This is a genomic window from Streptomyces lunalinharesii (genome assembly GCF_039532155.1).
Classification (GTDB): domain Bacteria; phylum Actinomycetota; class Actinomycetes; order Streptomycetales; family Streptomycetaceae; genus Streptomyces; species Streptomyces lunalinharesii.
Map to the genome: position 1 here is coordinate 1 of NZ_BAAARK010000045.1, position 49029 is coordinate 49029.

A 49029-nucleotide genomic window follows, 5' to 3' on the forward strand; every position below is an offset into this window, starting at 1 on the left:
ACGTCACCGACGAGGGGCCCGGCATGGCCCCCGACACCGCCAGCCGGATCTTCGAGCGCTTCTACCGCGGCGACACGTCCCGCACCCCCGGCACCGGCGGCACGGGACTCGGCCTGAGCATCGTCAAATCGATCACCGAAGCCCACGGCGGCACCGTGTCGGTACACACCGCGCCGGGCAAAGGCAGCACCTTCACCCTGCCCGCCTGCGCACCTCACGCCCCTCCGCCCACCCACGAGGGGCAGCCCGTCGCCGACTCAGTCGACGCCTGACCGGGCATGCGGTACCCCAGCGCACTACTCAGAGAACCGAGCTGGCTGCCCGGACGGAACAATGTCTCCAGGACCCGCGGCCCCAGACGCCTGCGTGCCCGCGTGAACGAGGACTTGTTGGGGATGCATCGGTCCAACTCCGGGATACCGCCAACCAGTTGCTCCGCTACGTCGTCGTAGGAGTCCTGCTGGAACAGAGCCAGTGCCAGCGTGAAGTAGACGATGAACCCGGCCAGCAGAGCGCCAGGCTTCTTGTCACGAACCCCGCATCTCTCCAGCACTCCGGCAACAAGCTCAGGGGCCACCCATCGGGTCACACCCCCAGCCGCACACGATCAGATACCCCCACCCACGGATGCATGCCGGGTCCAACGACCGCGCTGCCTCATCGTCACCGCGAACTGCTTGCCACGCTCAAGCAACGGCATTGTGTTCCGGGTGGGAAGTGGCAGACCGTGATCTCCAGTCCGCTTTCCAGGGCGAAGGCGGCGAGGTGCTTTTTCCATGTCCAGCGGCGGGGGTCGTTGGAACCACCGCGATCGGCGGTGATCAGCAGCCGGCCGGCGTCCGGGTGGTCCTTCCGGCCGCGCTGCTGCCACCAGCGGCGGATGGATTCCACCGCGAACTCGCCCGTGTCGTGGTCGGTCCCGACGTTGACCCAGCCGGTGTCGCGAGCGATGTCGTAGATCCCGTAGGGGATGACCACGGGCTGGTCGCTGGTGGTGAACGTGTGGCAGTCCATGCGGATGGGGTTCTTGCCCGGCCGCCAGGTGCGGCCGGGCCGGTCGCGGTTGCCGAGCCATTCTTTGGCCTTGGTGTCCACACTGATCACTGGTTGGTTGTCTTCAAGGAAGGCTGCGGCAGTGGCGTTGATGTGCGTGAACTGAGCATCCCGGTCAGCATGACTTGCACCTTCTGTGGTCTTGGCGGTGCCCTGTAGGCTGTATCCCAGGGTGTGCAGCAGGCGTCCAACGGTCGCCGCGCTGGCCGGGTGGCCCTGAGCGGTCAACGCTGAGGCCAGGGACCGCAGCGAGAGCGTGGTCCAACGCAACGGCGAGACCGGATCGCCCAGGGTGTGCGGCTCGATCAGAGCTTCGAGCGCGGGCAGCAGACCGGGGTTGGTGACTGTCACCGGCTTACGGCCGGCTCCTGGAGCCCGGATCCGCCCGGTGGGCAAAGGGTGCCCCGACAGCTCGGCGATCCCGCGTGTGATGGTGGCCGCACTGGGGCCAGAAGCGGGGTCACCAGCGTGATCCGGCCGTGGCCAAGCGCGGCGGCCTCGCTGGCCAGGTAGATCCGACGACGTCGTTCATCGAGATGGGGAAGGAACTGATCGAACTTCGCCCTCAAAGCCACAACTGAAGCCCGAGCGGCCGCACGCGCAATCACACCTCATTGTCCCGCCAACACCCTTGCACTGAGCAGTAATTGAAATACAGGCCCCGGCGGTTCCGGAGTACTGACTTTGCACCCCGGCCGACCGCGTCCCCTTCTTACAAGAAGCCCGTGTCGTCCACGACCAGGACAGCCTGGCGGTCGCCGAGGTTGTCGACGACGTACTGGCGCACGTCATCGAGCACCTCATCGGCATCCCACTCGATCCGGTTCAGCATCCGGTGGATGCGGTCCGGGCCCGCGTGGCCGGCTTCCTCCGTCAGCATTCAGCCGTTCTTCCGCTGCAGTGGAGCGATCAGGCCCCGCATATATGCCAATGCGGGTTCCCGCGGCTCCGGCCTGCTGAAACGGTGCACGAACCGCCCATGCACAGCTTCCAGTTCACCCGCCCACAACCCGACATCAGCAAGGTCCCCACTCATAACCACACCAACGACCGACCTGGCCATCAGTCATGGCAAGCGCCGTTGCAGTACTAGGACGCACGGACCGAACCGCAGCGGTCCGCGGCGCCGAAGCGCCCCGACCCGGCACCCGCGGCCGGTCGGGGCGCGTGCCCGGCAGTGCACGGCTCACGGGGCGTCGGTGTGCGTCAGGGTCTCCCAGCCGATGAAGTAGTTGACGCCGAACGGGCTGTGCGCGGCGACGTACCGTGCGGTCTGCGGCATGGCGATGCCCTCGCGCCCGTGGTACTCGTTGTAGGCGAGCTGGACCGCTGGTCCGAGGCCGGTCTTGACGGTGCCGTCGCACAGCCAGTGCGGTGTGCTCGTGCCGTTGTCGTAGGCGGTGTGCAACTCCAGTGCCTTGAGAAGGCGTTGACGGCCCTCCGCCCACAGGTCGAGCCCTTGCAGCCGGGCGGTTTCGGCGGTCTGCGCGGCGGCCTCCAGGCCCCAGCCGGTGTGCCCGAAGTCGCGGCAGCTCTCCTGCGCGAGTCCGTCCCTGAACTCCGACTGCCCCTGCCAGTACTTGACGAGGGCGTCCCTGCCCTTGATGTCCGTGTTCGGGGGTGGCACCGGCAACGGTCCGTCCGACGCCAGGTAGACGTACGCGGGAAGTCGCTTGCGCCACATCGTCACGGCCCGGTCGAACGCCGCACGGTCGTCGAGGAAGACCGCGATGCCCATCAGCGCGTCGGTCTCGATCAGTTCCCAGTTGCCGTTCTTGCGCGGGCTGCCGGGTGTGAGTTCGGGCAGGTAGACGGTGCGCAGCACGGACTCGAAGCGACGGACGGCGGCGGCCGGCCAGCCCGCGCCGGTGTGCCGGATCAACTCGGCGGCCCGGGCCCAGTTGTTGCCGGCCCAACCCGTCTGGAGCTGGGCGTTGGTGTTGGTGTGCTCCCGGATGACGGCCGACCAGGCGTCCATGATGCCGATCGCCTTGTCCGCGTAGCGCTGGTCGCGGGTGAGCGCCCACCGCAGCGCGTCGGTGTACGCGGCCATCGAATCGTCGCGCTCGTCGGAGCAGCCGTGGTTGGGGTGCGAACCGGAACCGCACTCGACGGTGGCGCGCGGTGCGGGCTTCCAGTCGAGCGCGGCGTACCGACTGGACGTCAGCTGCGCGAGGGCGGACTTCCACGGCTCGGCCCCGGCGTCCAGTCGCCCCTTGACGAAGGCCAACTGCCGTGCGCCGACGAGGACGCCGGGATGGTGGAAGGGCGGTGCCGAGGTAGGTGTCCGTCCCCGCTCGGCATCGCGGGACACCGGGGCCGCGGTCGTGGCGGCGCGCGCCGAACCGGCCCCGGTGGGCCCGGTGGTGAGGGCGAGGAGGGCGGTGAGCGCTGCGCCGGCCATCAATGACGTCGTGGTCTTGCGGCCCATCGGGACCGTCCTCTCGGAAGTGGATGGGGCACCCGTGCCAAGAGTCGGTAGGAAAGTTTCCTATCGGCCTCCGGCATTGAAGCACTGACGCATGTGCATGCCAAGGGAGCGTGCGACGCCAGCACGACGACGGCCGCGCGCGACGGGGCCCGCGCCCCGGAAGGCCGGAGGCCGGCCGGTGAACATCCCGGCCGCGAGATCGCGCCGCATCCGTCGGGGGAGAGGCCGGACCGTTCGAGGCCGTACCGTCATCCGAAACACCCACATATGTGTGCGATATCTTGGTTTCGTGGGACTCGATGACGCCTCGCTCACCGCGCTCGCCGTCCTCGGAGACGAGTTGCGGCGGCGCATGTTCGACGTCATCCGGCGCGAGCACCGCCCGCTCACCCGCGAGGAGGTGGCCGCCCGCGTGGGCGTCTCCCGCAAGCTCGCCGCCTTCCACCTCGACAAACTCGTCGCGGCCGGCTTGCTGCGGGCCCACTACGCGTCGCCGTCCGGCATCCGCAAGGTCGGTCGGCGCCCGAAGGTCTACGAACCCGTGGACGCGGCGATCGAAGTCAGCGTCCCCGAACGCCGCTTCCAACTACTGGCCGACCTCCTCACCGACGCCGTGCTCCGCGCAGGGCCCGGCGAATCGGCGCACGACGCGGCAGTGCGGGTGGCGGGCGAACACGGCGAGAGCGTCGGCGCCGCGGAGCGCGCCCGGATCCGCCCCGGCCGGCTCGGCCCCGAGCGCGGTCTCACGCTCGCCCTCGACACGCTCGACCGCCTGGGCTTCGAGCCTGAACGCGCCACCCCGACGCTGGTGCGGCTGCGCAACTGCCCGTTCCACCCGCTCGCAGCCAAGGCCCCCGAGCTGGTCTGTGACCTCAACCGCGCCTTCCTGGCCGGTTACCTGCGGGGCCTGGGCAGCGACGCCACCGACGCCGTCCTGGCCCCGGTTCCCGGCCGGTGCTGCGTCGAGCTGCGCGCCCGGCCGACGGCCGACGGGAGCAACGGCGCATAGCGGACCAGGGCCTCCGGGGGTGAAAAACACCAGCGAAATTTTCCGCAACCCCTGGACCTCGCCCGGCAGAGGGAGAAGTATCGAAAGTGGGGGCGGGCCGGGCCCTGGCCCAGGGCACCGCACAGGACCACGTGCCCGTTCGATCACCTCACCTGCGTGCCCGTAACGAGTTGCCTCCCCCTTTTCCCACACCGGCGCCCGTCCGACGCGACGTTCGCCAGCGGGCGTCATCGACGTACAGGTGGTTCCGTCATGGAACGCGCAACCACGTCTGCCCCGCGCCCCACCGCGACCGCGGTGAGCCCCTCCCCGTCGGCCGTGCGCCCCGCCGACCTGGGCCTGTTGCTGCTACGGCTGCCGCTCGGCCTCCTGATGGCCGGCCACGGTTGCCAAAAGCTGTTCGGCCTGTTCGGCGGCCACGGGCTCCAAGCCACCGGCAAGGGCTTCGAGGCCCTGGGGTACCGGCCCGGCGCCCTGTTCGCCGGCATCGCCGGTGCCTCCGAATTCCTCGGGGGCCTGGGGCTCGCACTGGGCTTCCTGACCCCCTTGGCCGCCGCCGCGGTGATCGGCGTCATGATCAACGCCATGGTCGTCTCCGCCTCGCACGGCCTGTGGGCGACCGAAGGCGGCCTCGAATACCCGATGGTCATCGCCTTCCTGGCACTCGCCGTGGCCCTCATCGGCCCCGGCACCCTCGCCGTCGACCGCTTCTTCCCCTGGCGCCACGGCGGCTGGCGGGCCGGAGCCCTCGCCCTGATCCTGGGCGGCGTCGGCGCGGCGATCGTCCTCAGCCTGTGACGACCGCTCCCGCGTCACGCGCCGCCACACCCACCCCTCCCACTCCCACTCCCACTCCCACCACGAAGGTCTTCGACGCCTCCCACCAGCCACACCGCCGTCATCCGCCGGAATCCCGCGGCACCGTCGCCGAGCGTCCGTCGCCCGGCCACCCGGCGGCCGGGCGACGCGGCGCCCGCGGCACTCGTGCGGGCAAGCCGGTGGGGTCACCCGGGCAGGGTCTGGGTGACGCGCCACAGCCGGCGCGGGAGAGCGCCTTCCGCGAAGCCGTGGACCTCGGTCAGCTGCCAGCCCACCGCCAACTCGTCGACCAGCGCGCGGTCGAAGAAGTGCACGGCAAAGCCACCGTGCTCGTAGATGCCGTCACCGTGCGCGACGCCTGCGCCGTAGTGGGCGTCGCCGGTGTGCCGCACCGTGTAGACGAACGTGCCGCCGGGCCGGAGCACGCGACGCACCTCGGCCAGCAGGTCCCGCAGCTGCTGCGTCGACAGCGCCATGCACAGCAGCATGTGCGCGAAGACCGCGTCCACCGAGTCGTCCGGCAGCGGCAGCGGATCGCGGACGTCGTGCACGTCGGTGGTGATCCGCCCGTCCAGGCCCCGTTCCCGCGCGGCGTGGCGAAGCTGGTCGAGGCCGGTGGCGCTGAAGTCGGTGGCGTGCACCGAGAACCCCTCGCGGGCGAAGGCCAGGGCGTCGCGGCCGTGCCCCGCACCCAGCTCCAGCACCCGCCGGGCGCCGGTGGCGCGGAACGCCCCGGCGGCGTGCCGGGCCGGGGCGGACGGCTCGACCCCGTACATGCCGGGGTGCGCGGAGTACGTCCGCTGCCAGTGGCGCCGCTGCTCCGCAGCCAGCTCCGGCTCGCCGTTCGTCATCGTTCCTCGCCCTGCCCGTGCCCTGTTCACCTCCACCCTAGAGCCGGCGTCCGACCGCCCGACGTCGGCCGGACGTCGGGCGCGGGTCCGCTCCGGGGTGAACGCCGCATGAGAGCCTCGAAGCGCTGGCTGACGGACGACAAGGAGTGCACCCGGTGAGCGGTGAGGAACGACCGGAACGCCACGCCCAGGCCGCCGGTGAGACCACCCGCAGGGTCTGGACGGAATCGATGTTCGCCGTCGCGCGGCCCTGGCCCGGAATACGGGTGCTGGTCGACCGGACCCTGCCGCTGGGGCGCAGGTCCGGGGTCGCGTACCCGGACGTGTGGCTGGCCGCCGTCGCGCCCTCGGCCGCGCTGTGGCGGTGGTACGGCGTGCGCGAGGCGAGGTACGCGACGTTCGCCGACCGCTACGAGCGCGAGCTGGGGGAGCCCGTGCGCGCCGCCGGGCTCCGGCGCCTCCACGGGCTGGCGCGCGGCGGACCGCTGGTGCTGCAGACCGCCGTCACGCCGATACACCTCAGTCACGCCAGGGTCCTGGCGCGGCACCTGCGGGCCGGCGGGGCCGGCCGCCCGGCGGAGGGCGGGGACAGCGCCTGCTGGCTGGGTCGGGTCTGTCCCGACTGCGGCCGTCACTGCGCCGCCCGAGGGACGGTCACCTGCCCGCACTGCCGAGCCCCGATGGGCGTTTGACGGATGTCCCGGGGGACCGCGGCGGCCCCGGACCGCCCCGGCGGTGCCGTCTGCGGACGCGGTGCCGTCTGCGGACGGAAACGCGGAGCGCGGCAATGCGGCACGCACGAGTGGTCGGCATGAGTGAAACAACGCGAAAGAGCTAATTGCTACCCCTTGCCTTAATGCCGGCGATCTGTGTGCCGAAGGGAAGAGCAGCGAGCGGCAGTGGGTCGCTTGGAACGAACGAAAGGTTCGGAATGTCACGGATCATTCGGATTACCGCCGTGGCCGCCCTCGCGGCTGGAACCGCTCTGGGCGGGAGTTCGGTTGCCTTCGCCGACGGTCACGCGGCGGGCAGCGCTGTCGGTTCGCCCGGTGTGCTGTCGGGCAACCTCATTCAGATCCCGGTGCACGTTCCCGTGAACCTGTGTGGCAACACCGTCGACGTCGCGGGGCTGCTGAGCCCGGCCTTCGGAAACGTCTGTGTCAACGGCCACTTCAAGCACCACAAGCACCACATGGGTCACCACGGCAAGGGCGGCCGGCGCTGAAGCAGTCGTCACCGACCGTGTGAGCCATGGTCTTCGACGCATCGGACCCGTCCCGTTCCCGTTCCGGTCACCCCGGTGCGGGCGGGGCGGGTCCCGTCGTTCGTGGTGCGGCGTTTCCCGCGGCTCAGGAGCGCGGCGCGCCCGGCGCCCGTGTGGTGGGCTGGCGCAGCTCCTCGGCCGCGGCGGAGACCCGGTGCAGCAACTCCAGGAACGTGCCCTGCTCTTCGGGGTCCAGGGGGGCCAGGAAGATCCGGTTCATCCGGGCGGTCCGGCCGGCGAGCCGGTGGTGCAGCCGGCCGCCCTCGGCGGTGAGCCGCAGCACGGAGCGGCGGGCGTCCTCGGTGTCGCGGGTCTTCTCGATCAACTCGCGCGCCACTAGGCGCCGGACCACCTCGGCGATGGTCGACCGGTCGAGGCCGACCCGCTCGCCCACAGTCCGTTGGTCCAGGCCGTCCTCGCCGACGAGGGTGTTGAGCACGGCGAACTGCGGGGAGGTGACGTCCTCCGACACGATCGTGGTCCACAGCAGCGTGTGCGCCTGCTGGAGCCGTCGGGCCAGGTGGCCGGGGTGGGTGCTGAGGTCGAGCGCGGGCACGGTGCCTCCCTGCTCCTCTCGCCAATGATCTCTGTACGGAGGGTCTTGCCCTCTCTTACTCATCATGTCACGCTTCGAAACTGCCGATAGATAGTCAGTGTACTGAGCAATCTGGTGGCACCAGGGGAGAGTTGGGCATGGACAAGGTGGTGGGCTCGGCCGCCGAGGCGGTGGCCGACGTGCGGGACGGCGCCTCGTTGGCCGTCGGAGGCTTCGGGCTCAGCGGGGTGCCCGACGTGCTGCTGCGCGCCGTGCACGACGCGGGCGTCGGCGGTCTCGGCGTCGTCTCGAACAACTGCGGTGCGCTCGACCGGGGGCTGGCCGTGCTGCTCGCCGCCGGCCGGGTCGCCCGGGTCACCGGCTCGTACATCGGCGCCAACAAGGAATTCGCGCGCCGCTACCTGGCCGGCGAAGTGGAGGTCGAGCTGATTCCGCAGGGGACGCTCGCGGAGCGGCTGCGCGCCGGCGGTGCCGGGATCCCCGCCTTCTACACCCCCGCCGGGGTCGGCACTCAGGTCGCCGACGGGGGGCTGCCGTGGCGGTACGACGGCGCCGGCGGGGTCGCAGTGGCGTCGCCGCCCAAGGAGGTCAGGGAGTTCGACGGGCGCCCGCACGTCCTGGAACGGGGGATCCGCACCGACTTCGGACTCGTCCGGGCCGCCAAGGGGGACCGCCACGGCAACCTGGTCTTCGCCAAGTCCGCCCGGAACTTCAACCCGCTCGTGGCGATGGCCGGGCGCATCACGGTCGCCGAGGTGGAGGAGCTGGTCGAGCCCGGTGCGATCGACCCGGACCAGGTCCACCTGCCCGGCGTCTTCGTCCAGCGGGTCGTGGCGCTGACCCCGGAGCAGGCGGCCGACAAGCAGATCGAACGGCGCACCGTCGCCGTGCCCGGAACCGCGGGAAGGGAGCGCCGCTGATGCCCTGGGACCGGGCCGGGATGGCCGCACGGGCGGCCGCCGAGCTGACGGATGGTCAGTACGTCAACCTCGGCATCGGACTGCCCACCCTCATCCCCAACTACCTGCCGGCGGGCGTGGAGGTGGTCCTGGAGTCGGAGAACGGGATCCTGGGCACCGGGCCCTACCCCACCGAGGACCAGCTCGACCCCGACCTCATCAACGCCGGCAAGGAGACCGTCACGGTCCTCCCCGGTGCCTCCTACTTCGACTCCGCCCTGTCCTTCGGCATGATCCGGGGCGGTCACATCGACGTCGCGGTGCTCGGCGCCCTGGAGGTGTCGCACCGCGGCGACCTCGCCAACTGGGCGGTGCCCGGCAAGATGATCAGCGGGATCGGCGGGGCGATGGACCTGGTGCAGGGCGCCCGCACCGTCCTCGTCGCCATGACCCACACGGCCAAGGACGGCTCCGCCAAGCTCGTCGCGGACTGCACGTTGCCGCTGACCGGCCGGGGGTGCGTCGACCGGATCATCACCGACCTCGGCGTGCTCGACACCGCGGCCGACGGGTTCGTCCTCGTGGAGCGGGCGCCGGGCGTCACCGTCGAGGAGATCGTGGCGAAGACGGCCGCACCGGTGCGGATCGGGACCAACTCGCCGCGTGACCAGAAGGGTTGAGGACGCATGGCAGCAGTCACCCAGAGCGAGATCGACCGCGAGATCGCGCAGGCGCGGGCGACCTACGAGACGGCCGTCGCCGGCGGCGCCCCGCGCACCGCACAGCCGGCGCACGACTACCCGCCGTACCGGTCCACCGCACTGCGACACCCCAGGCAACCCCTGGTCGCGGTGGCGTCGTCGCAGGACCCCGAGGCCGTCGAACTGGCCTCACCGGCGTTCGGCAGGACCGACGTCACCGCGCTCGACCACGACCTCACCCGCCAGCACCAGGGAGCACCGCTCGGCGAACGCATCACCGTCAGCGGCCGGTTGCTGGACCGCTCCGGCCGTCCCGTGCGCGGCCAACTGATCGAGATCTGGCAGGCCAACGCCGCCGGCCGCTACGCCCACCAACGCGACCAGCACCCCGCACCGCTCGACCCGCACTTCACCGGCGTCGGCCGGACGCTGACCGGCGACGACGGCGGCTACGCGTTCACCACGATCAAGCCCGGGGCCTACCCCTGGCGGAACCACACCGGTGCCTGGCGTCCCGCGCACATCCACTTCTCGCTCTTCGGCACCGCGTTCGCCCAACGGCTGATCACACAGATGTACTTCCCCGGCGATCCGCTCTTCGCGCACGATCCGATCCTCCAGTCGGTCACCGACGCCGCCGCCCGCGCACGGCTGGTCGCCCACTACGACCACGACCTCTCGGAGCCGGAATGGTCCCTGGGCTACCGCTGGGACATCGTCCTCGACGGCCCCACCGCCACCTGGATCGAGGAGGGCCGCTGACGTGACGACCCCCTCCGCACGGCCCACGCCCGCCCAAACCGTCGGCCCGTTCTACGGATACGCCCTGCCGTTCCCGGGTGGCGCGGACGCGGCCCCGGCGGGCCATCCGGACACCCTCGTCCTCCACGGCCACGTCCGGGACGGCGCGGGCGCCCCCGTCCCGGACGCACTGGTGGAATTCTGGGGACCCGGTCCGGACGGCGAACTGCCGCGGACCACCGGATCGTTGCGCCGGGACCCGACGACCGGTGGCTTCCTCGGCCGGGACGGGCTCGGTTTCACCGGCTTCGCGCGGGTCGCGACCGATGCCGACGGCCACTGGACGGTCCGCACCCTGCGCCCCGGCGCCCGCGGCGCGCACGCGCCCCACCTCGCGGTCTGCGTCTTCGCCCGCGGCCTGACCCGGCACCTGTTCACCCGGGTGTACCTGCCGGCGGCGGACCGCGAGCCGGTCACCGACCCACTGCTGGCCGCGCTGCCACCCGAACGGCGCGCGACCCTGATGGCGATCGCCGAACCGCGGGGCAGTCATCGCTTCGACATCCGGTTGCAGGGTGCGGCGGAGACGGTGTTCCTGGAGTTCGCATGAGTGTCGACCATGACGGCCACGACGTCGTTGACGAGGGCCACGGCGGCGCGTTCCCGTCGTACGACGCGCCGGACGCCGGACTGCTCGACCCGGTGCGGGTGGGCTCCGCGGCCGAGGCGGCCACGGGCGAGACCGCCGTCCTCCAGGCCCTGTTGGACGCCGAGGCCGGGCTCACCCGGGCACAGGCGGCACTCGGCCTGGCGCCCGCCGCGGCGGCCCGGGCCGTCACCGAGGCCGCCCGCGCGGAACGCTTCGACGTCCGCGAACTCGCGCTGCGCGGGCGGGGCGGCGGCAATCCGGTCGTCCCCCTGGTCGCCGCACTGACCGCGGCGGTGCCCGACGCCCACGCGCCGTACGTGCACCGCGGCGCCACCAGTCAGGACATCCTCGACACGGCGTTGATGCTGGTGGCCCACCGGACCACGGGGCTGGTCGTGGCCGATCTGGAGGCTGTGGCCGGTGCCTTGGCGCGGATGGCCGGCGAGCACCGCGACACGCCCGTGGCGGGCCGCACGCTCACCCAGCACGCCGTCCCGACGACGTTCGGACTGAAGGCCGCGGGTTGGCGCAGCCTGGCGCTGGACGCCCGGGACCGGCTGCTCGCCGTACGCGGCACCCTCCCGGCCCAACTCGGCGGGGCGGCCGGCACGTTGGCCGCCTTCCACGCCTACGCGCAGGCCGCCCACGCCGCGCCACCGGCGGACGCGCTCCGCCTGCTCGGTGCCTACGCCCGGGAAGTCGCCCTGGCCGAACCGGAGTTGCCCTGGCACGGCCTGCGGACGCCGGTGGCCGATCTCGCCGGCGCGCTGGCCTTCACCGCCGGGGCGCTGGGCAAGCTCGCCGCCGACGTGTTGGTCCTGTCCCGCACCGAGGTCGGCGAGGTGGGGGAGGGGGCCGGGGGCGGTTCGTCGGCCATGCCGCACAAGGCCAATCCGGTGCGGGCCACGCTCGTCGCCGCGGCTGCGCACCGGGCGCCCGGGTTGGCCGCCGTGCTGTACGGGTGCGTCGCCGCGGCGGACGAGCGGCCCGCGGGTGCCTGGCACGCGGAGTGGGAAACCCTGCGGGACCTGCTCCGTCTGGTCGGGGGAGCGGCCCGGGACGCGGCGGAACTCGTCGCCGGCCTGCACGTGCACCCCGCGCGGATGCGCGACAACCTGGACCTGACGAACGGGCTGGTCGTCTCGGAGCGGCTGACGGTCGTGCTCGCCGCTCGGCTGGGCCGGTCCCGGGCCCGCCGACTGCTCGCCGAGGCGGCGCACACCGTCCGTGCCGGAGGCGGCAGCCTCGCCGACGCGCTGTCGGCCGAGCCGGCCCTGGCGGACCTCGACCTGGTCGCCCTCACCGACCCCACCGGCTACACCGGTGCGGCCGCCGCCCTCACCGATCGTGCGCTCATGCGGCGGTGAGGGCGCCCCGGCCCGCTCCGTGCACCACCGTCGTGCAGAACCGCTCACCGGGCCGGCACCGATGCCCGACCCGGCCAGTTACGGGGCGGTGGCGGTGGCGGTGGCGGTGGCGGTGGCGGTGGCGGTGGCGGTGGCGGTCGCCGTCGCCGTCGACGCCACCGGGGTCAGAGTCGGTCGGTGACCGAGCGGAGTTCCTCGACGACCTCGGCGCCGGACGGCGCGTGCTCCGGATCCACCAGCCACTGCAACATCAGGCCGCTCAGCAACGCGAGCGGCACCGAGCCGCCGAGGCCCTCCCGGCCCTGGCGTTGCCCCTCGGCGAGGTGGGCGCGCACCTCGGGTGAGCGTTCGGCCTGCACCGCGGCCTCCAGTTGCGCCACCCACAGCGCCCGGTGCGTGGTGAAGCTGTCGATCAGTGCCTGCCAGCGGTCTTCCGGTCGGTCCGACGGGGTGCGCGGGCGGAGTTCCTCGTCGAGTTCGTCCACGGCTTGCACGAGTGCCTGGGTGAGCAGCGCGTCCTTGGAGCCGAAGTGGTAGCCGATGGCGGCGTGGCTGACTCCGGCGGCCGTGGCGATGTCCCGGACGGTGGTGCGTGCCCAGCCCCGTTCGATCAGGCACTGCTTGGCCCCGGCGAGCAGATCCTCTCGGTTTCCCATGCCGGACAGCATAGCGGAGGGTTGCCCAATTGGTTCATCCAAATGGTTTGACCAAATGGGCAAGAGCTGGTTAGCGTGCCGTCCATGACGAAGTCGAAGGTTCTGATCTCCGGTGCCAGCGTGGCCGGCCCGGCCCTGGCCCACTACCTGCGCCGCGACGGTTACGAGGTCACCGTGGTCGAGCGCGCACCGGGCCTGCGCGACAGCGGGTACGCGGTGGACTTCCGCGGTGCGGCGTTCGAGGTGCTGGCCGAACTGGGCGTCCTCGACGAGGTGCGCGAGCACGACACGCGGATGGGCGGCACCACGCTGGTGGACGAGGCGGGCGCGGAGGTCGGGGAGCTGCCGGCCGCGACGTTCGCCGGCGAACTCGAAGTGCCGAAACGGGAACTGACCCGGATCCTGCACCGGCTCACCGCGGCGGACGTGGAGTACGTCTTCGACGACTCCATCAGCGCGCTCGGCGAGGACGACGCCGGCGTGGCGGTCACGTTCGAGCGGGCCGCGCCCCGGCGCTTCGACCTCGTCATCGGTGCGGACGGGGTCCACTCGATGGTGCGCCGACTCGCCTTCGACGCGCCGGCCGACGCCGTGCGGCACCTGGGCATGTCCGGTGCCGGCTTCAGCACGGCCAACCGCCTCGGACTCGACCGTCGCGGAGTGCTGCGGCTGACCGAGGGCACGGCGACCTACGCGTTCAGCGCGGGTGACCCGGACCGGATGGTGGTCAGCCTGTCCTTCGCCTCGGCCTCGGCGGAGCTGGACCGGCGGGGCCGGGACGTGCAGGAGCGGGCGGTGCGGGAAGCGTTCGCCGGGCACGGCTGGGAGGTGCCCCGCCTGCTGGCGGAGATGGCCGCGGCCGACGACTTCGCCTTCTCCTCGGCCTGCCAGATCCACCTGGACGGCTGGTCGCGGGGCCGGATCGCGCTGGTCGGGGACGCCGGCTACTGCGCCGCGCCCACCAGCGGCATGGGCACGTCGCAGGCGCTCATCGGCGCGCGCTCGCTCGCCCGCCAACTCGCCGCCGCGGCGGGTGACCACCGGACCGCGTTCCCCGCGTACGAGGCGGAAGTGCGGCCCTACGTCGCCGAGAACCAGGCGAAGGGCCGGGACGGCGCGGCGATGTTCGGCGGTGGTGGGGAGCGCGCCGGGGACGGAACCGCGTAGGCGCGCACCGACCCGATGGGGGGTGTGGGGGCGGTGCGCTGCGGCGGCCACCGCGCGCCGGCGAGCCCGGGGTGCGGTGCCTGCTGTGGTGCGGGTCACCCACGGGGAACCGGAAATCCCGGCGGGGCGGTCGACCGCCCCGCCGTCACCTCACTCGATGCGGCCGCAGGCGGAACAGACGAACTGGCTCTCCTGCGTCGGATTCCCGTCGCCGTCCGTCTCGACGGTCCGGTACATGGTGCCGCCGCACTTGCCGCAGCCTCGGGTCTGAATGAGCTGGCCCATGGGCAGGTCCTCCCTAGGGGCGCGTGTGCGGCACTCGCCGCGCAGCGCCATCGCGTAGTCGAGCAGGACGAACGCCTCCTGCCGTCCCCGTTCACGGATGGTGATGTCGTCCGCGGTCTCGCCGGTCGCCGCGACGCGACCGCAGCGGTAGCAGCAGTGCCGGTTGCTCAGCGGTCCCGGCTCCACCATCGACAGGTCGCAGTCAGGACAGTCCACCGTCGGCCTCCTTGACCCATCCGCACCGCGCGCAGACCGCGATCGGCCGCCCGTCCCGGTCGCGTTGGCCCCACATGGTGTTCCGGCAGCGCGGGCAGCCGCTGGTGTGGATGCCGCGCGGGCCGAGCGGCGGCGGCTCGGGCGTGGACTCCACATAGGCGATGATCAGCGCCCGGTCCCGCTCGCTGTTGCCTGCCATGCGCAGCAGATTCGCCAGCCGCGACCGTGCTTCGTCGGCGAAGGTCCCCATGGCGCGGAGGGTATCGGGCCCGCGCCCCCGAAACGACGACCTCCCGCGGAGTGCACTCGATCAGTTGAGATGACCAGCGGCGCCGCAGGGACACGGCCGGGCCGGAACGGGGTTGCGTTCTAAGTCAGTTGCTTGACTTAAGGGCCGGTGCGGCGTTGACTGCCCACCGACCCCAGGACGAAGGGAGACGGTGGTGAGCCACAACGACGGCGCCCCCGCGCCGACCTACCCGCTGACGGCCCCCGGCGCGTTGGAAGCACCGCCCGCATGGCGGGAGTTGCGCACCACGTGCCCGGTGGCCCCGGTGACGCTGCCGAGCGGCGACCGGGCCACGCTGCTGACCCGCTACGACGACGTCAAGCAGGTGCTCTCCGACCCCCGCTGCACCCGGCAACTGGACGCCGAAGGCGCCGCCCGGATCTCCGCCGACGCCTCCGGCGGGGTGTTCAACAGCGCGATGGCCGAGTCCCTCAACGGCGCCGGACAACAGCGCTGGCGGCGCATGCTGACCAAGTGGTTCACCGCCAAGCGGATGAACGCCCTGCGCCCGGCGATCGAGGCGATGGCGGAACGACTCGTCGACGAGATGGTCGACCGGGGCCACCCGGCCGACCTCAAGGCGAGCATCGGTTTCCCGCTGCCGGTCTGGGTGATCTGCGATCTGCTCGGCGTCCCCGCGGCCGACCGGGACCGCTTCTCCCGCTGGTCCGACATGCTGCTCAACCTCACCCGCTACGGACGGGACGAGATCGACACCGCCCAACGGGACTTCCACGCCTACCTGACCGAGCACCTTGAGGCCAAGCGCGCGGAGCCGGGGGAGGACCTGCTCAGCTCGCTGATCACCGCGACCGACGCCGACGGCGGGCGACTGACCGACGACCAACTCGCCGCCACCGGCCAGGCACTGCTGATCGCCGGCCACGAGACCACCGCCAACATGATCGGCAAGATGATGGCGCTGCTGCTCGCCGATCGCCGCCGGTGGCAGCAGCTGGTCGCCGACCCCGCACTGGTGCGCACCGCTGTGGAGGAGGTCCTGCGGTACGACGCCAACGCCGGTTTCGGCATGCCCCGCTACGTCACGGCGGACATCGACGTCGCCGGCACCGTCCTGCCCCGCGGCGCGACCCTGGTGTGCAGCATGGCCGCCGCCAACCGGGACGGGGCGATCTTCGCCGCCGCCGAGGAGCTGCGGCTGGAGCGCAGCCCCAACCCGCACCTGGCCTTCGGCGCCGGGCCGCACTCGTGCCTGGGACAGGCACTCGCCCGCACCGAACTCCAGGTCGTCCTCGACGTCCTGCTGCGCCGCCTCCCCACCCTGGAACTCGCCGTGCCGGTCGCAGAGTTGCGCCGCATCGAGGGACTGGTCGTCGGCGGCCTGTGCGACGTTCCGGTCCGGTGGTGACGATGTCCGTGAAGGCCGCGCGGGCCGCGGGGACCCGGGAAGCCATCCTGACCGCCGCGGAGCGCCTGTTCGCCGAGCACGGCGTGTTCGCCGTCTCCAACCGCCAGATCAGCGAGGCCGCCGGCCAGGGCAACAACGCCGCCGTCGGCTACCACTTCGGCACCAAGACCGATCTGATCCGCGCCGTCGTCCGCCGGCACGCCGACCCGATCGACGCACTGCGACAGCGCATGCTCGCCACCACCGGCGACTCCCGCGACGCACGCGACTGGGTGGCGTGCCTGGTCCGGCCGGGCGCCCAACACCTGGGCCGGCTGGGCAGCCCCACCTGGTACGCGCGGTTCGCCGCCCAACTGATGACCGACCCGGTGCTCCGCGAAGTGATGGTCGACGAGGCGTTCGGCCCGTCCCTCGCGCGCAACCTCGACGGGCTCAACCGGTGCCTGCCCGACCTCCCCCTGCCCGTCAGGATCGAACGCGGCGACATGGCACGCCACTTGATGGTGCACACCCTCGCCGAACGCGAACGCGCCCTCGCCGACGGCACCCCCACGGTCCACCCCGACTGGGACGCCTACGCGGACGGACTCATCGACGCGATCACCGGCCTGTGGCTCGCCCCGTGCACGACCACGGCGTGACCGGCCCCACCCCCGGCCCCACTTCCGTAATCCGCACACCCCCCTCGAAAGGCGGTCGTCCGTGCCCGACGCACCCGGCGCAACCCCCGCGCCCACCGGCTTGACGGAACCACACCAGCCGTCCGCCGTACCCGAGTTCCCGATGCCGCGCGCGGCGGGCTGTCCGTTCGACCCGCCGCCGACCCTCACGGCGCAACGGCAACGGGGCCCGCTCACCAAGGTCCGACTCTGGGACGGCAGCACGCCGTGGCTGGTGACCCGCTACGCCGACCAGCGCGCCCTGCTGGGCGACCCGCGCGTCAGCGCCGACGTCACCCGCCCTGGCTACCCCAGCGCGGCCCCGGTCCGCGGCAACACCATCGGCTTCATCCTGATGGACGACCCCGAGCACGCCCGGCAACGCCGCATGGTCACCGCCCCGTTCGCCGTCAAACGCGTCGAGGCGCTGCGGCCGCGCGTCCAGCAGATCGTCGACGAGCGCATCGACGCGCTGCTCGCCGGCCCCCGACCGGTGGACCTGGTCGAGGCGTTCGCCCTGCCGGTGCCGTCCCTCGTCATCTGCGAACTGCTCGGCGTGCCCTACGCCGACCACGACTTCTTCCAGGACAACAGCCGGATCCTGATCAACCGCGACGTCACTCCGGAAGCGCGCACCGCCGCCCACGGACGACTGAGCGCCTACCTGGACGACCTGGTCGGCGAGAAGCTCGCCCGGCCCACGGACGACCTGCTCTCCCAGCTCGCCCAGCGCGTCGTGGACGGCGAACTGACCCGGCTCGACGCGGCCCAGATGGGCGTCCTGCTGCTGATCGCCGGCCACGAGACGACCGCGAACATGATCGCGCTGGGCACCCTCGCGCTGTTGGAACACCCCGAACAACTCGCCGCCCTGCGGGCGTCGGACGACCCGAAGACCGTCGCGAGCGCGGTGGAGGAACTGCTCCGGTACCTCCACATCACGCACAGCGGCCGCCGTCGGGTGGCGGCGGCGGACATCGAGTTCGCCGGGCGGACCATCCGGGCCGGCGACGGCCTGGTCTTCCCGAACGACATCGCCAACCGCGATCCGGGCGCTTTCCCCGACCCCGACCGACTGGACCTGCGACGCGCCGCCCGGCACCACGTGGCCTTCGGCTTCGGCGTCCACCAGTGCCTGGGCCAGTCACTGGCCCGCGTCGAACTCCAGGTCGTCTACGGCACCCTCTACCGCCGTATCCCGACCCTGCGACTGGCCGCGCCGCTGGCGGACGTCCCCTTCAAGCACGACGGTTCCGTCTACGGCGTGTACGAGCTGCCGGTGACCTGGTGACCCGGCCTGCCCCGGCCGCGCCGGGTGCGCGGCGGGGGCAGGCGCGCCGACCGTCAGACGTTCTGCCCGATGGCGGCGATGTACCGCTTGATCGAGTGGTCCCGGATGCCGTCCGCGGCGGGCGCGAAGGCGTCCGCGGTCAGCCCCTTGGCCCGGTCCGCCAGGTTGCCCAACAGCCCCATGGACTCGTGCAGCTTGCCGCCGGAGTCGATGTAGCGCAGCGACTCGACGTGCGTGAACGCGGGCTCCGGCGGGAGCTGCGGAACGATGTCGTTGTTGTTGACGAAGCGGTACATGCGGTTCTGGAAGCCCTTGTTGTACGCGGCCGCCAGGATCCGGTCGCAGGTCCGGGGCTGCCCGTAGGTGTAGACGCCGTCCGCCTGGAGCCGCGGGTCCTCCAGGTACATCCGCGCGCCGGCGAGCATGGCGAGCGCACCACCCAGGCTGTGCCCCGTGAACCACACCGTCTGTCCGTTCGTGCGCAGCTCGGCCAGCGTGTCCTTGACGTCCGGGAAGATCGACTGGAGCGCCTCCGCGAAGCCGTAGTGGACGTAGCCGGTCTTGGCCGGGCCCGGCCACGGGGGAGTGCTGGCGTCGGACAGCCAGTCCCGGATCTGCGCCGGCTCCGTACCGCGGAAGGCGGTGATGATCATGTGGTCGCTGGCGACCGTGTACGCCTGGGTGTCCTCCAGCGGGAACGGCGGCGTGAACCGCGTCTGGTGGTGGCGCACCTCGTCGAAGCCCCAGGAGCGCGCCTCGGACTCGATGGTGGCCTCGTCCTTGTAGGCCAGGTCGGACGCCTGGGCCAGCCAGTAGGCCAGGGGCAGGCTGTACCCGGTGGGCGAGCGGTGGTCGATCGCGGTCGGTGCGGACATGCGGGCTCCTTCGGTGCCGTGTCGTTTCGGTGCTGGGGTCACGCCGTGCGCGGGAGGGTCGCCCCGGCGCGCGGCCGGTCCCTTCGTAATGCCAGCGGCTCGCCCGGGGGTTGTCGCCGCGCCCGTAGTCCCCCGAACGGCGGGCCGGCGGGTCCGACGCCGTCCCGAGGAGCGCCGAACGGCACCTGCCTGGCGCATCCGGCGGCCCGGACGGGCGAGCAGCGCATGCCGCACGGCCCGTCAGGTCGCACACTGGCGGCCCGGGAAGGTCTGAGTCGGAGGGCGCCGTGGTGTCGCAGTCTCGGCTGGTCGTGGGTGTCACCTACAACCTGCGCGGTGAGTCCGTCGAGCACTTCGGCGCCGGCCCGCCCCGGGAGGGGTACGACGCGGAGTTCGACGAGTGGGAGACGGTGCAGACCGTCGCCGGCGTCCTCGAAGGGCTCGGCTACCGGTGCGTGCTGATCGGTGCGCTACCGGCGTTGATGGAGCGTCTGCTGCGCGGCGAACGTTGGGACGTCGTCTTCAACCTCGCCGAGGGGCACCACGGCTACGGGCGCGAAGCCCAGGTCCCCGCGCTGCTGGAGGAGTGGCGGATCCCCTTCACGTTCTCGGGCCCGCTGTGCCTGTCGCTGTGCCTGCACAAGCCCACCACCCAGCTGTTGCTCCGCCAGGCGGGGGTGCCGACGGCACCGTTCGTCGTCGTCCGGGAGCCCCACGACATCGACGGGATCGACCTGCCGTACCCGTTGTTCGCCAAGCCGGTCGCCGAGGGCACCAGCAAGGGGATCGGCGCGGACTCCCGGGTGGACGACGCCCGGGAGCTGCGGTCGACCTGCACGCGGCTGCTGCAACGGCACGGGCAGCCGGTGATGGTCGAGCCGTACCTTCCCGGCCCGGAGTACACCGTCGGCATCCTCGGCGCCGGTGCGGACGCCCGGGCCATCGGCGTGTCGCAAACGCTGCACGACCGGCGGGCGACGCCCTTCCTCACCGATCTGCGCAAGCGCGACGCGCCGGGGCAGCCGGTGCCCGTGCGGGCCCTTGAGGACACCGGCGCCGCGCAGCGCCTCGCCGGCCTCGCGGTCCGTGCCTGGCGCACGCTCGGTTGCCGGGACGCCGGCCGGGTCGACCTGCGGTGCGACGAGGCCGGTGAGCCGCACGTCCTGGACGTCAACCCGCTGCCCGGCCTCAGTCCCACCTACTCCCCGCTGCCCCTCCAGTGGGCCGGCACCGGCCGGCCGTACCGCCAGCTCATCGCGCGCATCATGACCGCGGCCGAGCACCGTCTGCCGTGCGCGTCGACCTCCGTGCCGGCGTCAACGGCCGCACGCAGGGTGGGGTGTTGAGGTTCCGCCGGCGGGGGCGGCTGGCCTAGCCGTTCCCGCCGGCCCGTCCCGGGGCCGGGCGCAGGATCAGTGGGAGGTAGACGTCGTCGACGATGTCGGTGATGACGTCGTCCGGTACCGGGGCCCCGTACAGCAGGAACTCGTTGCGCAGCAGGTCGGTGGCGACCGTGGCGCGTCGGGATTCCGGGATCCAGGGTTCGATCTCGCCGCGTTCGACGGCGCGTTCCAGGATGGCGCGCAGGTTCACCGGGCCGACGGTGTGCACGCTCTCCCGGACCAGCTTGGCGAACTCGGGGTCCCGGGTCATTTCGGCCAGCAGACCGCGCAGGATGCCGCCGAGCGGGCTTGCGACCTTGGCGGCGATCTGCTGCATCAGATCGATCACGTCGGTGCGCAGCGCGCCGGTGTCGGGCGGGTCGATCTTGGCGATGCCGGCCAACCGGCAGGCCTCCACGACCAGTTCGGCGCGGTTGGACCAGCGGCGGTAGAGGGCGGCCTTGCCGGTGCGGGCCCGGGCGGCCACCCGTTCCATCGTCAGTGCGGCGTAGCCCGTCTGGCTGAGCTCCTCCAGAGTTGCCATCAGGATGGCGTTCTCCAGCTCCGCACCGCGGCGGCGGGGGCCTTTGCGGTGGTCAGCGGCGGGGGCGGCGGTGGGGTCGGCGTTGGCGGACAGCGTGACTCCTGAAGATGTCTGATAGAGGCCGTTGCGTTCTCTACGAGGGCAAGTCTATGCTCCGAAATAGAGAACATGGCGTTCTTTAAAGGTGAGAGTTCTTGAATCGGAGTGGACCGATGACCGATACCGCCACGACGCCCCAGACCACGGACGCACCCGCCTTCCCGAGCAACCGGAGCTGCCCCTATCAGTTACCGGACGGCTACGCCCAGCTCCGGGACACCCCCGGCGCCCTGCACCGGGTGACCCTCTACGACGGCCGCCAGGTGTGGGTGGTGACCAAGCACGAGGTCGCACGCAACCTGCTCGGCGACCCGCGGCTGTCCTCCAACCGGACGGACGACAACTTCCCCGCCACGTCACCGCGCTTCGAGGCGATCCGGGACAACCGCCAGGCCTTCATCGGCCTGGACCCGCCCGAGCACGGCACCCGGCGGCGGATGACGATCAGCGAGTTCACCGTCAGGCGGATCAAGGGCATGCGCCCCGAGGTCGAGGAGATCGTGCACGGCTTCCTCGACGAGATGCTGGCCGCGGGCCCGACCGCCGACCTGGTCAGCCAGTTCGCGCTGCCGGTGCCCTCCATGGTGATCTGCCGACTGCTCGGCGTGCCCTACGAGGACCACGAGTTCTTCCAGGACGCGAGCAAGCGACTGGTGCAGTCCACGGACGCGCAGAGCGCGGTCACCGCGCGCAACGACCTCGCGCGCTACATGGACGGCCTGATCACCCAGTTCCAGACCGCGCCGGGCGCGGGCCTGGTGGGCGGACTGGTCGCCGATCAGCTGGCCAACGGCGAGATCGACCGCGAGGAACTGATCTCCACCGCGATGCTGCTGCTCATCGCCGGCCACGAGACCACGGCCTCGATGACCTCCCTCAGCGTGATCACCCTGCTGGACCACCCCGACCAGTTCGCCGCCCTGCGCGCCGACCGCAGCCTCGTCCCCGGCGCGGTGGAGGAACTCCTCCGCTACCTCGCCATCGCCGACATCGCGGGCGGCCGCGTCGCCACGGCGGACATCGAGGTCGAGGGGCAGCTCATCCGGGCCGGCGACGGCGTGATCGTCGTCAACTCCATAGCCAACCGGGACGGCACGGTGTACGAGGACCCGGACGCCCTCGACATCCACCGCTCCGCGCGCCACCACCTCGCCTTCGGCTTCGGTGTGCACCAGTGCCTGGGCCAGAACCTCGCCCGGCTGGAGCTGGAGGTCATCCTCAACGCCCTCATGGACCGCGTCCCGACGCTGCGACTGGCCGTGCCCGTCGAGCAGTTGGTGCTGCGACCGGGGACCACGATCCAGGGCGTCAACGAACTCCCGGTCACCTGGTGACGGGGGAGAGGGGGAAGGAAATGACCATGCGGGTGAGCGCCGATCGGACGGTCTGCGTCGGTGCCGGGCTGTGTGCGCTGACGGCGCCGGGCGTCTTCGACCAGGACGACGACGGCATCGTCACGGTGCTGACGTCCGACCCCGTCGCCGACGACGACCGGAGCGCGGCGCGCGACGCCGGACACCTCTGTCCGTCCGGCGCGGTCCGCGTCGTCGAGGACGCGGAATAGGCGAGCCGGGATTCCGGCCGCCGGGCGGGGCAGTCTCCGGCCGCACGGGCCGAGACCGCCCCGGCGCCGGGCTGCCCGGCACGCGCGACGGCCGTCAGATCCACCCCTTCCGCGCTGCGTACAGGGCGAGTTGAAAGCGGGTGGTGGCGTCGGCGGCGCGGTTGAGCTGCTCCAACTGGCGGGAGAGGGTGCGTCGACTGATGCCGAGCAGCTCGGCGATGGTCTCGTCCGTGACGCCGCTCCCGAGCAGTTCCAGGATCCGGCGCTGCACCGGACGCAGCGCCGCCGGCACTCGCCCGCCGAAGTGCAGCGGATAGGCGGACCGCCAGGAGGTCTCGAACAGGCCGGTGAGCGCGCGCAGCAGGCTGGAGGGGCGGACCAGCAGCATCGAGTCGTTCACCTCGGTGTCCCCGAACGCCAGCGACACGATGGCCAGCCGCTGGTCGAAGACGCCCAACTTCACGGGGAGGGACTGCAGCACCCTGGCCTGCTCGCCCGCCGCGATGCAGGGCCGGATGTTGCAGGCGTAGTAGTCGGCGTTCTCCACGGCGGACTTGGAGTACACGATGCGGTAGGAGACGCCGCGCTCCACGTTGCGGATCTCGGTCGGGTTGGGCGTGCCGCCGGTGTGCCACGGGGGTGCGTCGAAGCGCAGTACCTCGGTGGTCACGGCGTCCTCCACCTGGAGGATGCGCTCGACGATCTGCGGTCCGGTGACGACTTCGACGAGGTCGTCGGTGGCTTGTGGGTGCACCTGGCGCCGGTAGGTGCGGTAGGCGTCCATGGCCACCAGATGGGCCTGTTGCAGTTCCGCGGTGCGGGCACTGGCGAGGCGGCCCAGGCCGATGGACGGTTCGATCGGTGCGATGCCGGTGCGATCGGGACCGTGGCTGGTGGCCAGCCCCAGGTGGATGAGCCGCGGAAGGGTGCGTTCCGTCTCGGCGGGTGCCTGGCCCAGGCGGTGGGAGAGTGCGGCCAGGGTGGTGGGGCCGGTGTCGAGCATGGCCAGGTAGGTGGTGGCCTCGGCCGTGGACAGGCCGAGCCGGACGAGGTGGGCCGACCGGTCGTCTTCGCTCATGGGGGGCTCCGGACGGGTGAGCGGGACTGTGTGTGTGGGGGGTGGGTGCGCGGTCGCGGGCGTGGGGGGTGCGACGGGCGCGTGGTGCGGGGCCCGGTTCCGGGCATGCGGGTGGGCCCGCCGACATCGACGGGCCCACGCGGATACCGGAAACCGAGGGTCCGGGAATTCTTGGAATCAGCTCAGCTGCCCGTCGTAATCGGGCAGCTTGAACCCCTTCTCGTAGTGCCCGCCCTCGAAGTCGGTGCTGCGATTTCCGACGTTGGCTATGAGGGTGTACCCCTGTGCCTCGTACTTCTTCCGGCAGCCGAGTTTGACCTGGGCCTTGCCCGGGCTGTCGCCGTGCGGCTTGAGGCAGAGGCCGTCGACGGTGTATCCGGCCGAGGTCAGTTCCCGGGTCGTGGAATCCTGCTCGTCGGCGCCCCGGTAGGACGCGAACAGCACGGCGGCGCCGTGCTCGTGCGCGTAGTTCGTGGCCTTGAGGATCGCCTCGATCGGCTTGCCGCGGTCGTAGTGCGTGGCCAGCGAGGTGTTGTCGATGTCCAGGACGACCGCGGGCTTCGCACCGCTCCTGCCGCCGGCCAGTTGGTGTTCCAGGTAGTCCTGGAGGGACGCGGCAACCGGGGCGACGTCGTTCAGCCACTCGCTTTCGCTCGGCAGCGATTGCGGCCGGGCAGCCGCCTGCGCCGCCGTGGGGGACAGCGCCGCGAACATGCTCAGTCCCAGCACCGGTCCCAGCACAAGGGCGATCTTCTTCGCCTTGACCATGCTGTTCACCATTCCTTTGGGGGGGTGTTCCGTTCGGTGGCAGGCCCGGGAGTTCCGTCGCGGAATCCGCGTGGTCAGCCATGACATTGCTACCTGAACCCGCGGTCCCACAGTGTCCACGTCGCGCCAGTGGCAACGATGGGCAGCGCGGCGGCAACTACCTTTCCTTACGGGGGAATTGCGCCGGTCTGGGTGGGGTGGGTGCTTTGCGGGCCGGAAAAGTACTGGTTTCGGGCAGGGCGGGCGGGGTGAATTCCGGTGGCGCGGGGACCGCGGAGGGGCAAGGAATTGGCCGCACCGGAAGCGGGGATTTCCTGTGGGGTCGCTACGGGTTCACTCGACCTCCGAGGATTCACCCGTCCCGGTGGTGAAATGTCCGGCCAACTCCCCTGACAGTGCCGGAACGTCCACCGGAATGCCGTCGGCGCGCAGCGAGGCGGTGGCGGCGCACCCCGCGGCGATCGCTTCGCCGTCCACGACGAGGAAGAGCGTGAACAGGGTGCGGTACCCGAAGTCGTCCCACGAGTCGCGGACCAGCAGCGCGTCGGCGCCTTCGGCCCGGCCCGCTCGAAGGTCGGTCTGATCAATCACGGCGAACCGCACGCTGCCGTCTCCCGCTCATCCTGGCTGTCCCAACCAGCTGATCCTAGGCGGGCCATGTGCCGTGGCTGAGGGGCGGTATCGACTTCCTGGGCAGTCCATGTGGCAATCGAGGACCGGTTTCGCTGCCAGATCTCACTGGGCGCGCCTTCCCATGCGCCCAGCGGTTGTCGCTCGGGTTGCCGGCGGAAGAGGGGCGAGCTGACGGCTGCATGTGGCGGGGGCGACTGTCACCTGTCGGGTGCCGGTTCCGTGGGCGAGGGTTTCGGCGAGGTTGGCCAGCAGCGTGCTGGGGTGCGGCTGGATGCTGTGATCGTCCAGGCGGGGTTGTCGATGTTGGGGCCGGCCCAGAGGGCCCAGGTGGTGAGGGGACCGTTGGGCCGTTGGGGCGGCGAAGCCGTCGAACTGGATGCCTGCGTCGCCGGAGGGGAGCCCAGCGGATCCAGCGTCCGTCGATCGTGTGCTGCCAGCTGGCGTGGGTGGCGGGTTGGGTGGCTGCGGTGACGGCCTCCTCGTCGGTGGGGTGGCCGACGTCGGTTGCCCATCCTTCACCGTCGGCGAGGTTGGTCGGTAGATTCTGCAGTACTAGGGCGGGGGGTGCTCGTCGCGATGAATGGTCGGCTTCCGCATAGAGGTCCATCCGGCCAATGCCACTGAACGTGCTGTCACCCGCGCTGTTCTACGAACGCATGCCCTCCCGCAACTCCATGACTGGATCACGCAGGCGATCGCTGCCGACGAGACCTGGCAATTGACTGACCACCAGCACTACTGGCGGCTTACAGACGGCCACCTCACGCACCGCGGCGAAGCGTGAACCGGGCCCGGACAACACGCACACCCCCACATCGGCGAGGTCACACGCTCGGGTTCATAAGCAACCCAAGGGGCCACGCCCGGGAATCAGGACGCCAGACCCTCGGGTTCTAACGAGAGACCTTCAGTGGCCCTGAACTCACGGGCCTCTCCGGCCGCGGGACTGGTGGGCTCGCATGTTGAGGTGTCGCGTATTCCTCGTTGAGGTCGTGCCTGGTGTCACTGTGTGTGGTCGCCGGAGGCGTACCGGTTCCAGGATCCTCCGGCTTCAGTGACCAGGCGGGTGGCTGTCTTGCCGTGGTGACCGAGGACGGCGCCTGGAAGGACGAGTTGGCAGATCGCGGAGGTCCTGCCGCGCTGCGGCGGGACGCTCCTGGCCCGCTCCTGCCACACCTCCGTCCCCTCCCTGGCGGAACGCCCGCCCCTGCGCCGACGCGGTCGCCCAGGCACTTCACCCAGCGCGACTCCGCAGCCCGACACAAGCGCTGGCGCCTCAAGATCATTACATTGCCGGGCGTGTCTGTGCCCGTCACGGCGTCATCCACCGGACGGGGCAGGGCTCGACGCGCCGCGAGTCGCACTGACACAGATCGTCAACTGATTGATTCTCACGGGGCTGGTCGCTGTCCCGGTCCTGCGAAAGGGTTCCAAGCAGGCGGCAGTGCGGCATCTGCGCACTCGATCTGCTGCCGCGCCGAGTGTTCAGGCGCACCCACGAGAGAAGGAAGCACACCCCCTATGCGCGCCCTTGTGGTCGATCACAGTGAGGCCGGCCCCGTCCGGTTCGCCGATGTCGATGAGCCCGTCCCGTCCACCGGCGAAGCGCTGGTGGAGATACGGCACATCGGTCTCAACTTCGGAGAGCTGAATTACGTGCACCAGTGGCCGGCTGGCGCTGTGCACGGTCACGACGCGGCCGGCATCGTGGTGCGTGCCGCGTCCGACGGCTCGGGACCGCCCGCAGGTACACGCGTCGCCGTGGGAATGGCTCCCCACGCGTGGGCGGAGCGGGTGGCAGTCAGCCCCGCCTCGCTCGGCGCCGTCCCCGAGGGAGTGGACCTGGCCGACGCCGCCGCGCTGGGGATCGCCGGAGTCACCCCTCTCCGAGTGCTGCGCACACGTTCCCTGCTGGCGCGCAACGTGCTGATCACCGGCGCCAGCGGGGGCGTGGGGCATTTCGCCGTCCAACTGGCGGCGCTGGCGGGCGCCCGGGTGACGGCACTCGTCGGTTCGCCGGAGCGGGCCGCCGGACTCCGCGAACTCGGGGCCGACAAGGTCCTGACCGACCTCACCGAGACCGCGGACCGGTTCGACCTCGTCCTGGACACGGTCGGCGGGCCACTAGTGGCCCAGGCGTGGAGTTCCCTCGCCGAGGGCGGCACCATCCACCTGGTCGGCTACTCCTCGGGGCAGGAAACCACCTTCCCTTCAGGGACCTTGTTCGGCTTCGGCGAACCCCGCAGCATCGCCACCTACGGCGACATGACGCCGACCGGCGGGGAGCTGACGGACCTGCTGGGCCTCATGGCCGCCGGGAGGCTCTCGGCACCGGTCGGACTGCGAGGCGACTGGCAGGGCGTGGACGACGCCGTCCGGGCGCTGTTCGCGCGGACGGTGCACGGAAAGGTCGTTCTCGACGTGGCCTGACGCTGCGGACGAGGACACATACGCCTCGCCCGCAGGTGGGCGGTTCGCGGCGGTGGACGAGAATGGACCCATGGATGTGCTGGCGGAGGTCTTACGCGTTTCGGGTGCGCGTGGAGGGCTCGGGGTCATGCTGAAGGCCGGAGGAACCTGGGGCCTGTGGCTGGACTCCCCTCCAGGAGCGGCCCTGCACGTGGTGTCCCGCGGCACCATGTGGCTCCACGTCACGGGCGAGAAACCTCTTCAGGTGCAGGCCGGAGACGCCGTCCTGGTGCCGCCGGGCACCGCACACGGGATAGCCGGCGGCGCCGGCATGACGATGGGTTCCTGCGACCGTGAGGCAGCGGCCCGGTCTTTCGCCGATGGCCGGCCCCTGCGGCTGGGCTCGGCGCCGGTGCAGACGGAAGTGATCGTCCTGCGCTACGAGCAGGACCCGGAAGTGCGCACACCGGTGCTTACCTCCCTCGCTCGGCCGATGCACGTCACAGCCCGGGAGAACGCGCAGCTCAGAAGAACCGTCGAACTTCTCGCTGCCGAGCTCGCACAGCCGCAGATCGGCACCACCGCCGCCATCAACAGCATCGTCGACCTTCTGCTCGTCCAGTTCGTACGTGCCTGGCTGGCCCGCCACCCGCAGGAGCAGTCCGGCTCATGGCTGGGAGCGATGCGTGATCCGGTCGTGCGCGACGCTCTGGCATGCGTCCACGCCCAACCGGAACACCCCTGGACCACAGAGACCCTGGCCGCCGCGACGAGCGTCTCCCGAGCGACGCTGTCCAGGCGTTTTCGCTCCGCCCTCGGACAGACGCCGGGCGCGTACGTGACGCAGTGGCGCATCGACCTGGCGTCCGTCCGGCTCCGCGACACCGATGACCCGGTCGAAGCGATCTCCGGCGCGGTCGGATACGGCTCTCCGCACGCTTTCAGCCGTGCCTTCAGACGTGCTCGAGGCACGGCCCCTGGCGAGTACCGTTCTCGGCTTCGCAGGTGATCCGGCCTCGACTGGTAGGACCAACGGAACAGCCAGTATCGGTGAGATTGATCTTGGTCGCTTAGCAGGTCAAGCGCGCGGTAGCGGCCATGTGTCCGTGCCCTGTGTGGTGGCTTCGGCAAGGCTTGGGGTGCTTGCCCTTGTGCTTGCCTCGGGTGATGACGGGCTTCTGCGGGATCTCCTTCATGGGGGTGCCCTTGGCGCGCAGAGTGAGGGCAAACTCGATCTGGTCGGCGTCGACGGAGGGCGGCCGTCCGCCGGTGCGCCCGCGCTTGCGGGCGGATTCCTGGTCTTCCAGGGTCTTCTCCCGGGTGTAGGTGCGTTCGGCGCCGGACAGTGCGGCGAGGAGCCGAAGAGGAGGGCGCCGTGCCGGTCGCCGGGGTCGTACGGGCCGGTGATGGGCCGCTCAGGAACTCTAGGGCGGTGCCGGCCTTGCGCAGGTCCTCGACGGTGACGAGGAGGTCGGTGCCGCGGCCGAGGCGGCGGGACTCGTGGACGGTGAGGATGGCCTGGACGTCCCGGTGTGGTCGTTTGAAGCGGCCGGCCATCGCGACGGCCTTCTCGTAGGCGGGCCAGACCTTGGCCCGGGTGGAGACCCTCTCGTGGCAGACCGGGCTTCTGCGTTCGAGGGAGGTGCTGGTGCATGGTGTTCGACGGCCGTCTCCCGGGCTCCGGCTCGCCGTTCTCGATGGCGCGGGTAGGGCAGTGGCAACGATGCGGGTGCGCGGTGGCTGAAGCGCATTAGGGGCGGCAGACGTTCAGCGGTAGACCGGGGCCGTGGGGGAGCGCCGTACGGGCCTTGCCCCTGGAGCTGGGGCACTTGAGAAGTAGATCTTGAGGATCTGGGAACGGGCATCTTGCGGTTATGAGGCACCACCCGCCGGAGTCCAAGGCGGACGCGGTCGCGCTGCGCCAGTTGCGGCCGGGAGTGACGATCAGGGTGGTCGCTGCTGATCTGGGGGCAAGCCGGAGGTGCTGAGGAACCAGGTCCGGGCGGCCAGAACGAGTCGGCCGCGGGGGCGGTTCCGGTACGGGCGCACCCGAATGGTCGACCCGCGCCGTGAAGCGCGGCAACGGCGGCCCTGCACAAGGCTCGTGCCGCCGCGAAGTCCGCTTACTTGGCCGGATAGCGCTTTCAATCATCAGTTCCGCGTACTCACCGTGACAGTCTCTTCACGTTGGGTTCGTTGAAGCTGGAGCTGGCTGTGGTGGCTGCGAGAGAGGGGTGCATGGCGTTGGATGTGGCGCAACTTCGGGCCCGGTTGGAGCGAGGCGCGGCGACGGGGGAGTGGATTCTGGCCTGGTCTGAACTGGGCATGTGGAGCACCCCTTTGGCGAGATGGTGTCCTACGGGGCTGATCATTAGGCAGGTCGATGGGGCCGAACCCGGGCGGCTCGGGGCGGACGGGGTGGTGGCCTTCGACGGGTTCACCGAGCCACGCCCCGTCCGAGTGGAGTTCACCGAGCGGGACGCGACCGTGACCTCGATGACCCTGGTGCTGGAGGGACTGGAAGAGTCCGAGCCGGCCCAGTGGGCCGCCGAGCTGGTAGGCGTGGAGTGTGCGCAACTGCCGGCAGGGGCGGTTGTCAACGACGTGCGGATGCACGCCGACGCTGAGCGTCTATTCCTGGACGGATTCGGGCCCGAGGTGCGGCTGGCCGCGGTGAGCTCCCCCGATTCGGCGGTGTGCGGGGTGGAGTTCACCGGTCAGGCCGGATCGACGTGGCACGTACTGGCGTCGCCCACCGACCTGGGAGCAGAACAACTCGCCGAGGTACGTCAGGCAGAGGGGCCGCTCTCGTCGCTGCCGGCTCGGCTCTCGGCCGGGACGTGGCTGGTGTTGCCCAATGGCTCATTGATTCCCGTACGCCGCAACCGCGACTCGCAAACCGTGCGCGTTGGTACACGGCGGGACGGGCTGGGGCGTGCGCTCCCGGCGAAGCCGGCTACGCCGCGGCCGGTGCCCGTCCGCCGTCGCACGGCGGTGGCCGTGGCGGGGGCGGAGGGCTTCACGGTGCTGGCGCCCGTCTCTGAGGGGCGACGGACGTCGGGCTGGGGGGTGGGGGTGCCGGACAGTGGCGAAGGGGTCACGGTTTCCTACCGGGTGCCGCCGCTGTCGGTGTCCGGCACGTTCGCCCAGCTGCCGGCCTCTCCGCCGTACCGCACCGTGCTGGGCGGTGTCCTGCTGGTGGACACGGGCACGATCACCGGCAGCGCGGTCGGTGCGTACGTGGTGCCGGGTGAGTCGGGTATGCAGCCTTCGGTGTTCGGGTTCGGCGTGCTGGGGGCGGACAAGGGCATCGGGCCGCCGCCGTTCCAGGTGCGGGGAATCGCGCTGGGGCTGGGCTGGAACAGCAGGTTGCGGCTGCCGGAAGAGGTGGAGGGGCTGGCCGACTTCCCGTTCCTGGCCGCGCTGGACGACCCTGGGGCGATCGGCGGGGCCGACGGGGACCCGGTGGAGGTCTTGCGCACCCTCACCGCCGGCGAGGACGCGTGGGTGCAGCCGGCGCAGGACGAGGCGTGGTTGGCCGCGGGGCTGGCGTTCAGCTGCTTCGACACGGTCTTCGGCCGGGCGCTGGCTGCGGTGCAGACCGGGCCGGACCTTGCGTTCGCCCTGTTGGGGATCGGCAGCGCCGAGCTTCCCCGCGGCGGGAAGAAGAAGTATGCCAAGGCCGAGATCGCTCTTGAGGCGGTCCTGAAGCCGAAGAGCGGAGAGATGCGCCTCTCCGCGGCACTCACCCCGGCTTCCTTCGTCATCGATCCCAACTGTCAGCTGCGCGGCGGCGCTTCCCTATGTATCTGGTACGGGCCGAGCGAGCAGGCCGGGGACTTCGTGTTCAGCCTCGGCGGCTATCACCCCAACTACGTGCCACCGGCGCACTATCCGGTGCCTGCCCGACTTGGCTTCGACTGGGACCTGGCCGGCAGCGTCACGGTGTCGGGTGATGCGTACTTCGCGGTCACGCCGTCGGCCGTGATGCTCGGCGGCGGCCTGGACGTGCAGTTCCACTCCGGCGCGCTGCGTGCCTGGCTGACGGCGGGCGTGGACGCGCTGATCCAGTGGAAGCCGTTCGCGTTCGATATGGGGCTGAAGGTGCGGGTCGGGGTGCAGGCCCGGGTGAAGATCGTCTTCGTGACCGTGTCGATCACCATCGAGGTCGGGGTGAGCCTGCGGATCTTCGGCCCGCCGACCGGTGGCGAGGCGACGGTCCACCTGTGGTTCATCTCGTTCACCATCCGGTTCGGCGCCCGCCGCGACAGCGGTGACGACCTGCTGGACTGGGACGGCTTCAAGGACATGCTGCCGCCGCCGGACAACCTCGTCCGCATCCACCCCGGCCCCGGTCTCATCAGCGACGGCGCGGTGGGCGGCGGCAGCGACGAGGCATGGCTGGTGTCCTCGGCCGGCTTCACCTTCACGATCGACTCCGCCGTACCCATCACCGAGCTCTACCTCGACGACGCCACCACCCCGGCCGAGCGAGGCGAGCGGGTCGGCGTGCGGCCAATGGGCGAGACCGACCGCACCAGCACCCAACGAGTAACCCTCCTGCTGGAGGGCACCCCGGTGCTGCTGGCCGAGTGGGACGGGACCTACCAACGCACGGCGGTACCGAAATCGCTGTGGGGCACCGGCTCGCCCAACCAGCTCCCACCCCCTGGTGAGCAGTTGGTCCACGAGCAGCTCACGGGTGTGCAGTTGGTGTCGCCGGCCGCTGAGAACGGTGCGACGACCGGCTATATCTCGGCGGAGCACCTGGCGTTCGATCCGATGGAGCCGGGCGTGGTGCCGCTCGATGCGGACGCCGAACCGACCGGTCCCGTCCCTGGCCGTCTTCCTGGCGGGGAGGCGATCGGGCGGATCGCCGACACCGTTGACGCCCCCGCCCAGCAGGCCGCCCGCGGCGCGCTGGCCGATGCCCTGGGTGCTGCCGGTGTCGACCTCGGCACCCTCGACTCCGAGCTGCCCGGCTACGCCCGCGTCTCGCAGATCTCCTTCACCGCGGCGCCCCTGCTCGTTCCCGCCGGCTGAAAGGCCTTCACTCGTGCCTCGTATTCACAGTGTCGAGCACCGCATGCGGCTGTTCGACCACCGCATCCCGTCCCTGTACGCGGGCAAGCACCAGATCGGCGTCGAACAGACCCTCGACGCCACCGGTGCCAGCCTGCCCGACCACGAGCAGCGCTTCGACGTCCGTGAGTTGCGTTTCACCATCGTCGACACCGACGTGCACGCCTGCTACCCGTTGCCGGGTGCGAGCGGCACCTACAGCCAGATCCTGCCGCACATCACCTTGGACACCCCGGCGCTGCCCTGGCTGCGCCGGCTGCCGGGCACCGACAAGAGCGTTCCGTGGATGGCCCTGCTGGTCTTCCGCGAAAACGAGTTGCCCGATGACCCGCAGGCGTTGGGCATCGTCGACGTCCAGACCGTCCGCCAGCTCCTGGACCGGGCGCTGCCCGGCCAGCCACCGCATATCGCGCCGGAGTACGTCTTCGACGACGAGTGGGAGACCGCCTGCACCACCGTCCACGTCCCCGGCCCGTTGTTCACCGCGCTGGCTCCGGGCTCGGCGGAGATGGCCGCTCTCGCCCACGTCCGCGAAGGGGGCCCGCCGGACGCCACCCACACCCGCGGCGAGGAGGAGCCTGAGCCGCATCCTGACGACCTCAACGCGGTCGTCGTCGCCAACCGCTTCCCCGCCGTGGACGGCAGCATGCACGTCGTCCATCTCGTCTCCCTCGACGGCTTCGAACGCTACCTCGACGGCGCTACCGCCCCACCCGCCGAGGGCCTGCGGATGGTCTCCCTGTGGTCGTGGACCTTCGAGTCCGTCTATGACACCGGAGTCGGCTTCGGCGACCTGGCCCACAACCTCGCCACCGGCCCCGACTCCCAACCAGACCTCCTGCTGCGCCGACGCCTCCCCGACTCCAGCCAAGCGAACGCGGCTCAGGACGAGATGCGGGCGCGGTTGAACGCGGGGGCTGCGGCGGTGCCGCACTGGCTCGAATCCGGCGAGCGCTCTTTCGGCTTCTATCGCGGGCCCCTGACCGCCGAGCGAGCCCAGCCGCTACCCGCCCCAGCCGACGGACGCAGCCGACTGGAGTCGGCCGGCGAGGGCCTGATCTACCTCGAGCAGTACGGCGTCTTCGACGCCGGCTACGCCGCCGCCTTCAGCCTGGGCCGCCAGCTGTGCCTGGCTGACGAGGCGTTCCGTACCGCCCTGATGGAGTTCCGCCATGCCGCGCGGTCCGCCGTCCGACGCATGGCCGCGCACGGCACCGCCGCAGGTCGCGCCGCCACTGCTCAGGACCTGCGTGGGCGGCAGGCCCGGGCGGCGTTCGACCAGCTGCTCACCGAGGGGGGCGGAGGCCGGTTCCGCCAGACCTTGCGCTCCACGGGCGCAGCACCCGCCGCCCGCCGCACCGCGGGCCCTGGCCTGCGGACAGCCCAGGCAGCCATGGGCACGGTCGCGCTGCGCTCAACCTTCGCCGACGTCAACGCCCGAGCGGTGCTGCGTGACGCGCTCGGTGACGAGCTGGAGCCGGTGGCGGCATGGTTGGCGCGCCTGCCGTTGCTGGAGATGATTCCGTTCACCCACCTGGTGCCGGATCCGGCGATGTTGCCGGCCGAGTCACTGCGCTTCGCCTACACCGACCCGGGCTGGGTGCGCGCCGTGGTGGACGGTGCGTTGAGCGTCGGGGTCGGCCACGCGCTCGATGCGGACCTCAACGCCCTGGCCGCCGACGTCACCGCGCCACCGCCCTGCGCGGTGTTGATGCGCTCGGACCTGGTCCCGCACTGGCCCAAGACCATCCTGACCGCCTTCGCCGGCGACGACGTCATCGTGCCGGTCCACCGCACGGTCTACGGGCACGACGTGCTGATGCTCCTGTATCCCGAGGTGATCGACACCTTCACCTTGGCCGAGCCGCCGCAGGGCCTGCACTTCGGGTTCAGCGACATCGGCACCGTCGAATTGCGGGAGATCTCCGGGCCGAACGTGGGCGCGCCGCTGGGCGAGTTCCCCGAGGACCCGGCCGACGACCGCTTCGCACGGTTCCTGCGCCCGGGCGGTCACGACGTCCTCAACGTCGCAGGCCCCGGCGACGCATTGTTGCCGGCCTTGGGAACCGCCCACGAAGGCGCCGAGCTGAGTTCGGCGCAGTTCGCCCTGCAAATGATCAAGGCACCCCAGTTCCAGGAGTTCACGCGCCCGTGACGACCGCCCCGAGCAAAGAGGCAGGACGATGAACCCGCTCAGCACCCTGGTGGTGCCCGTGGAAGTGGCGGCACTGGCCGTCAACGACCAGACCCGGATCACCGACGGCAGATTCATCTGGCAGCGCTGGCAGGCCGACTTCGAAGCGCTCGCCTTCGACGACCTGCCGGCCGAGCCGGTGCCGTTCACCTTCGAGGACTGGAGCAACGACCCCGGCCGCTGCGGCGTGTACGTCCAGTGGCAGTTGCCGGCGGCGCTCACCCGCGGTCGGCACGACGAGGCCGAGGGCGTCGGCGACTTCCCCCTTGTCCCCAACCGGTGGCTGGTCGTCCGCCACTGCACCGACATCCGCCAGAGCCGTGCCTGGATCGTGCAGAGCGACTACGTGGGCACCCGGGCGGACGGCGCAGGCATCGTCCCCGGCACGGTCTCCTGCCTGGATCCGGCAGGCGACGGCGAGGAACTCAAGGCCAGCTTCCTGGGCCGCGCCCACGACCTGACGGCCGAGCAGCCCTGGCGTGAGCCCGCCGACGCCCGGTCGCCGTTCCTGACGGCCCTCGGTTCCGGACTGCTGACGTTCACCGCCTTCCAGCCCTACAACCACAACGTGTTCTCCCTGCATGACCCGCTGGACGACGTCCCCGGCGACGCCGGCCTCGCCTACCACGTCAGTGGCTGGTACGCGCAGCCCGAGGCCGACATCGTCACCCGCCCAGAAGGCGAACCGCTCACCGCCCTGCTGGACCGTCTGGAGTGGCTGGCCCCCACCGCCACCAACGCCGTCGAGCGCACCCTCTACACCGGTAGCGCGTTGGGCGTGACGTGGGAGCCCGACGGCGGCGTCCCGGAGTCCGACTGCCCGGGCCCCAGCAGCATCACGGCGTGCGTGGCCAACAGCTCCGCCGAGGCCGTCGCCATGCTCCCCGAACCCGACGCCGACCAAGGAATGCGCGCCGCACAGGACGCGCGGCTCTTCCGATCCTTCGCGCTGGGCACCCTGGACGCCCTCGACCGCGCGGACGGCGCCGGCGACGAACTGACCGACCGTGCCGCCCATGACACCGGCTTCGGTACTGCTTCCGGCGGCTACACCTGGCGCGTCGTCGACACCGACGACGCTGAAGCGCGCACCCGCCTGTCGGCCGCGACCCTCGCCGAGCGTCGCGACACCGAGCAGGAGGTGGTCGCCGAACTGAACCGACTCCAGAGCGCCCACGACGCCACCGCCCGCGACCTGGCCGCCGCCCAAGCCCGCCTCTACGACATCTGGGCCCTCTCCCGCGCCCCACGCCAACACCCCACGTTCGAGGATGTCGTCGACGACGAACTCAATCCCGCTGTCCCCGACCGCGCCGCCGGCCGCGTCAGCACGCTCACGGCCCAGCTCGCCGAGCAACGCGCCGCCCTCCCGTGGGGGGACACCCCCGAGGAACTCGCCCAGAGCGCCGCCACCTACGCGGCACGAGCCGGACTGGCGTCGGTCAGCCTCCTGGAACGCGTCCCGCGAGACATGTACGAGCAGTCCACCGACCCCGTCGTGGTCCTGCGCGGCGCACACCTCAACGCCCCCCTCACTCGCGGCTCTTCGTTGCCGTGCCGGGCCGGCGACCGCCTGGTCACGGCGATCGGCTCCCTCACCGCCGACTCGGTCCGCGCGGACGTCGACCAGATCGAGACCAGTGGCCTGCCGGACCTTGTCCCCGCCGCACTGAGCGAGTTCTTCCTCCTGGCCCGCGCCCGCGCCTCCGGCCCCATCAACCCCGACCAGGTCACCGGCGCCCTACCGGAATACGGCACGGACCTGTGGCGCCAGCCCTGGCAGCCGCTATACCTCATGTGGAAGGCCCACTACACCCCCCTCGCCTTCACCGAGGACGACACGCCTCGTTGGCGCTTCGACGGCACCCGCTACCGCTGGGACGGCACCGGCGAGATCCCCGAACCCGTCGAACTCATGGGCCGACAGGTCCTCACTCCCAGTGCCGGCCACGCCTTGGCCGGCCAGATCGAGGCGTACGCCGCCGGCCGTAGCGACCTGGCCGGCGACCTCATCCGCACCTTGGGTGAGGACGCGCGTACGGAGGACTTCCTCTCGCAGAGCCTGGACGGCTTCGGCGCGATGCTGCGCCAGCGTGAAGCCCGCCCCTGGCGCCGGCCCCCGCAGGACATCGAGGCACTCATCGGCCCGACGGATCAACTCCTGCCGGTTCCGGGGATCGCGCCCAAGTACCCCGGCCAGCCGTGGCAGGACACGCGGTTCCACGAGTTGCGGGCTGGCCACATGGCGTTCACGCGGCTGTCGGTCGTCGACCGCTTCGGCCGTGCCGTCAACCTCATCGAGGACGAGCTGCACTTCGAACCGGTCCTGCCCGACACCATGGTCCCCGACCACCCCAGCGACGAACTTGCTCCCGCGCGGCTGATCGAACTCGGCCCCCGCTTCCTGCAACCCGCTCGCCTGCGCTTCGACTTCCTCGACGCCACCGACGACGAAGACGTCACGACCACGCCGGGCGCCAACCCGGTATGTGCCTGGCTGCTGGACAACCGCCTCGACCGCACCCTGGTCTGCTTCGCCCCAGACGGCGCTTCCCTGGGTGAGCTGAGGGAGGTCCTCGCCGCCAGCGGCGAGCGCATCGTGGCCTGGGCCCCGCTGCCCGGCTCCCGCATCACCGAACTCGACCAGCTCGCAGACATCTCCCCGCACGTCCACGGCTTCCTCGACGCGATCGTCCGCCGCGGCCCGGCCGTACTCCAAGCCGTCCGCGCCACTCTGGACGCCGCACTGACCACCATCGACCCCGACGGCCCCCAGGACGCCGGCCTCGGCTTCCTCCTCGGCCGCCCCCTGGCCCTCGTCCGGGCCAGTCTCGACTTGGAACTGCACGGGCCGCCGCGCAGCACCGTCGCCTGGAGCCAGGTCGCCGACCCGCCCGCCCCGGGCCTGACCGACTACCCGTGGTTCGTCCGGCTCGGCGACCCCCACCGCACCGACGACGGACTCGTCGGCATGGTCCTCGGCGACGGCTACGACCACCTCGACACCGTCGTGGACCCCGTCGGCGAGCACGGAGACTTTCTCCGTGCCATTCCGGTCGATGGCGAGCCGCCCATCACGGTGACCTTCGCCGGCGACCCGACGTACGCCACGCTCCTGGTGGACCCGCGTGCCGCCGTCCACGCCACCACCGACGTCCTGCCCACCGGCACCCTCCACATCCCCCAGCACTTCACCGCCCGCGCCCTGGCCCGCATGGCCGCCGCCTTCCGCGCCGGCCCCCTCCTGGCCACCGAAGCCCACGGCGTCGCCTTCACACCCGTCCCCGCCACCCCAAGGGGCACCTGGTCCTGGGCCGAACCCGCCGGCGACGACTGGCACACCCGATCCGCCACCACCCCCGACCCCACCGCAGCCTCCTTCGACCACCCCGAGCTGCGGTCCGGCTACCTGCTCCTCGGCGACGCCCTCACCGCCCCCGCCACGCGCACTGACCACACCGACGGAGAGCCCGCATGAGCCTGATCGTCTCCCAGACCACCGCCCCCGCAGGACCCGCACCCGCCTCCGCCGACCAGTCCGGCCTCGTCTACGAGCTCACGACGCAGCCTGACCCGCTCCGGGTCTCACCGGCCCAAGGCGCCCTCGAACACGGCGACATCGTCATCGTCGGCAGCGCGATGAACTTCAACACCATCGAGGTCCAGCGCATTACCGTCGGCTTCCCCGTCGGCGACCTCGCCCACGCACTGACCGAACACCTCCGGGAGGTCGAAGCCACCGTCAATCACAGCGGCACCAGTTGGCCTCCCGCCCACAACGAGGCCGAGCAGGAGATCGTCTTCAACGCCCCCGGCGGCACGGCCACCGTGCAGCCGGGCCAGGGAGTGACCATCCAACTCCGCAACATCCCCATCAACCGCCAACTCGGCTCCGTCCCCCTCACCGTCATCGTGAGCTGGCGTCGGGAAGGCACCACCAGCTGGCGCGACGACGTCGACACCCTCACGGTCGGAAAGTTCCCCCCGGACTTCACCCTCGCCAACCTCAAGGCCGACCCCATCGCCCTCGAACACAGCGGCAGCACCACGCTGACCTGGGAGGCGTCCGACAACGCCACCTACAAACTCCTCTACGGCACCGCCGAGATCGACGTCACCAACGTCCGTACCTACACCGTCCCCAACCTCAAACAGACCACCCCCTTCTACCTGCGCGGCATCGCCCAGTCCGGCAACACGACCGTCGAACGCACCCTCACCAGCCTTGTCACCGTCAACGTCCCCGACCTCGAAGTCACCAACCTCTTCGTCCGCGGCACCCTCAGCACCCGCATGGTCTCCAACCTCATGCGGATCAGCTACACGACGAAGGACGGCTGGGGCACCCCGGTCGCCGTCAACCTCCACTCCGGCGCCAACCCGCCCGCCATGGCCCTCCACAACAACCGCCTGCACTGCGTCCACCGCGCCCTGATCGGCGACAACCTGCAATGGTCCGCCTCCATCGACGGCATCGACTGGCTCCCCGACCAAACCCTCGACATCCGCAGCCCCAACACCCCCGCCCTCGCCACCCTCGACGGGACGCTGTACTGCGTCTACCGCGCCATGGACGACACCCTCAACTGGACCTCCTACGACGGCAACCTCTGGAGCACGCCAACCGCCATCTCCGACAGGGGCACCACCCACGCCCCGTCCTTGTGCGAACTGAACGGCAAACTCCACTGCACCTACCGCGCCCCCGACGCGACCGTGCAGGGCATCACGTTCGACGGGGCCGACTGGAGCGCACCCCAAAGGATCACGAACGAAACGGCCACCGGCGGGCCGGGAACGAGCGCCGGGTTGCGCGTCTCGCAAACCCCGCCCACTGTCCGGTACGTCTGCTTCGCCAACGGCGACAACTGGACCTACGGCTTCGGCTCGGGCGGGGTGCAATGGTCAACCGGCCACTGGCCAGCGGACAACGGGCCCACCGCGGTGGCCTTCTACGACGCCATCTGGTACTTCGTCCGCAGGGGCGACGACACATACGAGTACAAGCGAATTCGCGAAACCGGCGGGATCATCGACTTCGATCCCAAGCCCCTCGTCGCCAATCTCACCAAAGACGCCGCCACGCTGATCGTCTACCAGGACGCCCTGCACATGTACTACATGCGCTAGTGACCTTTAAAGCCCGGCGTCGGAGAGCAGGTTGGGCTTGATGGTTTGGCCTGGGAACCTTCCCAGGGAAAGATGGGTTTCTTCTGAACATGCGCCTCGGTCGAGAGGTGTGGATGTTCAATGTGAAGGCCCTGAGGATGGCTCTGGCTCCGGTGCCCCTTCCTCGTGATGCCGACGGCCTCTTGGTCGCGGCCGTCGGCATCACCTGCTGGCTGCTGCCGACTTCGACCAGGAGCCCGGCCAGCATCGGAAGTATCACTCACGAGTTGATCCGAACACACACCCCTGGCTTCATGTGACGTCGCCAGCGCGCGGACGTGGGCGCAGTCGGAGACCACTGATTCCTCCGTGGCCACGGGTTCTTCCAAGGGTGCCGCCCGCGTCGAAGCGAGTGCGGCGGTGGGCCCGCTGCTGTCCGCCACTGCCTCCGCGCCTTGCAGAATTGCGCCAAAGGGAGGGGCGGCGATCGGTACGCGATGTCGGGCACGAGTGGGACGCCGACCGTGCGCCCACTCCGTCGCCCCCGAACTCACTGCCTTGCGCGACGACGTCTGGGCCTCCGGAGCAGCGTCGTTGGCCTGCGGTGTTTCGTCAACGAGCTTGCTGATGTGTTTGGAGTTCGTTAGCAGGCACTCGCCCGCGTTCGTCAGCGCGGCGTTGGGCTGTTCCGGAGCAACAGTGGAGGATCTCTCTGTCGAGCAATTGTGTTTTACTCGCAGGCATCGTTGGTGAGTCCAAGACTGAACGCGGTGCAGACCTTCGCGATCTTTTGTGCTCGGCCGAAATCCGATCAGGGAATTCTACGTACCAGACTTGGGCATGTTCTGGGGTTTTGGGTGGAGGGCCCTAAGTGTGGGGAGAATTGGTAGGTGCTGTCCTGCGGCGGTCTGACTCTTGATACGTCTGACCGGGGTGTCTTGCTCACACTGTGTCGACTGCCGGGTTCAGGGACGGTGCGTTATGGGTACCGGGCTCGCCGGGGGTGTCCCGATAGGGGCCTGCCTACCAGGCGTCGTCACAATTCTGACCGCCCGCTCGGCTCGGTGCCAACCACGCGATGTGCCACCAAGGTGGAAGGAGAAGAAGGGACGACCGGTACTTCCCCTATCCGCGAAGTCGTCTACGGGCGAGGTAGTTCTTGGTGCCGGCGCGTAGCGGGAAGCTCATTCGGCTGCTGTGACGTCCCTTACGGAGCAGCCCTGCCGAGGGTTCCGGGGACAGTCGGCAGAAGCGTCGCCTTGTTCGGCAGGTCAACGTCGCCCTGCATGGGATCGTGCCCCGCCTGGATTTCGCCCCGCGCACTCAGGGCGACTATGAAGGCCGTGCTGGAGAAGGCAAGTCGTGGCGCAGATCGGGCCAATGTCTCTCGAATGTGACGCGGCCAGGGAAGCCCCCTCCCTGGCCAGCCCGGCACAATCATGCCCCCCGTCATAGGGGCAGTTGTGAGAGCTGGTGACACGTCGAAGCCCCGCCGGAATGCCTCGGGTTCTAATGAACGTCGCAACACCCGACCTCCGGGTAAGCGATGAAAGACACAATCACTGTCGGGGGGCGCCCGAACGGCAAGAGGGTGCCCCCCCGAGGTCAAGCAGAGGTTTCTCGAACTGATACACGAAGGCGTGAGTATCGGAGAGGCCAGCCGCATCGTCGGCATCAACCGTCGAACGGGCCAGGAGTGGGTCAGCGGGCACGGTGCACGCGTGAGGACCACGAAGGCAGGACGCAAGACGGTTCGGGCCGCGATCCAGCCGGTTGTCGGTGACTCGCGCGAGTTCGAGCCTCATCCGCGGGCTGAAGAACGGAACGGCTTGCGCTCGATCTCTGCCCGCTTCCTGTCCGAGGAGGAGCGGCCCTCTATCGCGTTTGTGGCTTGGGGCTCATCCCGGCGAAGACCGCTTGTAGGACCCGGTCGATGTAATCGTCCGTGATCGGCTGCTGCGTGATGAGGAGTCTGTAGTACAGCGGGCCGGACAGCATGTCGAAGGCCAGGTCGAGGTCGAAGTCGGGCGCGATTTCGCCCTGGTCCTTGGCCGCCTTGAGGCGAGCCAGGGTGTCGGCGGTCTGCGGCTCGATGAAACGCCGGTTGAGCGCGGCGGCGACCTCGGAATCGTGCTGCGCTTCGCCGATGAGGGCCTGATACAGCGGACCCCAAGGGGGGTGGCCCAGCAGGTTGGCAGCCTTGGTCATCGTCTCGCGCAGGTCGGCAACGACGTCGCCGGTGTTGGGGTGGCTCAGACCTCCGGTGTTCAGGCTGAGGACCGCGTCGAGGAAGAGCAGGCCGCGGGAGGACCAGCGGCGGTAGACCGTGTGTTTGCCGACGCCGGCCCTGGTCGCGACCGCCTCGATGCTGAGCTTGGCGTAGCCGACTTCCAGGGCCAGGTCGAGTGCGGCCCTCATGATCGCTTCGGTTCGGTTGTCGTGACGACTGGCGCGGCTATCGGTCATGCCACCACCCTATCGGCACGGCACGTGCCGTATTGACAGAAGGCTGCCCATTGATCACACTTCCAATGACGGCACGGCCCGTGCCGTGCCGTTCGCCGTGGCGTGGCGTGTCGTGGCGACTGCCCTGCCAAGTCAGCCATCGAAAACTGCGAGGGAAGTGGCCAGTGATGGACGCCGATGTGATCGTTGTGGGCGCTGGCCCGACCGGCCTGATGTTGGCCGTTGAACTGCGTTTGGCTGGTGTGCGACCGCTGGTGCTGGAGCGACAGCCGCAGCGCCGGGACACCCCGAAGGCCGGTGGACTCGGTGGGCAGATCCTGCAACTGCTGGACTACCGCGGCTTGTTGGAACGCTTCGAAGCGGCCTGCACCGACCCCGTCCCGGCTCCCCGGTTCCCGTTCGGCGGTGTGCATGTGGACCTCACCCAGCTGACGGATCCGCCGATGCACGCCCTGCCGCTGCCGCAACCGCGGCTTGAACGACTGCTCGAGGACCGCGCAGGCGAACTCGGTGTCGACGTCCGTCGCGGGCACGAGGTGACCGGGGTGAGTCAGGACGACACCGCAGTGATCGTGGACGTCCGTGGCCCGGACGGGCCGTACCGGGTGACCGGCCGCTACCTGGTGGGGTGCGACGGTGCACGCAGCCGGGTCCGTGACGTGGCCGGTATTCCGTTCCCCGGCACCGTCTACCCGGAGGTCAACCGGCTGGCCCAGATCACCTTGCCCGACACGGTGACCGTGGTCGGCGACGGGGACCTCGATGTTCCCGGCTTCGGCACGATCCGCGCCGGTTTCACTCGGACCGACGAGGGATTGTTCGGACTCGGTGCGTCGCCGGACTCCAAGGTCGTCTCCCTGTACACCATCGAGGACGAGAGTACCGAATACGACGACGACATCCACATGACCGTGGCCGAACTCCAGGACAGCGTCCGCCGCGTGCTCGGCGCGGACCTGCCCTTGGGGGAACCGCTTCGGCTGTCGCGGTTCACCTTCAAGGCCCGGCAGGCCGAGCGCTACCGCGACGGGCGGATCCTGCTGGCCGGCGACGCGGCGCACCTGTTCCCCGCAACCGGTGTGGCGCTCAACGCCGGCATGCTCGACGCGGTCAACCTGGCCTGGAAGCTGGCCGCCGACGTCCACGGCTGGGCACCGGCCGGTCTGCTGGACACCTACCACGACGAACGCCACCTCGCCGGCGAGCGCACCATGCTGCACACCAGGGCCCAGGTGGCCCTGCGGCGCGGGCACGACCCGGCCGCCGAAGCGCTTCGCGAGGTCTTCCAGGAACTGCTCGTGGACGAGCAGCCGTTGCGCCGTATTGGAGCGCTTGTCGCCGGAGCCGACATCCGCTATCCGATGCCGGGCTCCGACCACCACGCGTTGGTGGGCACCTTCGCGCCCGACCTCACTCTGCACGCCGACCAGGGCACCACCAGCGTGGCCGAACTCATGCACACCGCACGCCCCCTCCTCCTGGACCTCGCCGACCGCCCGGAACTTCGCGAGAGGGCGCAGGACTGGCAACAGCGCGTCGAGGTCCACACCGCCAAAACCGACGATCGACCGGCCGATGTCCTGCTGATCCGTCCGGACGCCCACATCGCCTGGGCAGCGGGCATCGACGAACCGGCCGACAGTGCCGGACCCGCGCTGCGAGAAGCCCTCAGCGACTGGTTCGGCACTCCCTGAGAACGACAGCCGATCACCTATGCCCGACGACGCGGACAAAGCGCCGGCGCCGCGAAGTGGCGGTCAATGGCTCGTACCCCCATCGACGATCACGCCAGACCGCCTCGCCCACCAGCGGCGACGGGCTCCGTGAAGAATCCATGAGGAGAACCGTCTTGCAGGTCACCGCGTCCACCGTCTCGCTCACCGTCGACGACGTCGCCGCGTCCCGGCATTTCTTCACCAGCCACCTCGGTTATGCCGAGCAGGCCGCCGCCGAGGGGTTCGCCTCCCTGACGCGCGGCGACGCCGCGGTGGACATCGTCCTGCTCGCACGTGGCCCCGACGTGCTGCCGGCCGACCAGCGTGACCAGCACGCCGCCGGCCTGATTCTCGCCTTCACCAGCACCGGTATCGAGGACGAGGAGAAGCGGCTGCGCGCCGAGGGTGTCGACATCACCATGCCGCTGCGTGAAGAGCCTTGGGGCGAGCGGCTGTTCCAGATCAAGGACCCCAACGGAGTGGTCATCCAGTTCATTGAGTGGGCCACCCCTTCCGACCCTGCCTGACCAACCGCGCGAAGCCGCAGACGACCCCATCCCGAAGGCTACGGGCCACGAATCCGAAGGACGTACGTTGTCGCCTGATCCCACCGCCGTTCACCCACTGCCGGCGCATGACCGGGTGGTGTTCCTCAAACCACTGGTCACCTCGCCGAAGATCGTCGTGGGCGAGTACACCTACTACGACGACCCGGCCGGCGCGACCGGGTTCGAACACCTCAACGTCCTGTACGCGTACGGCCCCGAGCGTCTGGTCATCGGCAGGTACTGCGCGATCGCCGCGGGAGTCAGGTTCCTGATGGCGGGTGCGGAGCATCCGACGATGGGGGTCTCCACGTTCCCGTTCACCATGTTCGGCGGCCGCTGGACCGAGGAGACCCTGGACATCGTCACCTCCATGCCCAGCCGCGGTGACACGGTGATCGGCAATGACGTCTGGTTCGGGCACCAGGTGACCGTCATGCCCGGCGTACGCATCGGCGACGGCGCGATCATCGCCGCCGGCGCCGTGGTCACCGCCGACGTTCCGCCCTACACGATCGTCGGCGGCAACCCGGCCCGACCGATCCGGCAACGATTCAGCGACGCCGACGTCGACAAACTGCTGTGCGCCGCCTGGTGGGACTGGCCCACCGACCTCGTCACCGGACACGCCCGCACCATCATGTCCGGAACCCCGGACGACATCGCCCGCATCGCCACCCAGCACGGTTTGGGGAAGCCCCTGTGAACCAGGTATCCATCGAAGAGCATGCGGTGGCCGACAGCGCGGCCGGACCCTACGCCCTCACCACGGGGCCGGACGGCGCGCTGTGGTTCACCCTCGTCCACAGTGGCCGGATCGGCCAGCTCGTCCCTGGCCAGGAGCCGACGAACCACCAGCTCGACCCCGCCTGCGGGCCGACCGTCATCACACCCGGCCCCGACGGCGCGCTGTGGTTCACCGAGTACCGGGCAGACCGGATCGGGCGCATCACCACCGACGGCGTCATCGCCGAATTCAGCCTGCCCACCCCCGGCTGCGGGCCGTTCGGCATCGCGGCAGGCCCCGACGGTGCACTGTGGTTCACCGAGACCGCCGCCGACCGCATCGGCCGCATCACCGTCGACGGCCACATCACCGAGTTCCCGCTCCCCCTCACAGGCGCGTTCCCCTCAGCGATCACCGCCGGTGACGATGGAGGGATGTGGTTCACCCTCAACCAGGCAAACGCCCTCGGCCGGATCGGCATGGACGGTGCGGTCACCATCCATCCCCTGCCGACGGAGGCGGCCGGGCCGGTGGGGATCGCCGCAGGCCACGACGGCGCGCTGTGGTTCGTCGAGATCGCCGCCGGTCAGCTCGGACGGATCACTCCCGACGGGCAGATCACCGAGTTCCCACTGCCCGACCGCACCGCCCGACCCCACGCCGTCACCGTCGACAGCGACGGCACCGCATGGTTCACCGAATGGGCCGGCAACCGCGTCGGCACGATCACCCCCAACGGCACCCTCACCGTCCACGACCTGCCCACCCCCCACTCCGAACCGCACGGCATCGCCCCCGGCCCCGACGGCGCCGTGTGGACCGCACTGGAGATCGGCGCACTCGCCCGCATCGCCCCAGCGGACAGCACCACCTGACCAGGTTGCCTCTCACACCCCATCAGCATCGATTGTCCGTACGGCGGTTGGAGAGGAGCCTCCATGAAATACGCACTCGTGACCTTCGAGACGGACGAGTCACGCCGCCCGGATCCAGGCCGACCGGGCGGCTTACCGCAAGGAATACGAAAGCTGGATCGGCAGCATCGCGGCGGCCGGGAGGCTGGTCGGTGGCGACTCTCTGGAGACCGAGCACATCACTCCCGCGACGGTGCGCAGAACGGCCGGCGGGACTTCAGCGGTGACCGACGGGCCCGCGCAGGCCGGCGAGGAGACCCGCGGCGGCTGGTTCATCATCGACGTGGCCGACCGGGAGGAAGCCGTCGAACCGGCCAGGAGACTCCCCACCCCGGTGTCCTTTGACAGTGACCCCAGTCGCTCCGTCATCCAACCCAGCCGAGGCCGACAACGCCGCTGGCGTCGCCCCGGCACACCGGCTTGAGCGGGGTTGTCGATGCTGCTGCTCGGCATTTGCCGGGCCGATGTGGACTTCCACGGAGGCAGGCAGCGCCACCACCCCATTTCCCGGAACCTTCACATCTTGTCTTCGGTGGTCGCCCCCGGTCGCGCGGGGGTTCCTTCAGGCTGGGCCAGCTGCGACGAGATGAGTCGGTCACGCCCTACGAATCCTCGCGCCCATGCATAAGCCGCCGAACCCGTTCCACACCAGGCACACCCAACCAGGGAGAGACGCATGCCCCATCTTGCTCTGTACACATTCGGCGTCCTGAAGTCACCTCTCGCCGATCCCGCACCTCTCACGCGCGAGTTCTACGACATTGGTGAGGCCGTCTACCGGAAGATCAGTCAGCACCCCGGATACCTCGCGCATGCTGAAGCGGCATACGGCGACCGGGGCTCACACTTCGACTTGGACTGGGGTGCATGGGGTGAGTTCGCCGTACCGACCTGGTACGGCAAGGGCCGTACGGCGGAAACCATCGCCCTGGCCGCGACCCTCTCACTCTGGACCGACCTGCGCCCCGCCTTCGACGCCATCTACACCGGTCTGCACCGTGCGGCGCTGAACAGGCGTTACGACTGGATCGAGAGGTCAGAACACCCGGGCTACGTGTTCTGGTGGGTCTCCGACGATGTGATACCCACCTGGCAGGACGGGGTTTCCAGGCTGGAACACCTCCACGACCACGGCTCCGCGCCGCAGGCCTTCACCTTCCACCACTCGTTCGCCCCGGACGGAACTCCGACCAGGATCAAAGGCATCGGGCCGAAGAGCGACCAGGTTCGCTGAAAGGGCTTGCCACCGGGACCGACTCATGCCGGTGTACGCGATGGCGGCGGTGCCGACCCTCGATGGCGGGTGGCGGCCTTGCATCGTGAACTGCGCCGCCTCGCAACCTGGTGCCCGCCTTGGCCCTCTTCCTGGACGACGCATCGATGTGGTCGAACCGGCCCAACTGTTCCTTGCGCACCTTGACGGCTGAGGCCCGCGATGCGCGCAGGCGCGCTTTCCGTAGCGACGAAGATTCCGGGGGCGCGTGGACACTGCTGGGCTTCAACGGGTAACCCTCGACGAGGGGCAGCGGTGTACTGGCGATCTGCAGATGGAAGGGATGGCAGCGATGCTGCCGTCGTGCCGTGATCTGGCTCCTGAGATTTCTGACCGAAGTGTCCTGACGATCCTGGGTCGTTCGCGGGGCGAGACAGTGTGCACAGACACTGGTTCGGGGGAGTGTGTCTGGAGGACTGCCGTGCGTGAGGAATCTGCACCGTTTCACTGATGACCACTCCTCCGGGCCAGTGGCGACGCTGATGTACAACAACCGACAGGAGCGGATGAACGATCGAATCAACAAGCCCTGTTCATTCCATGGAGCGCCCTTCTCCGGATGCAGACGAGGTGATTCTTGGGGTTGACACGCACCGAGATGTTCATGTGGCTGCCGTGGTTACGATGACGGGGAAGACTCTGGCCATCGAGAGCTTCTCGGCCACCACGACCGGATATTGTCAACTTGCGCAATGGTCATCCCGGTTTGGCCTCGTTCGGCGTGCTGGGGTGGAGGGGTCTGGCAACTATGGGGCGGCCCTGTCCCGGTATCTGCTGTCGCAAGGCATCGCGGTCATCGAGGCTCCTGGGCCGGGGCGTTCGGCACGTCGCCGACGGAGCAAATCCGACCAGGGTGATGCAGAAGCCGCCGCCCGTGCCGTGCTCAGTGGCCGTGCGTGTTCTCAGGCGAAGTCAGGGAACGGCCCGGTAGAGATCGCGCGTATGTACACCGTGGCCAGGGACTCCGCTGTTAAAGCCTGCACCCAGGCGACCAACCAGCTCAAAGCGGTCCTGGTGACTGCCGATCCAGCGCTGAGGGAAGAGCTGGCCGGCTTGAAGCGCCGAGCTCTCATTCGTGCCTGTGTGCTGCTCGGCGAAGGCCCGGGGAGACGGATCCTGTACTGCGGGCTACGAGGTTTACGTTGCGCACGCTCGCTGAGCGAATCGAGCAGCTCAGCGTGCAGGCCCGAGAGCTGCAAAAGCGTCTGGCTGAGCTGATCGAGGGGCATTACCCCCAACTGTTCGCCGCTGTGGGGGTCGGACCGCAGAGCGCCGCTGTTTTGCTGATCGCCATGGGGGACAACGCGGACCGCTTGCGTGGTGAAGCGTCGTTCGCCGCCTTGTGCGGGGCAAGCCCGGTTGAATACTCCTCGGGCGGCA

Annotated in this window: 44 protein-coding genes and 3 pseudogenes; 32 read left to right on the forward strand and 15 right to left on the reverse strand. The window is 70.4% G+C overall.

Annotation, left to right across the window (positions count from 1 at the left end; all coding sequences use genetic code 11):
- A partial coding sequence (locus ABD385_RS35835; RefSeq protein ID WP_344583784.1) for an ATP-binding protein occupies positions 1–272 on the forward strand: 272 nt, incomplete at its 5' end.
- On the opposite strand, the gene ABD385_RS41480 is transcribed toward ABD385_RS35835, so the two are convergent.
- The 4 genes and pseudogenes from ABD385_RS41480 to ABD385_RS35850 all read right to left on the reverse strand — a co-directional run bounded on the left by ABD385_RS41480 (position 215) and on the right by ABD385_RS35850 (position 3484).
- A complete protein-coding gene (locus ABD385_RS41480; RefSeq protein WP_425585557.1) occupies positions 215–589 on the reverse strand; it encodes a transposase domain-containing protein in 375 nt (124 codons plus the stop codon). The genes ABD385_RS35835 and ABD385_RS41480 overlap by 58 nt on opposite strands.
- A gap of 113 nt (positions 590–702) precedes the next feature.
- Positions 703–1661: pseudogene (locus tag ABD385_RS35840) on the reverse strand (ISAzo13 family transposase); the annotation flags it as partial.
- Positions 1662–1713: 52 nt separating this feature from the next.
- Positions 1714–2089 (reverse strand): annotated as a pseudogene (locus ABD385_RS35845) (transposase); the annotation flags it as partial.
- Positions 2090–2239: 150 nt separating this feature from the next.
- The gene (locus ABD385_RS35850) at positions 2240–3484 is read right to left on the reverse strand and encodes an alginate lyase family protein (protein ID WP_344583786.1); all 1245 of its coding nucleotides are present in this window, start codon (positions 3482–3484) and stop codon (positions 2240–2242) included.
- A gap of 289 nt (positions 3485–3773) precedes the next feature.
- Here ABD385_RS35850 and ABD385_RS35855 point away from each other — a divergent pair, with 289 nt between their 5' ends.
- Both ABD385_RS35855 and ABD385_RS35860 read left to right on the forward strand, forming a co-directional pair.
- Positions 3774–4493 (forward strand): helix-turn-helix transcriptional regulator, encoded by a 720-nt coding sequence (locus tag ABD385_RS35855; RefSeq protein WP_344583788.1) that lies wholly within the window; start codon positions 3774–3776, stop codon positions 4491–4493.
- Positions 4494–4745: 252 nt separating this feature from the next.
- Complete coding sequence (locus tag ABD385_RS35860) at positions 4746–5291, forward strand: DoxX family protein (RefSeq protein ID WP_344583790.1); 546 nt, start codon at positions 4746–4748, stop codon at positions 5289–5291.
- Positions 5292–5497: 206 nt separating this feature from the next.
- Here ABD385_RS35860 and ABD385_RS35865 read toward each other — a convergent pair whose 3' ends face one another.
- Positions 5498–6163, reverse strand: a complete 666-nt coding sequence (locus tag ABD385_RS35865; protein ID WP_344583792.1) for a class I SAM-dependent methyltransferase — start codon at positions 6161–6163, stop codon at positions 5498–5500.
- Between the two features lie 155 nt (positions 6164–6318).
- On the opposite strand from ABD385_RS35865, the gene ABD385_RS35870 reads away from it, so the two are divergent.
- Positions 6319–6855 carry a DUF488 domain-containing protein gene (locus tag ABD385_RS35870; RefSeq protein ID WP_344583794.1) on the forward strand — a complete coding sequence of 179 codons (537 nt, stop codon included), beginning with the start codon at positions 6319–6321 and terminating at the stop codon, positions 6853–6855.
- 239 nt (positions 6856–7094) lie between these two features.
- Positions 7095–7388 (forward strand): chaplin, encoded by a 294-nt coding sequence (locus ABD385_RS35875; protein WP_344583796.1) that lies wholly within the window; start codon positions 7095–7097, stop codon positions 7386–7388.
- A 124-nt stretch (positions 7389–7512) separates the two neighbouring features.
- Here the strand turns inward: ABD385_RS35875 and ABD385_RS35880 are convergent, their stop codons facing one another.
- Positions 7513–7983, reverse strand: a complete 471-nt coding sequence (locus tag ABD385_RS35880; protein ID WP_344583798.1) for a MarR family winged helix-turn-helix transcriptional regulator — start codon at positions 7981–7983, stop codon at positions 7513–7515.
- Positions 7984–8120: 137 nt separating this feature from the next.
- Between ABD385_RS35880 and ABD385_RS35885 the strand changes: the two genes are divergently transcribed.
- Genes ABD385_RS35885 through pcaB form a run of 5 tightly spaced genes read left to right on the forward strand, consistent with a single transcriptional unit; the run spans position 8121 to position 12340 of the window.
- Positions 8121–8903: a CoA transferase subunit A gene (locus ABD385_RS35885; RefSeq protein ID WP_344583800.1), complete on the forward strand. Its 783-nt coding sequence runs from the start codon at positions 8121–8123 to the stop codon at positions 8901–8903.
- Positions 8903–9562: a 3-oxoacid CoA-transferase subunit B gene (locus ABD385_RS35890; RefSeq protein WP_344583802.1), complete on the forward strand. Its 660-nt coding sequence runs from the start codon at positions 8903–8905 to the stop codon at positions 9560–9562. Before ABD385_RS35885 ends, ABD385_RS35890 begins: the two co-directional genes overlap by 1 nt.
- A 6-nt stretch (positions 9563–9568) precedes the next feature.
- Positions 9569–10345, forward strand: coding sequence for a protocatechuate 3,4-dioxygenase subunit beta (pcaH, locus tag ABD385_RS35895; protein WP_344583804.1), 777 nt, complete (start codon positions 9569–9571; stop codon positions 10343–10345).
- 1 nt (position 10346) lies between these two features.
- Complete coding sequence (gene pcaG, locus ABD385_RS35900) at positions 10347–10934, forward strand: protocatechuate 3,4-dioxygenase subunit alpha (protein WP_344583806.1); 588 nt, start codon at positions 10347–10349, stop codon at positions 10932–10934.
- Entirely contained in the window at positions 10931–12340 is a 1410-nt protein-coding gene (gene pcaB / locus ABD385_RS35905) for a 3-carboxy-cis,cis-muconate cycloisomerase (protein ID WP_344583808.1), read from the forward strand. Before pcaG ends, pcaB begins: the two co-directional genes overlap by 4 nt.
- 164 nt (positions 12341–12504) lie before the next feature.
- On the opposite strand, the gene ABD385_RS35910 is transcribed toward pcaB, so the two are convergent.
- Entirely contained in the window at positions 12505–12996 is a 492-nt protein-coding gene (locus tag ABD385_RS35910) for a TetR/AcrR family transcriptional regulator (RefSeq protein WP_344583810.1), read from the reverse strand.
- Positions 12997–13080: 84 nt separating this feature from the next.
- Between ABD385_RS35910 and ABD385_RS35915 the strand changes: the two genes are divergently transcribed.
- Positions 13081–14163, forward strand: a complete 1083-nt coding sequence (locus ABD385_RS35915) for an FAD-dependent monooxygenase (protein ID WP_344583811.1) — start codon at positions 13081–13083, stop codon at positions 14161–14163.
- A gap of 150 nt (positions 14164–14313) precedes the next feature.
- On the opposite strand, the gene ABD385_RS35920 is transcribed toward ABD385_RS35915, so the two are convergent.
- Both ABD385_RS35920 and ABD385_RS35925 read right to left on the reverse strand, forming a co-directional pair.
- Entirely contained in the window at positions 14314–14664 is a 351-nt protein-coding gene (locus ABD385_RS35920; protein WP_344583813.1) for a hypothetical protein, read from the reverse strand.
- Positions 14651–14914 (reverse strand): hypothetical protein, encoded by a 264-nt coding sequence (locus ABD385_RS35925; protein ID WP_344583814.1) that lies wholly within the window; start codon positions 14912–14914, stop codon positions 14651–14653. Before ABD385_RS35925 ends, ABD385_RS35920 begins: the two co-directional genes overlap by 14 nt.
- Before the next feature lie 193 nt (positions 14915–15107).
- Here ABD385_RS35925 and ABD385_RS35930 point away from each other — a divergent pair, with 193 nt between their 5' ends.
- The 3 genes from ABD385_RS35930 to ABD385_RS35940 all read left to right on the forward strand — a co-directional run bounded on the left by ABD385_RS35930 (position 15108) and on the right by ABD385_RS35940 (position 18272).
- Positions 15108–16322, forward strand: coding sequence for a cytochrome P450 (locus tag ABD385_RS35930; RefSeq protein WP_344583815.1), 1215 nt, complete (start codon positions 15108–15110; stop codon positions 16320–16322).
- A gap of 2 nt (positions 16323–16324) precedes the next feature.
- Complete coding sequence (locus ABD385_RS35935) at positions 16325–16963, forward strand: TetR/AcrR family transcriptional regulator (RefSeq protein ID WP_344583849.1); 639 nt, start codon at positions 16325–16327, stop codon at positions 16961–16963.
- 142 nt (positions 16964–17105) lie between these two features.
- Entirely contained in the window at positions 17106–18272 is a 1167-nt protein-coding gene (locus tag ABD385_RS35940) for a cytochrome P450 (protein ID WP_344583851.1), read from the forward strand.
- Between the two features lie 53 nt (positions 18273–18325).
- On the opposite strand, the gene ABD385_RS35945 is transcribed toward ABD385_RS35940, so the two are convergent.
- The gene (locus ABD385_RS35945) at positions 18326–19147 is read right to left on the reverse strand and encodes a lipase family protein (protein ID WP_344583816.1); all 822 of its coding nucleotides are present in this window, start codon (positions 19145–19147) and stop codon (positions 18326–18328) included.
- A 287-nt stretch (positions 19148–19434) separates the two neighbouring features.
- On the opposite strand from ABD385_RS35945, the gene ABD385_RS35950 reads away from it, so the two are divergent.
- Positions 19435–20493: a D-alanine--D-alanine ligase family protein gene (locus ABD385_RS35950; RefSeq protein ID WP_344583818.1), complete on the forward strand. Its 1059-nt coding sequence runs from the start codon at positions 19435–19437 to the stop codon at positions 20491–20493.
- Between the two features lie 25 nt (positions 20494–20518).
- On the opposite strand, the gene ABD385_RS35955 is transcribed toward ABD385_RS35950, so the two are convergent.
- A complete protein-coding gene (locus tag ABD385_RS35955; RefSeq protein WP_344583820.1) occupies positions 20519–21073 on the reverse strand; it encodes a TetR/AcrR family transcriptional regulator in 555 nt (184 codons plus the stop codon).
- 212 nt (positions 21074–21285) lie between these two features.
- On the opposite strand from ABD385_RS35955, the gene ABD385_RS35960 reads away from it, so the two are divergent.
- On the forward strand, positions 21286–22506 hold the full coding sequence (locus ABD385_RS35960) for a cytochrome P450 (RefSeq protein ID WP_344583822.1): 1221 nt from the start codon (positions 21286–21288) through the stop codon (positions 22504–22506).
- A 26-nt stretch (positions 22507–22532) separates the two neighbouring features.
- Entirely contained in the window at positions 22533–22736 is a 204-nt protein-coding gene (locus ABD385_RS35965; protein WP_344583824.1) for a ferredoxin, read from the forward strand.
- Positions 22737–22830: 94 nt separating this feature from the next.
- On the opposite strand, the gene ABD385_RS35970 is transcribed toward ABD385_RS35965, so the two are convergent.
- The 3 genes from ABD385_RS35970 to ABD385_RS35980 form a co-directional block, all read right to left on the reverse strand.
- A complete protein-coding gene (locus ABD385_RS35970) occupies positions 22831–23814 on the reverse strand; it encodes a helix-turn-helix domain-containing protein (protein WP_344583825.1) in 984 nt (327 codons plus the stop codon).
- Positions 23815–23991: 177 nt separating this feature from the next.
- Positions 23992–24582: an HAD family acid phosphatase gene (locus ABD385_RS35975; RefSeq protein WP_344583827.1), complete on the reverse strand. Its 591-nt coding sequence runs from the start codon at positions 24580–24582 to the stop codon at positions 23992–23994.
- A 333-nt stretch (positions 24583–24915) separates the two neighbouring features.
- Complete coding sequence (locus ABD385_RS35980; protein WP_344583829.1) at positions 24916–25173, reverse strand: hypothetical protein; 258 nt, start codon at positions 25171–25173, stop codon at positions 24916–24918.
- A 622-nt stretch (positions 25174–25795) separates the two neighbouring features.
- On the opposite strand from ABD385_RS35980, the pseudogene ABD385_RS35985 reads away from it, so the two are divergent.
- From ABD385_RS35985 to ABD385_RS36015, 7 genes and pseudogenes are all read left to right on the forward strand, one after another.
- A pseudogene (locus tag ABD385_RS35985) lies at positions 25796–25999 on the forward strand (hypothetical protein); the annotation flags it as partial.
- A 737-nt stretch (positions 26000–26736) separates the two neighbouring features.
- On the forward strand, positions 26737–27645 hold the full coding sequence (locus tag ABD385_RS35990) for a zinc-binding dehydrogenase (protein ID WP_344583831.1): 909 nt from the start codon (positions 26737–26739) through the stop codon (positions 27643–27645).
- A 70-nt stretch (positions 27646–27715) separates the two neighbouring features.
- Positions 27716–28633 (forward strand): AraC family transcriptional regulator, encoded by a 918-nt coding sequence (locus tag ABD385_RS35995; protein WP_344583832.1) that lies wholly within the window; start codon positions 27716–27718, stop codon positions 28631–28633.
- Between the two features lie 1412 nt (positions 28634–30045).
- A complete protein-coding gene (locus ABD385_RS36000) occupies positions 30046–32667 on the forward strand; it encodes a DUF6603 domain-containing protein (RefSeq protein ID WP_344583834.1) in 2622 nt (873 codons plus the stop codon).
- 43 nt (positions 32668–32710) lie between these two features.
- Positions 32711–34861: a hypothetical protein gene (locus tag ABD385_RS36005; protein ID WP_344583835.1), complete on the forward strand. Its 2151-nt coding sequence runs from the start codon at positions 32711–32713 to the stop codon at positions 34859–34861.
- A gap of 28 nt (positions 34862–34889) precedes the next feature.
- Entirely contained in the window at positions 34890–38378 is a 3489-nt protein-coding gene (locus tag ABD385_RS36010) for a hypothetical protein (RefSeq protein ID WP_344583837.1), read from the forward strand.
- Positions 38375–40030, forward strand: coding sequence for a hypothetical protein (locus tag ABD385_RS36015; protein WP_344583839.1), 1656 nt, complete (start codon positions 38375–38377; stop codon positions 40028–40030). Before ABD385_RS36010 ends, ABD385_RS36015 begins: the two co-directional genes overlap by 4 nt.
- Positions 40031–41884: 1854 nt before the next feature.
- Here ABD385_RS36015 and ABD385_RS36020 read toward each other — a convergent pair.
- Complete coding sequence (locus ABD385_RS36020) at positions 41885–42475, reverse strand: TetR/AcrR family transcriptional regulator (RefSeq protein WP_344583840.1); 591 nt, start codon at positions 42473–42475, stop codon at positions 41885–41887.
- Positions 42476–42642: 167 nt separating this feature from the next.
- Between ABD385_RS36020 and ABD385_RS36025 the strand changes: the two genes are divergently transcribed.
- From ABD385_RS36025 to ABD385_RS36055, 8 genes are all read left to right on the forward strand, one after another.
- Complete coding sequence (locus ABD385_RS36025) at positions 42643–44169, forward strand: FAD-dependent monooxygenase (protein WP_344583841.1); 1527 nt, start codon at positions 42643–42645, stop codon at positions 44167–44169.
- Positions 44170–44324: 155 nt separating this feature from the next.
- Positions 44325–44717: a VOC family protein gene (locus ABD385_RS36030; RefSeq protein ID WP_344583852.1), complete on the forward strand. Its 393-nt coding sequence runs from the start codon at positions 44325–44327 to the stop codon at positions 44715–44717.
- A gap of 67 nt (positions 44718–44784) precedes the next feature.
- The gene (locus ABD385_RS36035; RefSeq protein ID WP_344583842.1) at positions 44785–45441 is read left to right on the forward strand and encodes a CatB-related O-acetyltransferase; all 657 of its coding nucleotides are present in this window, start codon (positions 44785–44787) and stop codon (positions 45439–45441) included.
- On the forward strand, positions 45438–46337 hold the full coding sequence (locus ABD385_RS36040) for a Vgb family protein (RefSeq protein ID WP_344583843.1): 900 nt from the start codon (positions 45438–45440) through the stop codon (positions 46335–46337). Before ABD385_RS36035 ends, ABD385_RS36040 begins: the two co-directional genes overlap by 4 nt.
- Before the next feature lie 166 nt (positions 46338–46503).
- A complete protein-coding gene (locus ABD385_RS36045) occupies positions 46504–46800 on the forward strand; it encodes a YciI family protein (protein ID WP_344583853.1) in 297 nt (98 codons plus the stop codon).
- Between the two features lie 252 nt (positions 46801–47052).
- Complete coding sequence (locus ABD385_RS36050) at positions 47053–47610, forward strand: DUF3291 domain-containing protein (RefSeq protein ID WP_344583845.1); 558 nt, start codon at positions 47053–47055, stop codon at positions 47608–47610.
- A 579-nt stretch (positions 47611–48189) separates the two neighbouring features.
- Positions 48190–48867, forward strand: a complete 678-nt coding sequence (locus tag ABD385_RS41485) for an IS110 family transposase (RefSeq protein WP_425585558.1) — start codon at positions 48190–48192, stop codon at positions 48865–48867.
- Positions 48792–49029 (forward strand): transposase (locus ABD385_RS36055; protein WP_344583847.1); only part of this gene is annotated, 238 nt, incomplete at its 3' end. The genes ABD385_RS41485 and ABD385_RS36055, both read left to right, overlap by 76 nt.

Coding starts and splice junctions, on each gene's coding strand:
- ABD385_RS35850 (WP_344583786.1), bottom strand. CDS start 3,484: ATGGGCCGCAAGACCACGACGTCATTGATGGCCGGCGCAGCGCTCACC.
- ABD385_RS35860 (WP_344583790.1), top strand. CDS start 4,746: ATGGAACGCGCAACCACGTCTGCCCCGCGCCCCACCGCGACCGCGGTG.
- ABD385_RS35865 (WP_344583792.1), bottom strand. CDS start 6,163: ATGACGAACGGCGAGCCGGAGCTGGCTGCGGAGCAGCGGCGCCACTGG.
- ABD385_RS35875 (WP_344583796.1), top strand. CDS start 7,095: ATGTCACGGATCATTCGGATTACCGCCGTGGCCGCCCTCGCGGCTGGA.
- ABD385_RS35885 (WP_344583800.1), top strand. CDS start 8,121: ATGGACAAGGTGGTGGGCTCGGCCGCCGAGGCGGTGGCCGACGTGCGG.
- ABD385_RS35890 (WP_344583802.1), top strand. CDS start 8,903: ATGCCCTGGGACCGGGCCGGGATGGCCGCACGGGCGGCCGCCGAGCTG.
- pcaH (WP_344583804.1), top strand. CDS start 9,569: ATGGCAGCAGTCACCCAGAGCGAGATCGACCGCGAGATCGCGCAGGCG.
- pcaB (WP_344583808.1), top strand. CDS start 10,931: ATGAGTGTCGACCATGACGGCCACGACGTCGTTGACGAGGGCCACGGC.
- ABD385_RS35910 (WP_344583810.1), bottom strand. CDS start 12,996: ATGGGAAACCGAGAGGATCTGCTCGCCGGGGCCAAGCAGTGCCTGATC.
- ABD385_RS35915 (WP_344583811.1), top strand. CDS start 13,081: ATGACGAAGTCGAAGGTTCTGATCTCCGGTGCCAGCGTGGCCGGCCCG.
- ABD385_RS35925 (WP_344583814.1), bottom strand. CDS start 14,914: ATGGGGACCTTCGCCGACGAAGCACGGTCGCGGCTGGCGAATCTGCTG.
- ABD385_RS35935 (WP_344583849.1), top strand. CDS start 16,325: ATGTCCGTGAAGGCCGCGCGGGCCGCGGGGACCCGGGAAGCCATCCTG.
- ABD385_RS35940 (WP_344583851.1), top strand. CDS start 17,106: ATGCCGCGCGCGGCGGGCTGTCCGTTCGACCCGCCGCCGACCCTCACG.
- ABD385_RS35945 (WP_344583816.1), bottom strand. CDS start 19,147: ATGTCCGCACCGACCGCGATCGACCACCGCTCGCCCACCGGGTACAGC.
- ABD385_RS35955 (WP_344583820.1), bottom strand. CDS start 21,073: ATGGCAACTCTGGAGGAGCTCAGCCAGACGGGCTACGCCGCACTGACG.
- ABD385_RS35960 (WP_344583822.1), top strand. CDS start 21,286: ATGACCGATACCGCCACGACGCCCCAGACCACGGACGCACCCGCCTTC.
- ABD385_RS35965 (WP_344583824.1), top strand. CDS start 22,533: ATGCGGGTGAGCGCCGATCGGACGGTCTGCGTCGGTGCCGGGCTGTGT.
- ABD385_RS35970 (WP_344583825.1), bottom strand. CDS start 23,814: ATGAGCGAAGACGACCGGTCGGCCCACCTCGTCCGGCTCGGCCTGTCC.
- ABD385_RS35975 (WP_344583827.1), bottom strand. CDS start 24,582: ATGGTCAAGGCGAAGAAGATCGCCCTTGTGCTGGGACCGGTGCTGGGA.
- ABD385_RS35990 (WP_344583831.1), top strand. CDS start 26,737: ATGCGCGCCCTTGTGGTCGATCACAGTGAGGCCGGCCCCGTCCGGTTC.
- ABD385_RS35995 (WP_344583832.1), top strand. CDS start 27,716: ATGGATGTGCTGGCGGAGGTCTTACGCGTTTCGGGTGCGCGTGGAGGG.
- ABD385_RS36005 (WP_344583835.1), top strand. CDS start 32,711: ATGCGGCTGTTCGACCACCGCATCCCGTCCCTGTACGCGGGCAAGCAC.
- ABD385_RS36010 (WP_344583837.1), top strand. CDS start 34,890: ATGAACCCGCTCAGCACCCTGGTGGTGCCCGTGGAAGTGGCGGCACTG.
- ABD385_RS36015 (WP_344583839.1), top strand. CDS start 38,375: ATGAGCCTGATCGTCTCCCAGACCACCGCCCCCGCAGGACCCGCACCC.
- ABD385_RS36020 (WP_344583840.1), bottom strand. CDS start 42,475: ATGACCGATAGCCGCGCCAGTCGTCACGACAACCGAACCGAAGCGATC.
- ABD385_RS36025 (WP_344583841.1), top strand. CDS start 42,643: ATGGACGCCGATGTGATCGTTGTGGGCGCTGGCCCGACCGGCCTGATG.
- ABD385_RS36050 (WP_344583845.1), top strand. CDS start 47,053: ATGCCCCATCTTGCTCTGTACACATTCGGCGTCCTGAAGTCACCTCTC.
- ABD385_RS41485 (WP_425585558.1), top strand. CDS start 48,190: ATGGAGCGCCCTTCTCCGGATGCAGACGAGGTGATTCTTGGGGTTGAC.